Here is a 57,671-nt window from a genome sequence, read left to right as displayed (position 1 = left end):
TAATTCATCTTTATGCTATAGTGCTACTGCTGTTGTCCTGCAACCCGGAGAACTACGGGTCATCTCACGTACGTCTCTAGAAGAACTTCTCACTGCAAAAGGGGACTATTGCGTAGAATTTCTGCGCTGGATGAGTCTAGAGAACCGTCGCATGCAATCTAAGTTCCGTGATCTGTTGCTAAATGGAAAAACGGGCGCTCTCTATTCGACCTTAATCCGCATGTGTAACACATATGGTCGCCAACATCCTAATGGTATCCTAATTGACCTATCGCTAACCAATAAAGATTTGGCTCAATTTATTGGACTTACTCGCGAAAGTGTTAATCGTTTATTAGGTGAATTAAAAAAATTAGATGTGATTGAACCTCTGCCAAATGGCTACATTTTGGTCAAAGACATTCACTATTTACGTGAAAAAATATGTTGCGATGATTGTCCACCAGATATTTGTCGTTTGTAACATAGTAGCATTACTATCTATAGCGATTTTGAAAATCCTCTTTTGTCGAAAAAGGGGATTTTTTTCTTGTAAAAGTGTAACAGGATGATAATCTGCTAGATCTCACTTATCTCTAAATCATGATTACGTACTATACACGATCAATGAAGAAAAGCCTGTTGAATAATACTCAACAGGCTTCTTTCTATTCCACTATTTCTTATTCAGCAATGTAAGACCATTTGTAATCGACGAAGCCAAGTGCATCAAGAAATACGCCTTTTACTTTTTCGTTTTGAATCCAGTTTTGTGTACGGTAGTAGATTGGAATTACTGGCATTTCATCCATGATGATTTGCTCTGCTTCTGCAAACAATTGCGTACGTTTCGCTGGATCTGTTTCAGATGCGGACTTGATCAACAACTCTTTGTATTTTGCATTTTCCCAGTTTGTATCGTTATTACCGCCTTTTTTATCACGGTACTGTTCTAAGAAGTTGATTGGATCATTGAAGTCAGCAGACCAAGCCATACGACCGATTTGATAGCTACCTTGGTGCAACCTATCAATGTATACTTTCCACTCAGTGTTTTCTAATCTAACATCTACGTTCAGATTCTTTTTCCATTGATCCTGAATCGCTTCAGCAATTTTTTTGTTACCTTCCAATGTATTGAAGGACAGTGTAATTGGAGGTAGCTTGCTGATACCAAGCTCTTTCATACCCTCATCCAATAATTTTTTAGCTGTATCTGCATCGTTATCTTTAAAGTAGCCTTCTGGTTTAATTGCCATAGTTGGAGGCAAGATACCCATTGCTGGTCGCTCTCCAGCTTGTGTAATGTTGTCTACAATCGCTTTACGATCCATTGCATAGGCAAAAGCTTTACGGATTTTTGCGTTAGTAAACGGTGCTTTTTCTGTGTTGAACTTGTACCAATAGATAGAGGCAGTAGGCTTCACCTTAAGGCTACCATCTGCTTTCTTAATAGGCACAGCATCTGTTGGTAAATCTCCAACTGGTTTACCTGCCCAATCCAGATCACCATTATCAAACATGGAAAGCTCCGTGTTGCCATCATCGATCATAGAGAACTCGATTTTCTCCATTTTTACAGAATCTTTATCCCAGTAGTTTTCATTCTTGGTCAACACAATTTTACTCTTATGTTCCCAAGTATCTAGCTTGAACGGGCCATTACCTAAATGGGTTTTTGCATCTTTCGCCCAATCTGGATTTGCAGTATCTAATTTTTGATTAACAGGGTAGTATGTGTAGAAAGCTGTTAGCTCCAGGAAGAATGGAGTAGGATTTTCTAAAGTAACTTCTAATGTTTTATCATCAAGAGCTTTAACACCTACGTCTTCTAATTTCCCTTTATTCTTATGGTAGGCTTCAGCACCTTTAATATAATAAAGCTGATAAGCATAGCTAGCTGCTGTTTTTGGAGTTAGAACACGCTTCCAAGCATATTCATAGTCTTTGGCAGTAACAGGTTCACCATTTGACCATTTTGAATCACGCAATGTGAATGTATATGTTTTTAAATCATCAGAAATTTTAATGTCAGCAGCAACAGAATTATGGGGCTTGCCGTCTTCACCTACACGAGTTAAACCATCGAAAGTAGAACGAACAATTGCCCCAGAAGTAGCATCCTCTGTAAGACCCGGATCAAGCGTCGGAGGTTCAGATGCAAGGTTTAAATGAAGGGATTGGTTGCCACCAGCTTTTGAATCTTCAGACTTTTTAGATTCGTTATTAGCTGGAGCGGCTCCGTTACCGTTACTTGTACCACAGCCTGCAAGAGCAGTACCTAATACAAGTACGGAACTCATCAGCACAAATATATTTTTCTTCATAGTTGTAAATCCCCCTTTTATGTTTATAACGATAGACATGAATAAAGTTTATACTAATTTTATTTTTAGGTTTTATCAAATAAAACAAAATTAAACATTATGAACTGTATTAACGAAAATAAAAGAGCGTTCGCTACATACATGCGATTGCTCTTACTTTCATTTTATTTTTTTTCATACCCATTTATAACTACATCTAGTTTACCTGTACTTGGATCAATGATTAAACCATGAATCGGTATTCCAGGAGGCAGTATAGGATGATTACTAATCATATCTACACTCTCTTTCACTGCATCGGTCACATTATCAAAACCCCGCAACCATTTTTCTAATTTAATCCCTGCATTTTTTAGTAGATCTAAGGAATCTGGTGAAACGCCTCTCTCTCGAACCTTTTCCAAAAAGTGTGTAGGATTGATCGCACTCATTCCACAATCATAATGCCCTACCACCATGACCTCTTCTGCTTGTAATTCATAGATAGCCACTAAGATACTTCTCATAACCGCCCCAAATGGATGAGAGACGATAGCTCCTGCTGTCTTAATGATCTTAACATCCCCATTTTTGACGTTCATTGCGTGAGGAAGAAGTTCTACCAGTCTCGTGTCCATACATGAAATGACAACCAACCGCTTATCAGGAAACTTGGTTGTTGTGAACTCCGTATATTTCTGATTTTCTACGAACTTTTGATTGTAATCTAAAATCTCCTCAAGTTTTCCCACGCTTCTTCACCTCGACTTTTCTCATATTGGCTGGCCCACTAACTCACATACTATGCCTATTATATGTTCTCTTTTGTACCTTATTATTTTCGTGATTTACCTGTTCAATACCTTTTTGTGGGTGTAAAAACTACAACTGTGTAAATGTTTGATAGATCAAGAAAACATTTAGTGCAATAATGACACCACTCACCAGCCACGCAATGGCGGTAACCCACTTCTTATTGACGAACTCACCCATTTTGGTTTTGTTACTGGTAAACTGCACAAGAGGTATGATCGCAAAGGGTAGCTGAATAGATAGAATCACTTGGCTTAAAATGAGTAATTCTGTGGTTCCTTTTTCTCCGTATAACGCAGTAACAATCACCGTCGGCACTATAGCGATCAAGCGTGTGATCAAGCGGCGCAACCAAGGTGTAATGCGGAAATTGATAAAACCCTCCATAACAATCTGACCTGCTAATGTTCCAGTTAGAGTAGAATTTTGACCAGATGCTAGTAAAGCTACACCAAAAAAGATACTTGCTGCTGTCGTTCCAAGCACAGGGGTAAGTAAATGATACGCGTCTCCAATCTCCGCTACATCCTTCATGCCAGCCTGATGAAACGTAGAAGCTGACAAAATTAAGATAGATGCATTGATGAACAAGGCAAAGAATAGAGCAATCGTAGAGTCCAATCGAGCATATTTAATCGCTTCCCGTTTCCCACTCTGTGTCCGTTCGAAATCACGAGTCTGAACAATAGAGGAGTGCAGATAAAGATTATGTGGCATGACAGTAGCACCAATAATACCAATGGCGATATATAGCATCGCAGGGTTCGTCACCACTTCTGTACGTGGGATAAATCCTTGCATGACCTCACCTATTTGAGGCTGAGCCAATAGTATTTCAACTCCGAAACAAACTCCGATAGTACCTATTAAGGCAATAACAATAGCTTCTATATATCTGAATCCTTTATTTTGTAAAAACAACACCAGCAAAACATCTATTGCTGTAATCAGCACACCATAAATTAGCGGGATTCCAAACAACAAATTTAACGCAATAGCTGATCCAATCACCTCTGCTAAATCGCAAGCGGCAATGGCTATCTCACATAGGACCCATAAGCCCATGGATACTGGTTTGGAATAATGATCACGGCAAGCCTGAGCTAAATCACGACCCGTTACGATACCCAATTTACCTGCCAAGGCTTGTAAAAACATCGCCATCAAATTTGAAAGAAGAATCACTGATAAAAGTGTATAACCAAATTGAGAACCTCCTGCCAAGTCGGTCGCCCAATTTCCAGGGTCCATATATCCAACAGCGACCAGATATCCAGGCCCTGCAAAGGCTAAAAATTTACGAAATTTAGACGCATTTTTGGGTACACGCATCGAGCTGTGTACTTCTTGTAAGGAAGGCTGGGTAATTCCTCTTCTCCATCCCTTTTCCTGTTCCAATACTACTGATTCTTGTTGTTGATCAGCCATCTGAGATCACTCTTCCCACTTCTCTTCTTTTATTTTCACGTGCTTTCTTTCCTCACTATAATGAGTATCTTCGGTTACTCCTTTTCCTTGACGCCCATTTTTTGTAATAGGGAAACTTTATGATAATTATTATAAACACCTCAATTAAAATGTAAATAGCCTACTCCCTCATCCTATTCACATAAAGGTGTTTCTGTTTGTTGTTTACCTAACATAAATGGGCTATACTGGATGGGAAAGAAATCTTTTAACTACTTTTAAATAGAAAGAAGGGGAGTATCACAATGACTAGAAAGAAAATCGCCGGACTATTTCTACTATTGGCTCTCATCATAAATACGCTGGCTGTCCTTACAGTTGGCTTTGTAGCTTATTCCAGTGGGGTCACAACTTCCCAAGATATCATGAATATCTTCTTTGTCTATAACACATCTGGCGTTCCATTTTACTTCATCTTATTTATAATTTGGTTGAACAACAATGAACAGCATCATTACCAAGAATAGTCCATTTTTTTAGTAGTGAGGCCCCTACCCAAGCACTTTATTTATGAAAACATAGGATAAAGTACATCTTATTGGGAGGGATTAAGCCATGAGTGTTTTCGATGGATGCCGCAACAACTTTGAAATCGTCTTGGTTCTATTTATTCTATTGGTAATTGTTGTTTGCTGGTGTAATAACTAGGTAACGTAGAATCGCAATAAGTATAAGCTTTGCTGATGATAGGCACACGGCAAAGTTTTGTATGGTCTGTATCGAAGAAAATTTTCACGCATGTTTATGTATGTATAACAAAAAATCCAGGGTATAAACGCCCTGGATTTTTTCATTCTCTTCTATTTATGAACCTTGCAAGCGTGGAGCTGTGTCTATCTCCTCGTCTCCTAATCTCTTCGTAAAGCTTAGGCGCCAACTAGCAGATAATGCTTCTACCATTAATATTCTCTTTATCGCTTGCTTGTTCTTTTTATCGCGATGCATAATTTGATTGGCAAATGCAATCGTCACACCATGAGGATCTTTTTCAATCAATGTCATAGGGTCTTCCTGTGAAATTTCTCCTTCTTGTAAAACCCGTAGATAAAAACCCGTATAACCTGTATCCTGCACTTGTACTGCTAGGTCGTTCACATCGTAGCGTTTCGCCAATTTATGACAAGGCTGCCTTGGTTGGGTAACCTGCACCACAGCATCGCCGATCTGATAAATATCCCCGATACACACTTCATCTTCTAGCAATCCTTCTATGGTTAAATTTTCTCCAAATGCAGAAACGGGCATTGATCTACCAAGAGTCTTCTCCCAATAAGGATAATGCTCAGCTGCATAGACGCATACCGCTTTATCTACCCCACCGTGATACTTCAAATCTGCTTGAGCATCACCTTGCAACTGTGTTTTAGAAAGATAGAGGGGGCCTGTTACCGGTTGTTTACATATGCCTGTTACTACCTCTTGCTCTTTATAAGAAAGAACTTGAGGCTGTCCTACATTTACAGAAAGGATTCTAGCTTGTACCTGTGACATGGTTGTTTTTTCCTCCTTGGCTATCTATTACTAGCCATTATACAGGGTATGACTGCCTAGATCAGCTTGTTTTTACGTTACGAACAGCCATGACAATATACACAGCAGCTAGCCCCCACGTGATCGCACCAATAGGAATAGAAAGTGCCAATAACACCATAATTCCTTTGATAAGGAAAGGAACTGGTAGGCTAAAGACAGCCATTTTAAAGGTTTGACCAAATGATAGTTCCTTTTTAGTTATGTTGCTGACAATGTAGCCGAATATGCCAATGATAAACGCAGTAAACAAGGTGCTGAAGATCATGTAAATAAAGATACAAGCAAATATGATAGCCCAGATCATGTTTTCTTTACTCACTAACCAATCTACAAGTCCGACAAATTCTTGTTTAGTCATATTTCCCAAGCCAGAATCAATATAATTAACTTCTCTTACAAAAACTCCATGTTCTACAAAGGTCGCCTTTACTTTTCCAAAAATCACTACATATGGGCCTTTTGGATAACCCTCTGCTTTTACTTGATTGTTAGGGTCAAAGACCAGCATGTTGTTAGGCGAAAAAATTGGTTGATCAGTCTGCATGTTCAGAACATCATCTTTAAAAGTAAAATCAGGTGTGCTATTTAGTACTGCCTGTGCCTCTTTTAAGAACGTATTCGTTGTATTATAGAAACTGAAAAAACCAAACACGCTAATAAGTAACGCGAGAAATAAGATAAATCCGAATACGACCCCAGCTTTCTTGTGCACGAGCTGACCTAGGTCTTTCGGTTTCAACAAGCTCATTTTTAATGAATCAAACAAAATAATATCCTCCTTTTTAGCAGTTAGATTGTTATATAACATGTTCATCCATCTGCTTATCCCCTCGAAATCGAGATAATATTTACCTTCTTATATTATAGAGGAGAAACCTTCTGTTCACCTTATCACAATCTAAAAGTTATCTTAAAATTATCATTTCCCTCGTTGAACAAAGATAAGTAATCAACTTCCCACTACATGTAAATATTAGAATAAGAGAATACATTTGTTTTATTTTTTGTTTAAAATGTAACATCTATGTCTTTTGTACGTGTTACTCTAAAGATATCGTTTTGCTTAGAAAAGAACGGAGGAGAAAACGTGTCATATACCATACTAATCGCTGATGATGAGAGAGAGATCGTTGAACTTTTAACACTCTATCTGGAGAAGGAAGATTTTCATGTGATAGAAGTTCATAATGGCGATAGCGTTTTACCTATTTTGGCTCAAAAAAAAGTTGACTTGGCTATCCTTGATATTATGATGCCCGGTAAAGATGGGTTTCAGCTTATTAAGGAGATTAGGCAATTCTATAATATTCCCATCATGTTTTTGTCAGCTCGTACCCAAGATCATGATGTAATTTTAGGTCTTGGACTTGGAGCAGATGACTACATTACAAAACCGTTTAATCCTCTAGAAGTCATCGCACGTATTCAGGCTCTCCTTCGCCGTGTCCATGAATTTACTCCTACTTTTGAAGTAACCGTTAATCCTGAGGACCAACTCATTAAAATCGGGAAAATGACTCTAGATAAGACAAGCTGTCTCGTCTATCGTAAAGAGGAAACCATCTCTCTCACTTCTATTGAATACAAAATTCTAGAACTCTTAATGGTTAGTGCAGGACAAGTATTTACCAAAAAGAAGATATATGAAGCAGTATGGGGTGATTTTTATGCCAATGATGATAATACCATCATGGTGCATATAAGCAAATTGCGTGAAAAAATCGAGGATGATCCAAAACAACCAACTTATATTAAAACCATTCGAGGATTGGGGTATAAATTTGAAAAAATGGTTGGAGCGTAAAAAATCACGAAGCCTCTATACTTCCCTCATCCTTGATTACTTTATCTTTAATTTTTTACTCATGGTTGTTTTAATTGGACTTGCCATCTATATTCTCAACGTTGCTGCCAACCGTCTAGAAAATATGGATATTGTTGATGTAAAGATTGACGCTTCTAATTACAAACAGGAAGATCAACGTAAAGAGCTACTTCCTCAATTGGAAAGTATCGGAGGCTGGCTAGAACATCTTGATTCTAATAAACAACTCGTACAGGTTTATGGTAAAAAATCTGATGATATGAATCACTATTCAGAGAACCAATTATTCGATCTTTTACAAAATCATGATCAACAGCCCTATTACTACTCGATGTACCAGAATACTTTTGATCAAGGAAAGCAGTATTTATTACTAAAAATACCTAGAGATAATATACTCGTATCTAAGGATATTAAACAGGCATATATTTTTGATCCGTTTGCTAAAAGCTTTATGTCCTATTTAGGCATGTTCGCTATGATTATGCTTGTTTTCATTGTGTTATATATTTACTGGACCGCTCGCCGTATCAAAAATCCACTGATTATCATTTTAGATGCACTGACAAAGATGACGGATGGTGACTATAGTGCCCGCATTCACTTAAAGGCCGAGCATGAATTCGTGCAAATCCGTGATACTTTTAACTATATGGCGAATGTATTGGAAGAGACGCGCCGCGAAAATGAAGTGTTGGAAAAAGGCAAACAGCGTATGTTAATGGATATCTCCCATGATTTGAAAACACCGATCACCAGTATTCAAGGGTATGCCAAGGCCTTGAAAGAAGGCATGGCCACGGACGAAGAGCGAAAACAGCGATATTTAGAGTATATCTATCAAAAATCAATTCGGGTAAACCATCTCATTAACAACCTGTTTGAACTTCTTACATTAGATGCCCCGGAGTACAAATTACATTTACGTCTAGAAGAGATTACAGAGTTTGTCCGTGATATGGTTGTGTTGCATTATACAGAAATGCTGGATAAGCAATTTCATTTACAATTAGATATACCGGAACGAGAAATATATCTGTACTTTGACCGTATTCAAATAACTCGCGTATTAAGTAATTTATTGGTAAATGCGATTAAATATAACCCTGCTGGAACAACCATGCGCATATCGTTATCAGAAGAAAAATATCACGTAGTTATTATGATTGCTGATGATGGAATCGGTATTTCCGAAGATATTAAAGAAAATATTTTTGAACCATTTGTTCGAGCTGATTCTTCCCGAGCAAGTGAAGGTGGAACAGGTCTTGGCTTATCTATTGCTAAACGAATCGTGACCAAGCATGGGGGGACAATCAAACTCACCTCTAATGACACCGAAACTACCATTTTGGTTATTCGTTTACCCAAACCAATTATTTAATGCACCAAACTAAAAATCGGCAGAGCTACTATGCTCTGCCGATTTTTTTATACTTATAGCCTTTTAGCTTGCTATAGCTGACTATTTTTCTATGGAAATGATATTTTCTTCTCCACGTTTTACCAAGGAACCAGGTTTAAAAATAACCTTTTCCCCTTCTTGTAAATTGGTAAAGATAACTGGTGTAATCACTGACGGTACTTTTCCCTTTACATCCGCTAATTGAACACGTAGTAATGGTTGTCCTGCTGTGACCTTATCTCCTTCTTGAGCTAGAGCCTCAAAACCTTCTCCCTCTAGTTTCACCGTATCAAGTCCAAAGTGGATCAAAATTTCACGGCCATCATTTGCAGCGATACCAATCGCATGCTTGGTCGGGAAGAAGGTAACGATTGTCCCATCCACAGGAGATACAACCTCTCCATTGGTAGGTTCAATAGCAAAACCATCACCCATCATCTTTTGCGAGAAGACTTGGTCTGGCACCTCTGTTAACTCTAACATCTTGCCTTCCAATGGTGAAACAAAGATTGTAGATGCTTTCGTCTCCGCCGGTGCATGTTGTGGAGCTGGCTTACTAGCTGATTTCTCAACCGGCGTACGTCCTGCCATAACATCCTTAATCTGTTCCTTTAATTGATCTGATTTTGGTCCAAAGATCGCTTGAATATTGTTACCAACCTCTAGAACTCCCGCTGCTCCAAGCCTTTTCAATTGTTCCTTATTTACATTCTTACTATCTTTAACGGATACTCGTAAACGAGTAATACATGCATCTAGATTACTAATATTAGGACTACCACCCAATGCTTCCAATACATCTGCTGCTAGTCCCGAGGATTGGATATTACCACTTTGAACCTCTACCTCATCTTGTCGGCCCGGTGTTTTTAGATTCCACTTTTGAATAGCAAAACGGAATCCGAAATAATAGATAACAGCAAGTACTAAACCTACTGGAATTACTAACCACCACTGTGTTTTATTAGGCAACACACCGAACAATAAGTAGTCAATAATCCCCCCAGAGAAGGTCATACCAATCTTAACATTCAGGATTTGCATTACCATGAAAGAAAGCCCAGCAAAAACAGCATGAATAGCAAATAATACGGGGGCTACGAATAAGAATGAGAATTCGATCGGCTCTGTAATCCCGGTCAAGAAGGCGGTAAGGGCAGCCGATCCCATAATCCCAGCTACCATTTTCTTATTTTCAGGACGAGCTGTATGGTAAATAGCCAAAGCCGCTGCTGGCAAGCCGAACATCATAAACGGATACTTTCCTGTCATAAATGTTCCTGCTGTTAACTGTACATTATCCTTCACTTGGGCAAAAAAGATCGCTTGATCCCCGCGGACAACTTGTCCTGCTTTATTTACGTACTCCCCGAACTCAAACCAGAATGGTGAATAGAAGATATGATGTAAACCAAACGGAATAAGAGAACGTTCTATAAGACCAAACACAAATGCAGCCAAGGTTGGATTAGAATCCAGCATGACATGTGAAAACGCATTAAGACCTGCTTGAATAGGCGGCCAAATAAAGATAAGTATAAGACCTGTCACTAAAGCTGCAACCGCTGTAACAATCGGAACAAAGCGTTTTCCGGCAAAGAAGCCTAGGAATGGAGGTAATTCAATGTTATAAAATTTCCGGTAAAGATTGGCGGCAATGACACCCATAATAATCCCGCCGAATACGCCTGTTTGCAGGGTAGGAATTCCAAGCACCATCGCATAGGCTTTATCAGTCTGTGCCATTTCAGCAGTAACACCAAGGAAGACACCCATAACCTGATTCATAATTAAAAAACCAATGATTGCAGCTAATCCAGCTACACCTTCACCACCTGCTAATCCAATGGCTACACCAACCGCAAATAAGAGAGCTAGGTTTCCAAAAATGATGGAGCCCGCTTCTTCCATTACTTTTGCGACTAACTGGAGCGCTGGTCCTGATAAGAAAGGTAATTGCTCCAACAAAGCCGGATTTTGCAAAGCATTACCGAATGCTAGGAGAATCCCAGCTGCTGGCAGGATGGCAACTGGAAGCATAAGTGCTTTTCCTACTTGTTGCAACACCCCAAAGATCTTTTTGAACATGTACGAACCTCCTCTACTTCAAACGCCGTTTACATTAATCATGTGGTCATTTGAAGTATGCCTATTGGACAAACCTACTATGTAAGTAAACAAAAAATAATGATTGCATTCCTTTTTGAAGCTTACGTAATAGAAATTTTGTCAATTTAAACCATAAAAGAGATTTGGGCAAAAAACAAGATGTCAAAGTCACGAAATTAAGAACAATTATAAATTTTGTTCAAATAGGTAATATAAAGATGATATTAGTAAGCAAAATAAAAAGGATCACCCTACCAAAAGTAGAATCATCCCTTTGATCAATTATTCTGTTACCTATAACTAAAAAATTCTGTAGCCAATTAATACAACGATCACTAGCAAAACTAATGAACCAATAAAGAAAACAAAATTCGGCTTACGTTTATCTGCACGCACAAGTGCCATTTCCATCAAGCCGATAGTACAGACACCCAAGATACCTTTTATGATGAGTCGGAAGTCTCCCATGTAAAATTTGAACAAGAGCATGGCTCCGAATACTACGATTATGATATACATGAGTCGAAGTATCATATGTAGGATTTTAGCAATTTTGTTTTTATCTAATCTGTAAAGTACATAGGCAAGAATCAGTAATACAAGTGCAGCTTCCCAGCCACCTACATGCGATGCCAATATAGCTTCATACCTCATTTAGTAACCCCCTATGCTTTTTTCCATTTTTTCATTTCCAGCTAATCATATCATACGAGTCTTACCTTTCCAAACATTCGATATCCATATGTCTGTTTTTAAAATGATAACTTTTCACCAAAATACTCCATTACATATAAGTATATAATTACTCATTATGGTACTCAGTAATTTACCTGTCTTACATGCATGAAAACATAAAAAAAGACCATCTTATGTGAGGAGAAGGTCTTGGTCAAACTTCACATTCTTTTCACAAAAAAGACTGGACATTAGAGTTAATTAGTATTATTATTAATTTATAATTAATATAAAGTAATACAAATTATAAAAGGGAGCTGTTCTTCTATGGCACAACAAGTAATGGTAAGCAATCAGAAAGTAATCGACGTTCTTAATCGCCAAGTAGCAAACTGGAATGTTCTATTTGTTAAATTGCATAACTATCACTGGTATGTGAAAGGCCCTCACTTCTTCACTTTACATGAAAAATTTGAAGAATTGTTTAACGAAGCAACAACTAGAATTGATGATTTGGGTGAGCGCGTTCTAGCTATTGGTGGTAAGCCAGCAGCGACATTAACAGAATACGCAACACTTTCAACTATTCAAGAGTCTTCCTGTAAGGAATCCGCTGAAGAAATGGTACAAGCAATCATTGTTGACTTCCAAACTTTGAGCAATGAGTGCCAAAAAGGCATGGAAGTCGCTCAAGAAGCTGGTGATGAGAGCACTAGCGATATGTTGCTCGGTACTCTTACTGATCTGCAAAAACATATTTGGATGTTAAACTCCTATCTCGGTAAATAATAAGTAATCTGTAGCACCCTTAAATAGATACAAAAGCTCTCCACATAGCAATTACACTACGGGGAGAGCTTTTTTATATCGATAATCTGTTTTCTGGTAGGTTATTCTACAATCCGAATACCAAGCTAATAAATACAACGATAATAGCTACAGGGACTACATATTTTAAGAGAAAATACCAAGCTTTGAACCAGACGAAGCTACCTGTTGTACCTTGTTTTACTTCTGCTAGCAAGATATCTCGTTTCATTTTCCACGCCACAAAAATAGAGATAAGCAAAGCCCCAAGAGGCATTAAGATATTACTTACTAAAAAGTCGGCTGCATCAAAGAAGCTTTTTCCGAAAATCGTTACATCACTTAGTACTCCAAATGCTAATGCAGAAGGAATTCCTAACACAAAAATCAATAGGCCCACTTTCCAAGCAGCTGAAGCGCGTTTTGCCTGATTGCCCTTTGTAATCGCTGCTACACTAATTTCTAGCATGGAGAATGCTGAAGTTAAGGTAGCAAACAAGAACAATAACAAGAATATGGTCAAGAAAAATGCTCCGAACGGAATATGTTCAAACACTGCTGGCAAGACCACAAATAAAAGCCCAGGCCCCTCCGTTGGCTTCATTCCTAGTGAGAAAACTGCTGGGAAGATCGCCAATCCAGCTAGCAATGAGATAACAATGGTTAAACTTACAATAGAAACTGTGGACTTTGGCAAGCTCTCGTTCTTTGGCAGGTAGGAGCTGAATGTAACCATCACCGACACACCTATACTTAACGAGAAGAAAGCTTGGCCTAGCGCATACAAAATTGATTTAGAAGATAGTTCACTAAAATCTGGTTGTAGGAAGAATGTAATTCCTTCCCAAGCTCCTGGCAACGTAACTGAGCGAAAAATAAGAGCAATAAAAATCACAAATAGTGCAGGCATCATATATTTATTAGCTTTTTCGATCCCATTCGAAACTCCTCGGGACACAACCAAAATCGTAATCATCATAAATAAAAATTGAACAGATAACACTAACCATGAGTCCGAAATGGTTTGACCGAACAATTGATTATAATCTAGTCCTTGGCCAATCAATTGTCCCGTTATGCTTTTAATAAAATAAAGAAGAATCCAGCCACCTACAACACTGTAGAATGATAGCAAAATAAAACAAGTAGCGATGCCTAATCTACCGACCCAGTGCCATGGAGTATTAGGAGCGATGGCTTTGTAGGCGGAAACAGCATCTTTTCCTGTGCTGCGTCCAACAATTAGTTCTCCTAATAATAAAGGAGTACCTAGCAACAGCGTAAATAACAAAAACAGTAAGAAAAAGGCCCCTCCTCCACTCGTACCAGCGACATAAGGGAATTTCCAAATAGCCCCTAGTCCAATTGCTGATCCTGCGGCAGCCAAAATAAAACCTAACTTTGAAGTCCACTGTTCACTTTTTGACATTTTTTTCTCCTCATTGCATTTGATTTCCGTACATTATAACAAACTTCACATCAAATAGTATGTTTATTTGTAAAATAATATAGTTGCTACTTATTTGAAAAGAATGAACCGAGATGCTGCTTACGTCCATGTCCTTTTAGAAAAAATAAAATAACCCGGAGCTGCGTCCGGGTTGTGTACACAAAACAATAACCTATATGAAATCTATCTACTTTTAACCAGTATATCTACCGCTTGTTTAATGACCTGCTCAGGATCATTTCCCTTTTCTAACTCTTCCCGAATACAATGCTCCAGATTACTCGCTACGACTAATCCAATAACACGATCTACAGCAGTGCGGACGGCAGAGAGTTGCGTAACGACATCTCGACAATCCTTATCTTCTTCCATCATCTTCAGCACGCCGCGTACTTGACCTTCGACTCGTTTCAAGCGGTTTTTTACGGAATCATTATAGTCCATACCGTTTCACCTCGCTTATTCATTCTTTGTTTGTCTGTTCTCTTTAGATAAATAGATTAAGTCCAGAGTCCTGCGCATCGCTCAAGTACGAAGCAACGCCCGCTACATCTACTCCGTCAATTAATTCTTCTTGTTTAATCCCCATGATATCCATACTCATGGCGCAAGCTACCAATTTGACGCCTGCTGCTTGGGCATTCTTCATTAACGTCTCCAAGGAGTCTACATTTTTCTTTTCCATTACATGTTGCATCATTTTCGTACCCATTCCTGCCATGTTCATTTTCGACAAGGTTAGTTTATTTGCCCCTTTTGGCATCATCATTCCAAACATCTTTTCAAGCGTATCCTTCTCCACAACCGGAGCATGTTCGCGGCGCAAAATGTTTAGTCCCCAAAAAGTGAAGAACATTGTCACCTTTTTACCCATGGCAGCCGCTCCTGAGGCAATGATAAACGAAGCCATCGCTTTATCTAAGTCACCACTAAACACGACCATCGTCGCCCCATCTTTATCTATTTGCTTTTCATAGCTTGCCTTTTGTATAGCAGCTTCTGCGATAGATGAAGGCTTATTTGTACCTTTTTGAATAAAAACATGGGCTACTTTATTGCTATATTCGGAGGAAAGGAGGGTATTCCCTGTTTTGTCGCACCATGCTGCAATATCAGCCATGAATCCAGGATCAGTGGCTTTCACTTCAATTGTTTGCCCCTCCTGAGCGCGTGATACAGCTTGGAAGACTTGCATAATTGGTCCTGGGCATTGTAACCCACATGCGTCAATGGTAATTGTCGATTTGTCTATGTTGGATAGTGATAATTCGGGTTGCTTTGATTGGTCCTTTAATGAATGATTCACAGGTTGATTGCTTACCACTGGTGTTCCTTCTTCTTTATCAGGGGTAAACGTCTCTTCTATCGATTTTCCCATACGATATGTTTTAAAGCCACCATCTACATTTTTCACCTGATAGCCGTACTCGCTAAGCAGACGTGCGGCTAAGTATCCGCGCAATCCTACTTGGCAGGATACATAGATGGTTTGATCCTTTGGCAGTTCAGTTAGACGATTGCGTAGCTCTGGTAGTGGAATATTGATAGAGCCTTTAATAAAGCCTGTTTCTCTTTCAATTGGCTCACGTACATCAACCAGCAAACCACCATCTGCCACAATCTGATCAATCTCATGCCACTGGACAATATCTACTAAGCCATAAGCAATGTTGCTCGCTACGTACCCTACCATATTAACGGGATCTTTAGCAGAGGAATACGGAGGTGCATAAGCCAATTCCAGATCAGGTAGATCATGAATGGTTAAACCACCTTTAATCGCTGTTGCAAGCACGTCGATCCGTTTGTCGGCCCCATCCGCTGAAATTGCCTGCGCTCCGTAGATTTTACCTGTGGTTTTATCAAATAATAGTTTCATCCAGATAGGTGCTGCCCCGGGGTAATAACCAGCATGAGAACTTGGATGTACATGGATTGCTGTATATTCAAGTCCAGTGCGCAATAACGTTTTTTCGTTATTTCCTGTTGTAGCTACAGTGAGATCAAATACTTTGGCTATGGAAGTACCTAGCGTGCCGTTGTATTGAACATCAAGTCCATTAATATGATCCGCTACTAAGCGTCCTTGTCGATTGGCTGGCCAAGCTAACGGTATGTGCGTTGCTTGACCATTTATATAGTCTGTTACTTCTACTGCATCACCAATGGCGTAAATCGCTGGATCATCGGTTTGCATCTGTTTATTGACCCGAACAGCTCCGCGTACTCCCAAGGAAAGTCCTGCTTCCTTTGCTAGCTGAGACTCTGGTTGTACACCAATGGCTAAAATAATCATGTCTGTCACTAATTCACGACCACTGCTTAAACGAACAATCCTCCCTTGATCGGCAAATGCTTCTACACCATCCTGAAGCAGTAACGTAACGCCTTTAGCCCTCATATGCTCATGTACCACAGCAGCCATTTCAATATCGAGTGGTGCCATGACCTGCTTACCCATCTCGACAAGCGTAACATCAAGTCCACGCTCACGTAGATTTTCAGCCATTTCCACACCAATAAATCCACCTCCGATGACAACCGCGCGTGTAGGCTGTTGTTCATCTACATAGGTTTTAATCGCATCTGTATCTGGAACACTGCGTAGTGTAAATAGCTGTTTTGCCTCATCGATGCCCGGAATAGCTGGTCGAATCGGCTTCGCGCCAGGAGACAGAATAAGAATGTCATAGGTTTCTTCGTATCTCTCTCCCGATTGCAGATTGTGAATCGTAACCTTCTTTTGTTCTCGATTAATGTGAGTTACCTCGCTTCGAATTCGAATGTCCATGTGAAAACGTTGTGACATTCCCTCTACTGTTTGTAAAAAGAGCTTGCTTCGTTGCTCGATGACCTCGCCAATATAATAAGGGAGACCGCAATTGGCATAAGAAATATGTTCTCCACGTTCAACCATAATCAACTCATGTTTCTCACTTAACCGACGTAATCTTGCTGCCGCTGTTGCTCCACCTGCAACTCCACCTACTATAATGATTTTTTTCTTCATAAGTTGTTTGCCCCTTTTGTTTTTAGCTTTTGTTATGTTGCATGTAAATTTTTCTGTCATTGTATAACTTATACCCCAAGGGGTATTAAATAGATTAAAAAAAATATGACTTAGCTGATTTCCGCCTATACGTGAGTGTTTTTTATACCCCCATGGGTATATAATAAGCTCTAACCATCTCCCGAGTCAATAATTATCCAATAAAAAAGCTTTATCGCGCTCTTCTGCGTGATAAAGCTCTAGTAGCTACTTATTTAATGATAAAGACTGGGCATGGTGCTAATTGTGTAATACGGTGACTCACGCTACCTAGCATCAGTTCTTTAAAATCTCCCAATCCGCGACTGCCCATCATGATTAGATCCGCGTTCTTTTCTTTAACTAAAGCAAGCAATTCGCTGGACGGCTCCCCTTGAAGCAGAACAGCTTCACACTGAACTCCCTCTTTTTCTGCCGCCTCGCATGCCTGATCCAGCAATTCTTGACCATATTTTTTTGCTTCTTGTAAATAATCAGATTGAACATCATGGACCATAAACACTAGTTGACTGGCAACATAGGCAGGTAATTCTTTTACAACATGCACAAAAGTGAGGGATGCTTTATTTTCGCGGGCAAATAAAATCGCCGCTTCCTGTACTTTCGGGCTTAACTGTGAACCATCCAAAGCTGTCACCATTTTATCAAACATACGTATGGCCTCCTTGTAATATCGGTTCTTTATTATCATTGTAACATGCCAGATCGGCAAAGATTTTGCACATTTATGAAGAATCTGGAAACATTTTCACATAAAAAAACGTACTATATAAGTTAAAAGAACTTCCTTGCAAAGGATAGCAGCATGATCACAGCTACCACCATACAAAGAATAAATAAACCTTTTTCTTGTTTTTTAAATGGATCCATATCTTCGCCCCATTTCCTTACACCATTCCTTTTAGGTTACCCCTATTATAGAAGGAGAAAACATCCGTACATGTTCATATGGATGTCCGTTCTGTGAAGAATTGCACAAGCGTTAAGAAAATATCACAGGGCTATGATCAATATCCCATTTTTCGATCGTATAAAATAAAAAAGATCCACAATATCAGTGGATCAATTCATAAAAATAGTACGACCTTCCTTACTGCTTTTGAAAGCCGCTTCAATTAGCAAAATATTCATGCGCGCCTGCTCTGCACGAACGGGCACATTTTTACCTAGGCGAATTGCCTCGTACAACTTGTCGTAATAACGCTGATAGGAACCCTTTTCCGACACAATTTTTTCTGTTACAGGCTGACCTTCTACCATCGTGGTTAATTCCCCATACCAATCTTTCTGTTCCTGACCCCAATTGGGAGCGGTTAGCGGTTGATTGTCACGGATTGCACCTTCCTGCACGTCAAATCCATATTTAATATAACTACCTTTATCACCATGCACCTGAAAACGTGGACCCGGTTGAACCGTCAACATGCCAGCGTGTAAAATCACTCGCAAACGCTCATACTGCAAAATGACGTGGAAATAATCGTCTGTTTTAGCCCCTGGACGTTGTGCCTGCACATCGGCAGTAACTGCTTTAGGCATACCAAACATCATAATCGCTTGATCCAGCAAGTGAGAACCTAGATCATACAAAATTCCAGAGCCTGGTCCTGCATTTTCTCTCCAACGATCACGAACCTCTGGACGATATCGATCATAATGGGATTCAAAATGATAGACTTCACCCAATCGTCCTTCCTGTTGCAGACGTTGAATGGTCAAAAAGTAATTATCCCATCGTCTGTTTTGATAGACGCTTAACACCTTGCCTGTTGGTTTGTTCAGCTCAATTAATTCATCTGCTTCTTTGGTTGTCACGACAAACGGTTTTTCAACAACAATATGAACACCCGCAAGTATTGCTTCTTTTACCATTTCATAATGAAGCGATGTAGGAGCGGTAATGACGACCAGTTCTAGTTTGGGATGCTGTAGTAACTCTTGTAGCTGAGACACCACCTGTACATCTCCCAAATCTCCTTTTACCTTTTCAGGTTTGGAAGAGAGGACAGCTACAATCTCATAATGCTCTGACACTTGTAAAAAAGGAACATGAAAGGTGGTAGCTGACGGACCATATCCGACAATACCAACTCCAATTTTCTGCATTTTCATTCCTCCTGCTGATGTAATCCTATTCCTATGTTATATCTGCTCATCTTGCTTCTTTATCATAAATGAAAAAAATAGAGTTTCCAAGATTGGACACCTACTGAATCGTCTTGTTTATAATAGTCCAACTTATGCACAAAAGATTGTTAGTTTTTGGTCTTCTCTAATCATGGCATCCTGCTTTATAATAAGCCTAACAGAACGTATTCGAATCGATCGTCTTTTTCTTCTATCCAATCTTTGCAATTTACTTAGCAACAGATCAATTGGCAAAGGAGGTTATACCCATGTCGCTCGATAAGCGAAGCGCTGCAATTTTGCATAAAATCATGCAAGCAGACTCATATGTAACGGTACAGGAGCTCTTAGAATCTCAAGGAATTTCTAAACGTACGCTTTATTATGATATGAACAAAATTAACGATTGGCTGGAAGAAAATCAACTCCCTGCTGTTCAATATGTCCGAACCACCGGCTACTATATAGACGAACTGACCAAACAAAAAATTCCTGACAAAATTCAAGGTATGAAGAAATGGCAATATGAGTATTCCGTCAAGGAACGTAAGGCTTGGCTAACCATCTATCTATTAACACGAGAAGGGCGCATCTTGCTAGAGGATTTGATGAATCGGCTAGGTGTTAGTCGCAATACCACTTTAGACGATCTGAAGAAACTAAAGGTGGAGCTACACTCCTTTCATGTATCGCTCAATTTTGACCGCAAGCAAGGCTACTTCATTCAGGGTGAAGAACAGGATAAACGAAAAGCTCTCATCTTCTATCTCTCTCAAGCAGTAACAACCCAAAGCTGGAATCAACTAATCTCCCACATTCAGACCATGGCGCACTCTACTTCACTGGTAGCAGAGGAACAGCAAGAAGATTTTTTGAAAACAAAGGAAATTCAGGTGATCCGCGAAGCCCTATCTGTTTGTGAACGCCTATTAGGTATTCAATATACCGATGAAGTCCTAGAGAGTTTGAGTATTCACATCCATTTGTTCCGCAAGCGATTTAGTCGTGGTCAGCACGTCACAATTGATATGGAAGAAAAAGAGGTCTTGAAAAAAACGAAGCATTTTGAAGCAGCGACCTACATTAGCAATGAGCTGTCTAAAACCCTGCAAATCGATATACCTGAAGACGAAACCTATTACATTGCCACGCATCTCTTAGGTGCTCGTGTGATGAACCAATATCATCCGGATCATGAAAATACCCATACTCAAATGCTATTAGAAACAGTCCGGCGCATGGTTACTGATTTTCAAAAGTTCGCCTGCATTATGTTTGAAGATCAGGAAGGTCTAAAACGTGATTTAATGCTACATCTCAAGCCCGCCTTCTACCGAATTAAGTATGGTATTAACATGGACAATCCGCTGATTGATTCAATTAAAACGCACTATCATGAAATCTTCTTGCTGACCCAGAAAGTTATTTTTCATTTTGAACAGTTGGTGGGGCAACAGGTATGTGAAGATGAGATCGCTTATATAGCAATGCACTTTGGCGCATGGTTGCGAAAACAAGGAGCGAATCCTGCACCGCGTAAAAAAGCACTGATCGTATGTCCAAACGGCATTGGTACCTCACTCATTCTGCAAAATCAGTTGGAAAACCTATTCTCGTCCATTGATATTTGTAAAACGGTTTCTCTACGGGAGTATGAATCCCAATCCTATGAGGTTGACCTAATTTTTTCTACCACCACTTTGACAAAAAGCGATGCGCCCGTGTATGTAGTAAATCCAATTCTTAACGATGCTGAAAAAGCGCGCTTATTAAAACGAGTAGGTGCTTATATCGGTGATAAAGAAAAACAGCCAACAGAGTCGTTGGAAGGCATGATGTCTATTATCCGTCGACACGCGGTGATAGAAAATGAGGAAGCCCTACAACAAGAGTTAAAAGAATATCTGTTGGAACCTGCTTCTTTAAGTAAAGAGCTTACTTACAAGCCGACCGTCTCAGATTTACTGACAAAAGACCAGATTCAGGTAGCCCAAACCGTCGCTAATTGGGAAGAAGCGATCCGACTCGCTTCAGCACCTTTAGTACGCAATGGAAGTATTCTACCTTCTTATGTGGACGCCATGATTCGCTCTGTGTATGAACATGGCCCGTACATCGTCATTGCTCCCAAAATTGCTATTCCGCATTCTCGGCCACAAGATGGTGTCCAACGACTAAGCATGAGTTTCCTACAATTGAAGCATCCCGTGTCCTTCTCAGAAAGACCAGAGCATTCTGCACAGTTGTTTATTGTACTGGCAGCTGTAGATAATGAGACGCATCTGCGTGCGCTGGCTCAGCTAACAGCAGTGCTATCTTCTCCAGAAACGCTGCAAACCTTGTTGCAGACGGATCATATTGATGATGTCCTTCGATTATTGGAGATTTACTCACAACATCAATTGCCTGCTGGATTGTAAATAGCCAAAACCAACCAAAGCATTAGCGATGGTTGGTTTTTTTGATCCTCCTTACACCTTCACTTCTGACATGGTAATCGAAAGAGACTGTGCGTTCATCCTTTTGATTGGTTGCTGATAGAACTGCTGAGCTGGGAACAATCGAATTGAGCTGAGATTTACATACAGATGCTCAGGAGAATCTCCCCAAAGCTCCCGATATTGCTCACCACTTAGCTCTAACTCAAACAAAGTACCATCTGTCTTCAACTGACAATCGAGACGTAGAAGTGGCCCCAATTCAGAGACATGCAACAAAGTAGCTTCAGCCCAGCTATCCCCTTTTGAAATGTGTGAAATCTCCATTTGATGAGGGCGTATGTAGCCAGTCGCTTCTGTATGGTTCCAGTCCAGAACCTCTTCCGACTTCCATGCTAGTTGCCCAATTTGAACAGTTCCTCCATGAACACGAACATGAAATTTGTTCACTCTACCTAAAAAATTATAGACAAAGGGATTACTAGGATTCTGATAGACTTCCATTGGCGATCCGACTTGTTCAATTCTACCCTTGTTTACAATTACCACCTGATCCGCCATCTCCAAGGCTTCCTCTTGATCATGTGTCACAAACACGGTGGTAATTTTAAGTGTATGATGCAATTGTTTGAGCCACCGCCGTAGCTCCTGGCGCACCTGCGCATCCAGTGCTCCAAAGGGTTCATCCAATAATAATACATTTGGTTCAATGGCCAATGCACGAGCCAGTGCAACCCGCTGTCGTTGCCCACCAGACAATTGACCAGGAAAACGCGATTCTAGCCCATCTAATTGAACTAAACGCAACAACTCCATTACTTTTGCTCGAATTCTGGCTTTAGAAGGACGCTCTCCACGCGGACGCACCTGTAAGCCAAAAGCGATATTATCAAAAACGCTCATATGCCGAAATAAAGCATAATGTTGGAAAACAAAACCAACCTTTCTCTCCTGAACACTTTTCCGAGTAGCATCTACTCCATCAAACCGTATGATCCCTTGTTCCATCTGTTCAAGACCTGCAATCAGTCGAAGCAAGGTAGTTTTTCCCGATCCTGAGGGACCCAGTAAAGCAACTAACTCTCCACTTGGAATTTGTAAATTAATATAATCAAGGGCAGAAAACGTCCCAAAGCTTTTGGATACCTGTTTAATTTCAATGCCCATGTAAACTCTCCCCCTTTTCATAACCCCAGACAGCTACATCTGATTTCTTCTGTTTGTATTGCCGCTCCGCTTTCCATTCCAGTAAGCTCTTGATGATCAGTGTCACGATAGCTAAACCTGCTAATAAGGTAGCTACAGCAAAGGCTGCTACAAAATTATATTCGTTATACAAAATCTCTACTTGCAGTGGCACCGTGTTGGTCATACCACGGATATGCCCCGACACGACAGAGACAGCACCAAATTCGCCCATGGCACGCGCATTACATAATATAATCCCATACAACAGTCCCCATTTGAGATTAGGTAATGTAACGCGCCAGAAGGTTTGCCACCCCGTTGCTCCAAGGGACAACGCTGCTTCTTCTTCATCATTACCCAACGATTGCATGGCTGGGATCAGTTCACGTGCCACATAGGGAAAGGTAACGAAAATGGTAGCTAAAATAATGCCGGGCACCGCAAATATAATTTTAATATCGTAGGTTTCTAACCAAGGTCCCAGCAATCCTTGCGTACCAAACAACAGTACAAACAAGAATCCAGAGATAACTGGCGAGACAGCTACAGGCAAATCAATTAGGGTCAGTAGAATGTTTTTCCCCCGGAACTGATATTTGGCAATCGCCCAAGCAGCAGCAATCCCAAACACCGCATTCAGTGGAACAGCAATCACAGCAACCAACAGGGTAAGCCGTATAGCTGCTAACGCATCTGGTTCGACGATCGCATCCCAAAACGGTTGTAATCCATGTTTTATTGCCTCCGTAAACACCGATAACAGCGGCACAATTAAAAACAGCCCCAAAAACAGTAAGGAGAGAACAATCATGATCCAAGCTCCTGGATGTTTAGCGGTATCAGATTGAGTAGATAACGACATATGCTTCCTCTCCTTTTCTATTAGTCCATCCGATACATTTTCCGACTCCACCACTGTAGAACATTGGTCGATAGCAAGATAAGAAACGATAACAGTAGCATTACCGAGGCGATTGCTGTTGCCCCTGCATAGTCAAATTGCTCCAGCTTTGTCATGATTAAAAGTGGGGTTATTTCCGTTTTCATCGGCATATTGCCTGAAATAAATACGACAGAGCCATATTCCCCTACTGCTCTAGCTAAGGCCAGCGTGAAGCCAGTCAGCAAGGCAGGTAAGAGCTGGGGAAAAATAATCCGCCAAAAAGTAATCCAACGTGAAGCACCGAGACTAGCGGCGGCTTCTTCCATTTGCCGATCCACATCCTGCAATACGGGTTGGACGGTGCGGATCACGAACGGAATTCCAATGAAAATGAAGGCAACTGTTACTCCAAGTGGAGTAAACGCAACCTTAATGCCTAGCGGCTCTATATATTGACCAATCCACCCATTAGGAGCGTAGACCGCCGTGAGTGAAATACCTGCTACCGCAGTGGGCAAGGCAAAGGGAAGATCAACTAGTCCATCAAGGATTTTTTTACCCGGGAAGCGGTAGCGCACCAGCACCCAGGCTATCATTAGCCCAAACACCGTATTCACTAGGGCGGCGACCAAAGAAGCTAAAAAACTAAGTTTATAGGATTCAATCACTCGATCGGCAAGTACAATGGATAGGAATTGATCCCAACTAAGGGAGCTGGTCGACAGTAAGAGCACAGTCAAGGGAAATAGAACAAGGAGACTCACATAGACAACCGTATACCCCAGCGAAAGGCCAAATCCTGGTATGATACTCGACTGTTTCCAGCTGTTTTTCATGATTTACACTCCCCTGTGTGTCAGTTCGTTATATTCTCATTTATGGTTGGTATATTTGATCAAAAATCCCCCCATCAGCAAAATGGGTTTTATGAGCTTCCTGCCAATTTCCAGCTGTCTCTTCAATTGTGAATAGCTTGATCGTAGGAAATTGACTTTCATATGCTTTGGCCACTGACTCTAGTCGTGGTCGGTAAAAATTCTTTGCCGCAATCTTCTGTCCTTCCTCCGAATACAAGTATTTCAGATAAGCCTCTGCTACTTCCTTTGTGCCTTTTTTATCAACGACTTTATCAACGACTGTCACCGGCGGTTCCGCTAAAATACTGACGGATGGTACAACGATTTCCACTTTGTCTTTCCCGATTTCATTAACGGCCAAAAATGCTTCATTTTCCCAAGCAAGAAGTACATCTCCAATACCCCGCTCTACAAAAGTTGTTGTGGAGCCGCGCGCTCCAGAATCGAGAACAGGCACATGCTTATATAGCTGTTGCACAAATTCCTTTGCCTTCTCATCGCTGTTCTGGTTGAGTTGTTTGGCATAGCCCCAAGCAGCTAAATAGTTCCATCTAGCCCCTCCTGAAGTCTTCGGATTAGGTGTAATCACTTGAACGTCTTGTTTTATTAAATCGTTCCAATCCTTGATCTGCTTTGGATTACCTTTACGAACGAGAAACACAATGGTTGAGGTGTAAGGGGCGCTTTTTTGTTCCAAGCGCGATTGCCAATCCTGTTGGATAAGTCCTTTACTCGCGATAGCATCAATGTCATATGCAAGAGCCAGCGTGACGATGTCCGCTTCCAATCCATCAATAACCGAGCGTGACTGTTTGCCGGAGCCACCATGAGATTGCTTAATTGTGACTGTTTGACCTGTCTTGTTTTGCCAGTAATCAGTAAAGCTTTTGTTATACGCCTGATATAACTCTCGTGTCGGATCGTAGGAGACATTTAAAAGCTCAATTGGTTTTGATACGGATTTGTCATTGCTAGAAACAGTTGTGGTTGTACCTGATTCATTGGTCACTTTACCTGTTTCTGAACCAGCGGAAGATGCCCCTCCTCCGCAACCTGCCAACGCAAATGCTAAGCTACCGGTAAGTAGACAGGTCAGCCATGTTAGTCGCTTTTTATTGTTGAGAAAGTTCGTTTTGGTTACGATGTTAGGTTTTTCTTTCATTGATTTACTCCTCCTAATCTTCTCTGTTCTATCAAATGAGCCATTTTGTACATGTATACAAAAAAGGCTCCTATCGCTCGCCCTTCCATAGCAAACGTAAGGAGCCTTCGGATGTCCGATCGGCACTTTATTCTTTTTGTTTTTTCGAAAATTCCCTCTTTTCTAACGAATAACGATGACGCTCCACGCGTTCAATTTGCGTAATGTTTGAATCATGAATTGTAATATGCACAGAGCCATACTCAATGCCTTTCATGGCGTCTAAAATCTTCTGCATCAATAGGTCTTGTCGACTTGCCTGTTGCTCAGACATACCGTTTGCCTCCTTCATGCCTGTTCCGCTTTTTTGATAGGCACCAAAAATTAGGAAACTTTGTATTTGAGTTTAATCACATAATTCCTATCTGTCAAGTTGGAATTGAACAAAATAAGCATATTTCGTGCGATAGGCACGAGAATATGCTTAGCTGTGACAAAAAGGATTTCTACTATGCGGATTGCCCCTAAGAGTACCGCTTCATTTGCAAATGAATTCCTTGTTGTAGTTCATGTAAAAATTGATCTCGCTCTATGAGCAGCTTTTCAGATTCATCCCTTGCTATCTCTGTAAACTTGATCTCTTCCCCCGGCCTCATCTGTGCCAGAATTGGTAGATCTACTGTAGCAACTTGACCAATCCGTGGATAACCTCCTGTCGTCTGCCGATCAGCAAGTAAAATTATAGGGTATCCCTCTGCCGGTACTTGAATCGTACCAAAGGCTACAGCCTCCGATAATAGTTCAATCGGTTCTACCATGCTAAGCGTAGCTCCTTGTAGGCGATAGCCCATCCGATCTGATTGGGATGTGATTTTGTAGGAGGAGTGAAATAATTGCTGTTGGCTCTTTTGTGTAAACAAGGAGAAATGTGTTCCTCGACTAATACGCACATGCGGATATCTTCGGTACGTTGCTAAGCAATCGGAGCTAACACTCCAATCTACGCTTGTCCAATTTCTCAATGCCGTCTGCCTTTCCAGCTTCCAGCACCATTTCTCCTGAAAAGAGAGCGTCACATCTGATGGAACACCGGCCGATATGTAGTCATCTGCCTGTAAGCTTCTGCCTTGGTAGCCTCCCATTCCTGCACGAGCATACGTACTGCGACTCCCTAGCACCTGCTCGACTTCAATACCTCCTGCAATAGCGAGATAGGCACGACAGCCCGTCCGACAACCTCCACCTTTCATAACCGTACCAGCTCTAATAAAAACGGGACGCCACATGGGCAAACGCTCACCATTGATGGTAAAAGATAAATCCCCGCCGGTAATCGCTATAAGACTATCGGTCTCAAAAGATAACTCTGCACCCGTAAGCGTCATCTCTAGAGTAGCGAGATGCTCTGCATTGCCCACCAGCATATTGGCAATACGCAAGGCCATGGGGTCCATCGCTTCGCTGGTGACAACCCCATACTTCCGAAAACCAAACCGCCCCTGATCTTGAATCAAAGTAAGCAAGCCAGGCTTTATAACACGTATACTCATGACTCCTCCCCTTCCCACTCCAGATATTCCTGTTGGGTAATCGGACGAAAGTGGACAGTATCACCTGCCTGTAAGTAGCTGGGTGGATTCTGCTTGGGACGAAATAGCGCAAGCGGTGTCCGACCAATCAACTGCCAGCCACCTGGGGTCACTATAGGATAGACGCCCGTTTGCTCACCACCTATGCCGACTGAGCCCATGGGAATCTGTAACCGTGGAGAAGCCCTCCTTGGAGTCGCAAGCTCAGCAGACATTCCTCCTAGATACGGAAAGCCGGGTGCAAAACCAATCATAAATACCTTGTACATAGCGGATGTATGAATACGAATGACTTCTTCAGGAGTGATCTGATGATACTTGGCTACCTCCTCCAAATCAGGTCCATACTCTCCCCCATAGCAGACCGGAATTTCAATCAATCGTGTGTGAACCTCTAGTTGACTAGTTTGCCCTGCTAACAACCTACGTACATTATTCAGTACGATCTCATACGCAGTGCTTTCTGGCTTTTGATTCGATACCTGTTTAACGGTAACAGGATCGTAATAGATCGCCACACTTGTAAAAGCTGGTACAAATTCAATCATGCCTGGAAACGGATGCTGTTCGATATGACTCGCAAAAGCCTGCACAAATTGGTAAATCTCCGCGCTCTCATTACCTACAGATTTAAATTGCACCAACACAGCCGCATCTCCAAGCGGTAGAATTTGAACAGGCCACTTTTGCTCGATTGCTTGTGCTTCTCTCTGTTTTTCTGGCTGATTTTTCACCTGATCACCTCTACCATCTCTAACTGATTTGCCCTTCTACAGCCTTAATATCTTGCTCCACTTGCAAACTGGTACGTATAGCTACCGCCAAGGCCTTTTTCACGCACGTTACACTCATACTAGGCTGACCAGGAAAACGTACAGCCTGTTCAGGTAAATAGGGAATATGAATAAACCCGCCTTTTGTCCCTGTATAACGCGTGGAGATCAGATGAGCCAATCCATAAAAGAGATGATTACAAACGAACGTGCCTGCTGTCTGGGAAACTGACGCCGGTATCCCTGCCAGACGGACTTCTTTGACAATAGCCTTGATCGGTAACGTAGACCAGTAAGCTACCGGTCCCTCTTCAACAATAGGCTGATCGATTGGTTGATTCCCCTCATTATCCGGGATGCGTGCATCATCTGTATTAAGGGCTACCCGTTCCACAGTGATATCTGCACGCCCTCCTGCCTGTCCGACGCAGATAACTACGTCAGGCTGTACCTCTTCCATGATGGCTGCCAAGACTTCCAGAGAGCGATGAAACACGGTTGGAATTTGTTTGATGATTACTTGGACATCGGGAAGTTCTAGCTGTTGACATTGCTTTACTGCCTTCCATGCAGGATTAATTGGTTCCCCACCAAAGGGATCAAAACCAGTTAACAGAACTTTTTTCACAATGATCCCCCCTAGAACAACAAGTAGTACATCAAAAAGATATTAATACCCAACAGTAGCAAAGCAGTTGGAGCCTGCGCTTTTATGACTGCATTTTTATCAGGTAAATCTAGTAGGGCTGCTGGCACGATATTAAAATTAGCTGCCATCGGGGTAAGCAATGTGCCACAATAACCAGAAAACATACCAATTGCCCCTAACACAGCTGGATTTCCACCATGCATTTGCACTAACAAAGGTAGACCAATACCAGCAGTCATGACCGGAAAGGCTGCAAAAGCATTACCCATAACCATCGTGAACAAGGCCATTCCCAGTACGTAAGCGACGACTACAAGAAAACGATTATCTACCGGGATCGCAGAGCTTACTAAGTCAGCAATCACTTTACCCACTCCCGCTGCTCCAAATAACGCTCCTAGTGTGGCTAGCATTTGAGGTAAAACAGCTGCCCAACCAATCGCATCCAGCAAGCGACGCGACTCTTTTACTGGCTGAATGCCTTTCGTTTTCGTAATCCCCATCGCTACCACCAACGATACTAAGCAGGCTACTCCCAAGCTCACCAGTGTAACATTCTGTTGATCGAGTAAAAAGATTTCACCTATTTTTACATTTTTCAACAACACGCTACCAATCACTGTAACAATTGGTATCAATAAAGCAGGGATAAACAATCGATTCCCAAAACGTTTAGCGCTCGTCTCTCTTTGTTCATCCGTTGTTTGTTGATACGATCCCAGTCGAACCCCGCCCAAACCAGCAATAAGCGCCATCAGCAACACGACAATCCCCATCACTAGTGAGGAAACCAGCTTACCTCCTAGAAAGGAAAAGGCAAATAACGCCCAGAAAAGGGACGTGGTGAAACGGCGAGAATTGCTTTTATCTCTCCACGCTAGAACAGCAATAATGACAAGAAAAGCGCCTGCAAGATAATAGATAAAATCCAATTTGATTAACATAGCGGTCACCTTCCCTTCTACGTATTTCTACGCGCTTTTGCGCAGTTATTTGCTTTCTTCCATATATCTTTTGATTTTTCCATCAAATAAATATAATCTTGTTCCATGAATCAGGAAGGCCGCAATTGCCGTAGGAATTCCCCATACTGCGATCTGAAGCGGTTCGAGCGAGATACCATTCTGTTGGAAAAATCCATGCATTAACAGAACGGCTCCAAAAGCAATAAAAATGTCTTCTCCAAAAAATAAACCTACATTATCCGTAGCTGCCGATTGTGCTTTAATTTTGTCGCTTAGTTCCTTGGGCAGTTGGCCGTGCTTATTTTCGGCTGCTCCTTCTGCCATCGGTGCCACCAATGGGCGTACCATCTGAGCATGTCCACCCAAGCTAGTTAGTCCCATCATGGCAGTCACTTCCCGCACAAACAGATACAAAATCAACAGTCGACCTGTAGTCGCTGCTTTTACTTTACGAATCAATCGTTGCGACTGCTCCTTTAAACCGTACCGCTCCAATAACCCAATAATTGGTAAAGTTAGAATGAACAACGATAAATAGCGATTTTTTTCAAAAGCTTCTCCGAACGTAATAACTATTTGTTCAAACGATAAATTTCCTGCTAGCCCCGTAGCAATTCCCGCCACTGTAACAACAAGTAACGGATTAAAGCGCAAAGCGAAACCGACAATAACGATTAGAATCCCGATCAGTGATAACATGTAAAACCTCCCTTTGTCTGTTGGAATCTACGTGTTCATCTATATCTGGTATAAAACTCTGTTTAGTCGTTACACGTCACTATGTTTGATGTGACACCGTTTCAATCGTGATCTGTTCATTTTCTAACTGTGAACGGATTTGTTTGGCAAAAGATAGGGCGTGAACACCATCGCCGTGAATGCATACTGTATCAGCTTTAATCATGACATCTGTTCCTTGTTGGGAGGTGACTTTGCCCTCTTTAACCATTCGAATGACTTGGCTAACTGCCTCATCCGTGTCAGTTAGAACGGCATTAGGCTGTCGGCGTGAGGTAAGTGATCCATCATTTTGATAGGTACGATCGGCAAAAACCTCATGTGCACTGCGTAAACCAATCTTCTCAGCCGCCTTCACCAATCGACTTCCTGACAAACCGTACAAGATTAGCTCTGTATCTAAGCTATATACAGCTTCTGCTATTGCTTCCGCCAAGCTGTCATTTTGTGCCGCCATATTGTACAAGGCTCCATGTGGCTTTACATGGTGCATAATCCCCCCTTGCGCTTTAACAAAGGCATGTAGGGCTCCCATCTGATATAGCACTATATCATGTGCCTCACGTTGTGAAATGTCCATCGTACGGCGTCCAAAACCGATTAAATCAGGTAAACCTGGGTGTGCTCCAATAGCTACCCCTTTTTCCAGCGCCATTTGAACCGTATGACGCATGGTAGATGGATCTCCTGCATGATAGCCACAGGCGATATTTGCTGAGCTGATGAAAGCCAGAATTTCCTCATCGTTCCCCATCCGATAAGCACCAAAGCTCTCTCCCAAATCACAATTCAAATCTACGCGATACATACTTCCCCTCCTTTTTGTCTTGTGTTCTTTGTGATACGTGTAAATGTCGCGCGATTTGTTCCGCAATTCGGAATAGTGGTTCCATTTTTATATTTTTAATCATTATAGATTTAGTTCAATAGATTGACAAGAAGCAATTTACAGAAAAAACTACCCAGCGTATCGCTAGGTAGTTTTGTTATTCCTTACTATTAGTAAGAGACAAGGCTACACCAACTGTGTCCATTGATGTCGTGGATACTCCTTCTGCCCACCAAGTGAGCGCGAGATTCGTTCAGCCGTTTCCATTGTCTCTTTAATAAGCAAAGGTAATTTATTAGCTTGAAAGCGCACCTCTGGACCTGCAACACTAAGACCAGCCAATAGTTTTCCCCGATGATCAAAAATAGGAGCTGCTACAGAAACAGTCTCATTCTCCAATTCCGAGTAACTAATCGTGTAGTAATTCCTACGGGACTCTTCCAGCTTCTCAACTAACTCTTTACAAGTAGTAATCGTACCTTTTGCGATACGCTCAAATTGAACATTTTCCAAATATTCCTCAATCTCTGCATCTGGTAAAAAAGCTAAAACAATGCGTGAACAAGCCCCTGCATACAGAGGAGAACGTCTCCCCACCTTGGTATATAACCGCACCGGATGCTTGGTATCTAGCTTTTCTATGTAAATGGCATCCACACCATCCTTCATAATGAGATGAACGGCTTCTCCCATCTCATCCCGTAACTGATTCATCCATGGAAGGGCCGTTTGGCGAATATCTAACCGATCCGACACCAGTTGACCGTATTGCAGAAAAGTTAAACCAAGCGCAAAGCGACCGTCCTCATCCTTTCGTAGGAATCCCATCTCCTCCAGTGACCCGACCATACGATGCACAGAGGTCTTAGGTTTCTCGGATAACTCTACTAATTGGGCTAACGTTAAATATGGATGAGTAAGAAATAGAGAAAGTAAATCTAATGCTTTCACCACTGTCTTATTTTTTTGTTGCACCTTCTCCTCATCCTTTCTATATTTATAAGCTACTCATGAAATTTTATATTATTATGACATATCTTATTACAGAGGGAAGTGGTGTGCCAAGCTATTTCGCTATGATAAAACAAAACAAAGTACCCAGAACGGATACTTTATTTTGTCATTTTCTTTATTTGTCTTCATCAGGAATCCATGATAGAACCTAGTAGCTACTCTCCCCTAAGACCCACATACTTATCATATGCTTGAAAAACAGCTCGACTGATGTTCGACGCAGAACGCCCTCCATAACCACCTTCTGGTACAACAACAGCTACTGCCAGCTTAGGTTTATCAGCAGGCGCATAGGCGATAATGACTCCATTGTTGACTCTGGCATGTTTTTGCCATTTGGTAATGGATTCTCCTTTCGTATTCGTAGAAGTCACTGGAACATAAATATCTTGTTCGGACGTACCCGTCTTTGCTGCCACTTGATAGGGAAGACCACGAAATGCATTGACAGAGGTTCCACCTGGTTGTGTTACCTGCACCATTCCGTTACGCAAAATGTTCCAATACGTTTGGGGTTGATCTATTTTATTTAAAATCTTAGGTTTGGGCTGAACAACAATCCTCCCTGCTTCATCTACAATTTTATCTACAAGTTGAGGTTGTAAACGAATACCATTGTTAGCCAAGGTAGCTGCGTATTGAGCCAATTGAACAGTTGTAGCTCGAATCTGTTGCCCAAAAGAAGCCTGCACCATCGCAGCGAGTGGTCCATAGTTCTCATTCATGACCAGATAATCTTCTTTTCCTTTATTCTCACTAGGTAGATCTATTTCGGTTAACACTCCTAATCCGAATTGATGGTAGTATTCCTGCAACAGAGAAACGGCTTTGTTACCCTCCTTTTTGGCAACACCTTCTCCAATCCGTGCCATATATGTATTCGAGGATTTGGCAATTGCCTTAACTGGGTTGAGCACCCCATAATTATGACCGCTATCGTTCTTGACTCGATCGTTTCCACGACCATAATAGTATGTGACCGGATCTGTCCATTGATCGTTTGGTGTAATGATTCCCCCATGTAGGCCAAGCAAAACTGTAACCGGTTTCATGACAGAGCCTGAGGGCACGATTGATTTGGGGTGTTTATTATTTTCCTGTTCCGCCAAAAGGCCTGTTAATGGACGAACATCATACGGGGCTTCACGAATGGTTCCATTGGTAACAGAGTATTTCATCTGCTCATAAGTAGCTTGATCGGGTCCATGCACCCAAACATTAGAATCATATTCAGGATAGCTAACCATCGTAACTACCTTACCTGTGTCCACTTCCATCGCCACGACATAGGCTGTTTTAGCTCCAGCAGCCAATGAAACACTACCTCGTAATTTCGGTAGGAACCCTTTAATGAAATCTCTAGTTTCTGTCTGTACACGCTCATCAATCGTTAAATAGAGACTTTGCCCACGTACGGGAGACTCTTTCTTTACCTCACGTTGCACGGATTGATTGGCTGCCACCTCATACAGACGATAGCCATTTTTCCCACGTAGTTCTTTTTCATAACTACGTTCAATACCGTCTAATCCAACAAGCTGATCAGGAAGATAATTCGTTTGCTCCGTTTTATAAAACGTACTGTTCAGATTTTGGGCCACATGATAGGGACGAACATAGCCAATCGTTTGTACAGCTACCTGCTTAGTGTCGTACTCCCTTATGGATTTTGTTACGACGTCTATCCCTGGCAAATCTTCTCGGTGCTCTTCTAGATAAGCAATCTCTTCGGGTGTAAGGTCATACTTAATTTCTTTTTCCATATACTTAGGGGCATTTCGAGCGATGTCTTTCCGCCGTCCATTCTCCCAAGTAAAGCCTACATCTAGCTTTTTCACAATCGTGCTTTGTGTCATGCCATGTAAGACTTTTTCTAGTTTCCCAGCTAGTTCAACAAGCTCCTGTTGCTTGATACCCTCTGGTTCATGAAAGACTGCTGTAAATGAAGCTCTACTATGTACCAATAGCTTGGCATTGCGATCATAAATATTTCCACGGACTGCGGGGATTGGGTCTTTTTTGAGGGAGCGAGAGCTGAGAACCTTCTCAAACTCGCTTCCCTCCACAATCTGTATTTGGGCCAATCGAAGAATAATCGCCGAAAACAAAAAGAAAGTAACGAGAAAAATCAATTGCATACGTTTTAACCGCTGTTTCTGTTGCAGTTCTTGTTCTGCTTTATCCACAAAAGGCTCACCTTATCTTTCTGCTGTCTATTCACTGGAGTCTCCTCTTACCGCTTGCGAAAAAATTCGTTTTACCTTTGGATCAAGATAATGACTTCCGCCCCGACCTTTTACATTTTCCACCATCATAGTAAGCAATAGCTTGGGTTTATCTACATTAAAAACCGCCATCCAACCATATTCCATTCCGTCCTCACCCTTTTTAGCCTTTAATTCGGCTGTACCTGTTTTACCCGCCACGCGAATACCTGCTGGTTTAGCAAACCGTCCTGTTCCTTGAGGGTTTTCCATTACTTGAATCAAGTCATCTCTAATCAATGCTGCCGTTTCTTTGGACATCACACCTTCTTTCCAATAAGCTTGTGGCTTAGCTTCTTGCTGGATCAAAGTGGGGTAGATCATATTGCCCTCATTTAAAAACGTGCTATACGTCAACGCGAGATGAAGTGGTGTCATCGTAACCTCCCCTTGTCCGTACCCAGAATCAGCTAGCTGAATCTCATTTCTAATCTCTTTGTTAGCTATTTTTGATCTTTTTAATGGATATGTGAGCGGTAAACTTTCACCTATACCAAACTTTTCTGTCCCTTCTAAAAAAACTTGCTGTCCCATCTGTAAAGCGGCTTGCGCGAAATAAATATTATCTGAATACATAAGTGCTTTTTCTAAAGTAACGGGACTGTATGGATCCTTTACTCGCGTTACCTCGTACTTGCCCCATGACGTATCTTTTTGCCAGTGTAATCCCTTGACCAGCATGCCTTGCTCAGGCTGAATACTTCCTTGTTCAAGTCCTATCGCTGCCGTAATAGGCTTAAAGGTAGAGCCCGGTGCGAATCCAATGGCAAAACGATTTAGCAAAGGTTTAGCCGGATTGTTATTTAATTCCGTCCACTGCTTGTTGGATAATCCACGGATAAAAGCATTGGGGTCATACGCTGGTGTACTTAACATAGCTAGTACTTCCCCAGTGAGTGGATGAATAGCCGCTGCTGTTCCTGCATCACCCTTCATTTCCTCGTAAATAGAAAACTGTAGGTCACCATCAATTGTTAGAGAGAGCTTCTGTCCGTCTTGTGCCAGCTTTTTTGCTAACACTTCCTTTTCTTGTCCCTCTTCATCGGCTATAATAATGCGCGCACCTGGAGTACCGTGTAATTGTTCCTCATAGACCTGCTCCACGCCCGCCTTCCCCACCAGATCAGTGGAGCGATAACCTTTTGGTTGATACAGCTTCCATTGTTCTTCACCCATACTGCCGATGTAACCGATCAAATGAGCGGTAGCTTGGCGATAAGGATAGTAACGCACCTCTTTCTTGCGTATCATCAATCCATTAATCTTTTCCAATTGATCCAATCGCTCATCTTCCTTTGCTTGAGTAGCTAATGGAACAAATAACTCCGGCTTTACCCATTTCGCCTTACGTTTTGCGTCAATCTGTTCCATGGTCATATCTAGTAGAGCGGCCGCCTTTTGTTTTTTATCATCTGAGTTATTGTCCCATTTTGCAGGTAATAACCCGATTTCATAAGCAATCCCTGTTGTAGCTAATAGCTTGCCTTGTCGATCTACAATTTCTCCCCGCTGTGGCAGGATTGTTTGGACCCTCACCTTATCTTTCTCCTTCATGCTAGGAAAAATGAGGGATTCGTTCCATTTGATGTACCAATCTTTTTTTCCACTCTGGTTTTCACGCACCATGGTTAGTTGATGTGTAAAGGTGAGTGAACCAGCTACCGTATCCATACTAACTTGATAGGGCAGGTGAATCTCCTCTTTTTCGGTGATGGATTCACGTCCCTTTGATGTATCTTTCATTTGCAAGTGATTTGCTTCCATCCCGTTATAAATGGTCTCATAGCGACCTATGAAATCAGCCTTTGTCATATTCTTTTTTGTATCCATCGATAGTTGCTCGTACATTTGGGCAAAATCCTGTTTACTCCAGCTATCAAGATAATCCCCAAACCGTTTTTCTGCCCGATCCTTTACAACACGTGGGTCATTTTCCATCAAATGGGCATAAATGAAAATGCCTCCTGCCGCAAGAAGGACTCCTATTATTGAAAAAAAGAGTATTCTTTTCATGATAAATCCACTCCCTTCTCTTTAAGATAGGTCATAAGCCTCCCAATAAACATATTGCTTAACCATCAAATCGCTGATAAATCGCTCATATATACATGAGATAACATCCATACATATCAAAATAAGTACACAACAAAAAAACCAGAAGGAAAACGCCGGACTCCTTTCTTTTATAAGAAAGGAAATCGATTGTTTTGCCCTCTGGCTCTTTTGTCTTTTTATAAGTCCAACATATATCCGTACCGCGGTATGGTAATAATTTTATCACCGTACTCGCCCAACCTTTTACGCAAACGGTAAACTAATGCATTAATTTCAGCTCGGCCTACATCTGGCAACCCATCTACTTCGGTAGATGTTCGTTCTGGCCAAACATGTACTTTCATCTCATCATAGCTAACAGCTTGATTTACACGTTCGTACATGAGCATCAACAAATCAATATCTTTTCCCGATAAATAAAGGCGAACTCCATCCAGTAAGATTTCTCTTCTCTCCACATTGATGGTCAAACCTTTCACAACCGTATTCACCGGTGTCATCTCAATCTGTTCAGCCACCTGATCCTTAGTAGCCACCAATGGTCTTATAAACTCCCGCGTTACATCCAATTCATTTTCCAATGTAAAGAAAATAAATTCTGCCTCCCCTTTTGCTAAAGTAATACGATCTCCGTATTGCAAAAGATGCGGGGTATTCTGGAGCGGCTGTCCATTTACCTCAGTGCCATGTTTGCTGTTCAGGTCATAAAGAACGTACTGATCCCTCTCTTGGCGGATGACAGCATGCTGTCTGGATATAAATAAACTGGTAAAAGATAAATCTGGTTGATACGTCGCCCCACGTCTACCAATTGTGCATTCAGTCTCTGTAATGAATTTCTTTACCGTTGTCTGGTTGGAATCTCCCTTTTTAATGAAGAGATATGCTTCTACTCCCAACATGATATCACTCCATATAACAGTTAATCCTTCTCTCTATTATAAACGATTCTGATACGTCAACAAGAGCTGCTTAGTTTGCAGCCCTTGTTCTTTTCATTATCATCCTATTTGTTTTGGGATGGCATTGGTAACATGTTATATTTTTTAAGGATTTGTAATGTAACGTTTTTAGCTTTTACCCCCGAAGAATCTCCTTCTCCATTCACAGTGGTAACAAAGACATAAGGATGTCCCTCTACTTTAACAAAACCTACAAACCAACCAGCTGGCGGTGTGGCACGTGTACCTGTTTTACCATAAAGCGTATATAGATCTTCATCTTGCTGGATAATCATACGTTTAACTGTCTTCATCACTTGTTTGTCAAAAGGTAATTGTTCTTTATATAGCTTCTCTAGAAAATCAGCTTGTTCAAGCGGAGTAATCTTTAATGAACTGTTTAGCCAAAACTTATCAATACCACCACTGATATCCTGATTTCCATATGAAGCTTTATGCAACCATTCTTTCATCTGTTCTGCACCGATATCACGGGCCAACTGCTGATAATACCAGACTGCTGAATGGCGCATCGCCGAACCAAGCGTATGATCCTTGTTCCAGGCATCAAGATCACGCTTCACGCCATCCCAGCGCTTCACAGTATATTCATCGTCCACCGCTTTTACTTGAAGACCAATCAAAGCATTCATGATTTTAAAAGTAGACTGTGGTGCTTGCGATTGTTTCGCTCTTTCTTCATTGAAGATAAATGTCGTATTTTTCTCCAGATCACGTAGGATAAACGCCCCTTCATCGTTCGGGAAAAATTCTTTCACTTCCATTTTGGTCAAATCAACGATCTGTTTTTGCTCTGGTATACTTGCCGGTTTTTGTAGCTCAGACTCCTTTGCCATTACCGAACATCCAGCCATTGCCACACTTAGTAGTAAGACCGCACCATATTTAAATAGGTTCATCATCGACACTCCACTCTATTTTTTATATCACTTTCTATTTGTATATATTTAGAATTGTTCACCATCGCTTCCTGTCTATACCAATATATGCTAATAAGAACGTTGAAAACATGCTTAACTCGTTACAAATCGATGAGAACCTGATGATAAATCCATGATAGGACGCTCAACTTGACTGGCACCTAACGGGATGATACTCTAAACGCGTCTCTTGACCGGAATAAATGAAATAAGTGGAGGTGTATGTGTGGCATGGGACTGCTTCAGGTGACAAACCTTAGCAAAATATATGGAGGAAGAATTCCATATCGGGCTTTAACCGACGTGAATTTTCACATAGAAGAGGGAGAGTTTATTGCCATAATGGGTCCATCTGGTAGTGGCAAAACGACCTTGTTGAATCTTATCGCTACGATTGATATCCCTACCACTGGACATATTTTATTAGATGGTGAAAATCCACATAAAATAAAAAAATCAAAACTAGCACTATTTCGAAGACGCAATCTAGGCTTTGTTTTTCAGGATTATAATCTATTAGATACATTGACGCTGGGCGAAAATATCTTGTTGCCGCTCGCTCTTGATTACTACAAGATTCCTGATATGAAACAAAAATTGGACGAGATATCTACTCAGCTAGAGATTAGTCATATATTACAAAAACGTCCCTACGAGGTGTCAGGTGGTCAGAATCAGCGTGCTGCCATTGCCAGAGCTATCATTCATTCTCCCTCGCTTTTGCTAGCAGACGAGCCTACAGGCAACCTGGACTCCAAATCAGCTCGTATCGTCATGGAAACCTTGCAAAACATTAACATCACAAAGAAAACAACCATGATGATGGTGACACATGATCCTGTAGCAGCTAGTTACTGTGATCGCGTCTTATTTATCAAGGATGGCAAGCTATATAATGAGATTCAGCGTGGAGAAAGCCGTCAGGTGTTCTTCCAACAAATTTTAGATGTTCTTGCGCTTTTAGGGGGAAGTACCTATGACTTTTCTACAGTTCATCGCAACTAATGTGCGGCGTAAATTCAGGTTTTATCTAGCTTACTTTTTAAGTATTACTTTTGTCATTATGATTTATTTTACCTATGGCATGTTTATTTATCATCCAGGAACAGCCACACAAGGTCTACATTACCTGGTGGTTAATGGGATGACTGCAGCCGAAGTAATCATTTTTTGTTTTTCCTTTGCTTTCATTTGGTACTCTACGAATATCTTTCTTAAGATGCGTAAAAAAGAGTTTGCCGTTTTAGCTATACTTGGTATTTCGCGTTGGCAAATTAATTTTATGATATTTATGGAAAACCTGTTGTTAGTCACTTTATCCATGGTGGTTGGTATTGGATTTGGACTGTTATTCTCCAAATCCTTCTTCATATTCGCTGCGGCCATTCTTGATATCGAAGAAATTCCATTTTATATACCTACCGAGGCACTTGTGCTTACGATTGTTTCATTTTATACTGCATTTTTGCTTATCTCTTTGTTTACTTTGTTTACAACGAAGCACCGGAGTATCAAGGTTTTACTTGATGAGTCACGCAAACCTAAAAAGGAGCCTAAAGGTTCCGTTATTTTATCCCTTTTCTCTATCCTTTGCATTGGATCAGCCTACTATATCACGTTTACACTCAAAAACGATATCATTGAAGTGATAAAGTGGATGTTTATTGTCATCCTATTAACCTGTGTTGGTACTTACTTCTTCTACTCACAGTTTGGGGGATTCCTGATTAATTGGGTTAAGAAAACACCAATTCTCTACTGGCGTGGAACCCGAATCATCTGGCTATCTGATCTAGCTTATCGCATTAAGGATAATGCACAAATGTTTTTTATGGTAACGATTGTTTCCACCGTCGCCTTTACTTCGGCAGGAACCCTGATCAGTGTCCTAGGTGTACTTGGTATGGTCAAAGAGACTCTTCCATTAACAGTCGAATATACGTATAACAACCAAAACCAACAAGAGGGTAAAAAGACGAAACAAATAATTGAAAACCATCTAGCTAATTACCATGTAAACTATCAACGCGTAGATGTAGAAGATTTATATTTTACCAAACCCTCACGTGTAGATGTGATAAAAATATCAGCTTATAATCAATTAGCAACGCTTCTAGATCGAGAGACTTATCAAGTCAAGAAGGGAGAGGCTCTTTGGATACGAGCGAACTATTTACCACATGAAGGAACCCCTTTACTTCCTGATCAAAGCGGTAGACCCTTTCGCATTGTAAACAAGGTGGACAAACCCATTCTTTCTTTTCAATGGAATACGTTAGCTGTGTCCGATGAAGACTTTACCAATTTGAAAGAAAAAGCATCCACTAGCTATATGGTTGTAGGTTATGTTGTTCCTGCTTGGAAAAATGATGAACCTATCAATAAAGAGGCGGTAGCCTTTTCCAAAGAAATTAATGAAAAGGTACCCAATCAACATCCCTTAGTGCGTGACGCCTACTATGCTGAAGCTAAGCAGGCCGTTGGTAGTATGTTATTCATAGGCTTATTTGTAGCCGTGATATTCTATGTTTGTGCAGGGAGCTTTTTATACTTCCGACTCTATATGGATCTTGATCGGGATAAACAATACTATCAAACGATCTCTAAGATTGGCTTGTCAGTAGAAGAATGGCAAAAAAGCATGACTGTCCAGATTGCTCTGCTGTTCTTTGTCCCGTTCACATTGGCTATCGTCCACACGTCAGTGGCATTAGTTGGTCTTCAAAAGGTATATGCTAGTAGTACCTTCGTTTTTTCCATCTTTAAAACGTCGATTCTAAGCATTCTGATCTTCTTTGTGCTTCAGCTCGTCTATTTCCTAATTGTTCGCTCTCACTTTTTACAAAAACTAAAAAGACACCTTGTTTAGAGGAATGAAAAAAAACAGCCGATTGCTTTGCTCTTACTGCTACGCAATCGGCTGTTTTTGATTCTCAATTAAAATGAGGCTGTCGCTTTTTCCTTACGTTTAAAACCGTACGTCATTTTTCTCCAAATAAACTCCAAAGGACCTTGTTTGAACTTCAAGAAATACAGGTTACTTAAAATCAACTGAACGATAAGAATGATCATCGCCATGTAGAAGGATTGGACTAACGTATATCCGTTTGACCAACCAAACAGGGAAATCAGAATAGATCCGAATATATTTTGTGTAAAATATGCGGTTAGACCCAGTCGACCGTAATTGGCAAATGGTTTCAAAGCATTAGCCAATCTCTCATTGCGTAGCCCAAGGAATAAACTACTCATGTATAGCAACGCCATTGGATAGGTATCCATACGGGAGAAAAATGGTTGGAGTATTTCTTTTATAGGGTTATCTGTAAAATGGCACCACAGAATACCTACAAAAGGAATGATACTCAGGATGAATGTAATAATCTGTGTACGTCTCAACAGATGTACGTGTTTATCCACTTCCGCTATAATATTTTGTTTACCCACATAGAGTCCCAGTAAAAACATTCCCAAAATGGCAAAAGTATCACTCTTTAAAGAACCGATAAACTCTGGCACTGGAGTACCAAGATATGTTTGTAGGGCAGCAATCCCACTAGCTAATACTGTTGTAGCAAAAAGCCCCATTGACCAACTCAGGATGGTTCGTGCAGACCTACGATAGAAAGGCATCAACACAAATCCCAAAATAGCATAATAGGCTAGAATATCTCCAAACCAGGTAAGCATGTGCAAAATACCAAACAAAAAGAGTGCCGCCAGACGACGGACAAAAAGAATAAACGGTTTATCTCCACGCGCTTCTGCACGACTCATGAATATATAGAAACCAAGTCCAAACAGGAACGAAAAAATACTGAAAAATTTCGTTGTAATGAATAAATTATATAGAAGGCGTAAGGTAGGATCAAAAGCCTGCTGACTTATGCTTTGTCCTTCAATATAAACCATGTAGGCCGGTGCATTCACCAGCAAAATGCCCATTAGAGCAATTCCACGCAAGATATCCATGGAAACGATACGCTCTTTTTTCGTGACCGAAAGTGCGGTCATAAGATATCAATCCTTTCTAAACTCATAGTAGTTGTGTTCTCTAGTAACCTTTGTGTTTATTCTAGTTGTTACTAGATTTTTTACCTATGCAAAAAGATTACATGCCCCTTACATAATTGTAAGGTTTGATTTTTAGACCAGACCCTCAACAAATAAACGAAAAAAGCTCTCTTTCTTACCGATTTGGTAAAGAGAAGAGAACCTTTTCTAGAATTTATATGATTACTAGCTTTTTAAAAAAAGCTGCCCAGGATTTCGCTGGACAGCTTTTCTCTCAAGAAGCTTGATTCTTAAATTGTGTATGATACAGATTATAGTAAAAGCCTTTCTGTTTCAATAATTCTTCATGACTGCCACGCTCGATAATCTCCCCTTGGTTAATTACCAGGATTTGATCCGCTTCCCGAATAGTACTTAAACGGTGGGCAATCACAAAGCTAGTACGACCTTGCATTAATACTTTCAATGCTTTCTGTATTTGCATCTCAGTTCTGGTATCAATACTACTGGTCGCTTCGTCCAGAATCAAAATGGATGGGTCTGCTAGAATTGCCCGTGCAATGGTCAGCAATTGGCGCTGTCCTTGACTGATATTGCTAGCGTCCTCCGTAAGCTTCGTATCGTAGCCTTCTGGCAAGCGTTCAATAAAAGAATGGGCATTCGCCATATGGGCTGCATGCATGACTTGCTCGTCTGTAGCATCAAGTCTACCGTAGCGAATGTTTTCTTTTACAGTACCTGCAAATAGATAGGTATCTTGCAACACCATTCCAATAGATGAACGCAGATTCTCTTTTTCAATCTGACGTACATCCTGCCCATCCACAGTGACACTCCCCTTCTGAACATCGTAGAATCTCATCAATAGATTTACAATTGTTGTTTTTCCTGAACCTGTAGGCCCAACCAACGCGATCATCTGCCCAGGTTCCGCTGTCAGATGAATCCCCTTCAAGACAGGTTCATCCGATTTATAGCCAAAGGTAACATCCTTAAACTCTACTTTGCCTGCCACTTGTTCAAGGGGATGTGCCACCGTTTGATCAGCGAATTCTGGTTCTTCATCCAATACCTCAAATACACGTTCTGCACCAGCAAAAGCTGATTGTAGCATGTTAAATTGATTGGCCATCTCATTTAACGGACGAGCAAACTGCTTAGAGTAATTTAAAAAGGCAGTTATGATCCCGATCGTGATAGCCCCTTGCACAGCCATGTATCCACCAACACATGCAACCAGTGCAAAGCTTAGATTATTAATAGCATTCATCAGTGGGGGAATGATCCCTGAGAACACCTGAGCTTGAGCACCCACTTTTTTCAAACGTTGATTTTTTTCTGCGAATTGCTCGATGGTTTCTTGTTCACGATTAAAAGCTTTAACCACCCGTTGTCCCGAAATCATTTCTTCTATATACCCATTTAATTGACCTAGCTCTGTCTGTTGTTCCAAAAAGAGCTTACGGGTGCGTTCTGCAATTTTTTTGGTAATAAATAAACCAAGTGGAACCACGATGAGACTAACTAACGTTAAAGAAGGGCTTAGCATCAGCATCATTCCAATGGCCCCTATAACGGTAATGAGGCTGGAGAAAATTTGTGTTGTTGCTTGCGAGAGTGTGTTGTTAATATTCTCAACGTCATTGGTTAGACGGCTCATCAAATCACCACGAGGCTTTTCATCAAAAAAGCGCAGAGGCAACGTTTGTACTTTATCAAAAATATCTTTTCGCATATTCTTGACTGTTTTTTGAGACACGCTTGCCATTAAATAGGTTTGTAACCAAGAAGCAAGTGCACCTAAAATATATACGGCAATTAAACCAACAACAATTTTAGCTAATAAAGGAAACTGAACCTGCCCAGTGGTTATTCCCATGCTATCAATGGCCTTTCCAATCAGTAAGGGACCCATCAAAGCAAAGCCAGAACTAGCCAACACTAGAAAAAACACAAAGAATAACGACCATCGCTGCTCCTGTAAATACCTCCATAGCCGCTTAAGGGCCTCCATGGAATTTTTCGGTTTAACAATCGGCATCCCTGTCATTTCTTTTGAACGACCTGGTCTCGATACCCCTCTATTCATCTAGATCGCCTCCTCTCTTACTTGGGAACGATAGATATCCTGATAAACGTCCGAACGTTCTAGCAGCTCTTGGTGAGTTCCGATATCTGTAATCTGTCCGTTGTCTAACACAATGATTTTATCTGCCTCCAGCACGGAGCTAATGCGTTGCGCAACGATAAAACAAGTCGCATGCCCTAATTGTTCTTTTAACGCACTTTGAATACGGGCTTCCGTCGTCAAATCAACCGCACTAGTGCTATCGTCCAAAATAAGAATGTCTGGCTTTGTTAGTAGGGCACGAGCAATAGACAAACGCTGTTTTTGCCCACCCGAAAGATTGACCCCGCGTTGACCGACCACTGTATCATAGCCAGCAGGCAATTTATCAATAAATTCATCAGCTTGAGCTGCCTTTGCTGCGGCTATCACCTGAGCTTCCGAAGCCTCGGGATCACCCCAGCGGATATTGTCGCGAATGGTACCTGAGAACAGTACAGCCTCCTGTAGAACCATTCCGATGTTTTTGCGAAGTTCCTGGAGCTTCAGCTCACGAATATCCGTTCCATCCAATAAAATGCGACCTTCCGTCACATCATAAAAACGCGGAAGTAGATTGACCAACGTAGATTTACCTGAACCTGTAGCACCCAAGATAGCAATTCTTTCTCCTGGAGTAGCCGTAAACGATAAGTCTTTCAGTACTGGCTCACCACTAGCTCCCGTATATTGAAAGGATACATTGTCGAATTCAACTTTTCCTGTATGCGCTTGAACGTTTTTTTGCCCAACATCTTTAATGGTGGTTTTGGTATCCATTACCTCCACGATCCGATCGGCAGATACTTTCGCCCGTGACACCATCATCAACATCATTCCAGCCATCATTAACGCGAACAAAATTTGCGTCATGTAGTTTGTAAAAGCAATTACTTCTCCAAGCTGCATGTTACCTACATTCACTTGAAAACCACCAAACCAGATAATCGCGACAATACTTATATTCATTAACAACATCATAATCGGCATCATCAAGGCCATTGTCCGTGCAGCCTTTACAGATACATCAGCTAACTGCTCATTCTCTGTTTGAAAACGTTCCTTTTCATAATCAGAACGAACAAAAGCTTTTACTACCCTTACTCCCGCCAAATTTTCTCGTGTAACTCCGTTTACTTTATCCAAACTAGCCTGCACTTTTTTAAACAAAGGAAAGCCCTTTTTGATGATTAAAGCAAGCGCTATTATTAGAAGAGGTACCGTCACAAGCAACACAAGGGCCATTTTGGCATTCAGTGAAAAAGCCATGATTATCCCACCTATAAACAGAAGCGGAAATCGTGTTAACATGCGTAACATCATCAATACCACGGTTTGTACCTGCGTTACATCATTAGTAAGTCGGGTAATTAAAGAGGAGGTTTTGAACTGATCCAGTTTGTCAAAAGAAAAGCTCTGTATATGGCTAAACAGATCTTGTCTTACATCTGCACCAAAATTTTGGGAAGCGATACTGGCAAAGTAAATACAGCCTACTCCGCCAACAATCCCCAAAAGGGCAACCCCCACCATAATCATCCCTGTTTGGATGATGTAATTTACGTCTCCATTCGCGATACCTCGGTCTATAATATGAGCCATCAGCGTCGGCTGGAGTAAATCCATAACAACCTCAAGAAACATTAGCACAATAGCTGCTGCCGCATATTTCTTGTAAGGTAGAATATACGTAAAAAGTTTACCCATACGCTTAGCATCCCCTCTGGCAATTTATTTTGTTAGCTACATAAAAATCTATTTCTGAGCTCATTCCGTTAAATTACGATGCATATGTGTTAAAAATCGTCGAAGCAAGACTTTCTCCTCATCCCGAAAACCCTCAAAACATTTTTTCTCAATCTCTTTAATAACTTCTTCTATCCGTTCTAATTTCTCTCTTCCCAGTTCAGTCAAATAAACCCGAGAAGCTCTTAAATCATCTGGGTCAGGTTGACGTTCAATCAAGCCAGATTTCTCCATGCGATTAAGCATGACCGTTATCGTTGCTGCCTTTACCTTCATCTTATGGACCAGTTCTTTTTGTACCCTTCCATTTTTCTTTTTCAGCAGAAATAAAACCGGCAATTGTCCCGGATAGATTCCCACTTCATGAGACATTTGCCACATTTGATAATTATACGTTCGCACCACGCGCGATAATAACAGTTCTAGAGAATCTAGATAAGGGGTCTCTTCCACACTTCTCACCTCATTTAGTTAGCCAGCTATATATTATGATAAACAGGATTATACTCCCTCATTAGTTAAGGTGCAAGTTCTGGCTTGCCAAGAAGCAATTGGTATATATAACCTTTCAACCAAAAAAGGACTCGACATACCTATATCTAGGCAGAATCGATTCCTCTATATTCTGGTTATTCTTTAGTCTTCATAGCTAACGTTATCTCTTTTGTTACTCTCTATCCTTTTGCCGCATTTATCTTATTTCTCCTCCTCTTGCTCATCAAAAAAAAGACAACTACCGCTATTACAGGAAGAAAAATCAGGAGATATTTACTATATTCAGCAATCAGGTACCCTACTGAAGCAGCGTTGCTCCCTAAAAAGTGTCCGAGGATAAAAAATAATAATGTCCAAAGAAATCCAGTCGTAAAGGAGAATAAAGCATACCGACGAAAAGACATTTTGCTAATCCCGACTAAATACGGTACTACATGGCGTACAACCGGTAGAAAATAACTAATCACCAACGCCTGACTCCCATACTTTTGCAAGAGATGTTCCGCTCGTACAATATAAATATCCATGTGCTTTTTACGCCGAATGCGATCTATCACCGGAACGCCAACCTTATATCCTAAGACATATCCAAGAGACAGCCCGGAAATAACCCCTAAATAGGTGACCAAAAACGCCGGAACTGTATGTAGAATACCAAACGATCCAACCATACCGCCCGTCATGACAATTACTTCATCTGGAATCGGCATACCAACAATGCCTAACCATAGGGCAAAAAACAAAGCAAAATAGCCATATTGATTAATTAACTCAAGTATCGTGTCCAACTGCACGTAATAACCTCCTGAATTCATGAGAGCAAAGAAGGGAACAAATCTGGATGTAACTCTGTCATTTTTGCTTATAGCTATATGATATCCAACAATTCTTATCTTTTTTATCACAGAGTTCTAAAGAATTTCTTACATATTCTCTGAAGGATCATCCTGAATCATACTCCCATGCTCCTTGTAACAGGTAAACGCACACAACATGTAGTACCCTTATGCACATCGCTCTCGACCTGCACCTCTCCATCATGTGCTTCTACGATGGCTTTTACGATAGCCAGTCCAATTCCTGCCCCACCTGATTTACGACTACGTGACTTTTCACCACGATAAAATCGTTCAAAGATATAGGGTAGCTCTTCTTTCTTGATTCCAACTCCTGTATCTATTACTTGGATAACAATATCTGACTGTTGTTCCTTGATTGTAACGTGAACTTCTCCATATTCGGGGGTATATTTATATGCATTGCTTAGTAGATTCGTAAAAACCTGCAACAGTCTACGATAGTCAGCATTCAAAATGACCTCTTTCTGTGAAGGTGGAACGTAGCTAATCCTTTTATTGTCCCATAACTCTGCAATACTTTTTTGTGCTTCCGATATGATCTCGGATAAGTTAACCTGATCCTTTTGCAACCGAAGCATGGGGTTCTCAGCTTCCGTCAATTTCTCCAAATCCCGAATCAGCAGAACAAGCTGCAGGGTCTGTTCCTGACAAATTCGTAATTTGTCTGTGGTCGGTTCCCATACACCATCTTCAAAAGCTTCCATATAGCTTTGAATCGTAGCAAGAGGCGTCCGCAGCTCATGGGCAATATCTGCTGTTAAATTTTTGCGTAATCTCTCTTGTTTTTGCAAGCTTTCTGCCAAATGATTCAGTGCCTGACCAAGTTCCTGTATTTCTCCATGTAACGTGCCTGTTTCAACTCGTGCTGTGAGATCTCCTGTCCGCATTCGATTGGCTTTTTCCTTAATATGAAGTAGTGGATGGCTAATACCGCGAGAGATACGAACACTGTAATAATAAACGCCAACAATGACAAAGAGGAGCGCTACTCCGACCATCCCATTGAATCTGGTAATGAATTCTCGCTCCTGTAGTTGAAATTGTCCATCGGAAAGCGAAACATGTAACGTACCTACCTGCCGGTCCGCAATGATGATAGGAGTAGAGTAGGTTGACTGAGGAAGCGCATCTTCTACGGCACAGGAATGACCTGAATGCGAGCTACTCATATGCATGCCCATCGTGGTAGAGTCCCAGATAAGTCTACCTTCTGCATCAAGTAAAATGACAGTCATCTCCCGTTGCATGGCCCGATGTGCTGTCCCCATAAGCATATGTTTATTCCATCCATTCATTTCTACATAAGATTCAGTCAGGTCTTTTAGGATCGCATCCGCCTCTCCTTTAAGCTGATTCTCTACGTATTTTCCAAACGTAAAAGAAACAGAGATATTAACAATAATGATGATGACTAACAGTGAAATGAGTGCAACACCAAGATGGGAGAAGAATAGCTTTCGTTTCATTCCTCTATGCTTCATCGCGGTTCACCATAAATTTATAGCCGACACCAAACACTGTTGAAATAAAGGAGGGGTGTTTGGGATCATCATGTAATTTTTGCCTTACGTTTTTGATGTGTACATCAATGGTTCGTTCGTACCCATCAAATCCATACCCCTGTATCTGGTTAACCAATTCCAGACGACTAAACACTCTTTTGGGTTGACTAGCTAATGTATACAGCAGTTTGAATTCAATTGGAGTTAGTGTGATGATAGCCTGATCTAGCGTGACCTGATGTAATTCTGGTTCCACACAAAGGCGTTTTTTCAGAAAGGTAAGGACGTGCTCTTGTTTCTTTGTAGTGTTTGTCCGTCTCAGTAAAGTAATAACCCGGGCTACTAACTCCCGTGGGCTAAACGGTTTAATGACATAATCGTCGGCTCCCATTAATAGTCCATTAATTTTGTCATCCTCACTACTTTTTGCTGTCAGCATGATAATAGGAGTATCCGATATTTTCCGTAACTGGCGGCATATGTCCTCACCCGACATATCAGGTAACATCAAATCTAAAATCAGGAGATCCGGCTGTAAAAGTTGATGGAGCTGGAGGGCTATCTCACCCGTCTCTGCTACGTATACGATGTAACCGCTCCTCTCAAGATAGGCACGAATCACTTGCAAAATATTTTCTTCATCATCAACAACCAATATCTTTTGTTGATTCATTATTCCTTCACCCGCCTTGCTTACTATGTGCAAAAATGCACAAGTAGGCAGCCCCTCCTTTACGGAAAGTCTGCCTTATCCTGTTTTCTTCTTTTATTATAAGCGATTATTTACGATTTGAGTTCTGATCTTCATCATTCTTCATCATTCTATTATGCATGCCATTTGGTCCGTGACACGTTTCGTACATAGAAGAGATTTGTGCATCTGTCATTTGTGGATGCATTTGTTGCATGAAGGGACGCATCTGCTCAAATTCTTTTTGATCTGGTGTTACCTGTGACGTACTTGCGTATACCCCTGTACCTATCCCCAAGACTAGTGCAAGTGATGTTAGAGTGAAGATCATTTTTTTCATATTTGTTCCTCCCCTTTTTTTTCTAGCATACGAAAAAGAAGTGTGGAACTTATGTAGTAAATATAAAGAAGTTATGAAGAGCATTTTATGTGCATATAGATAGGACCTGACAGGAAAAAATCAACATTATAGTTAGACCCTTGACAAAAATAAACAATAACATTATTATACTTGTAATTAGTAAGTAACTAAATATTATCCGAAAGGGGATAAACAAAAGTGGTAAACAAACAACAGCTTGGCGCACTCATTCTTCGTGTTGTACTAGGTTTAACCTTCTTGCTACACGGTCTTGATAAATTCCAGGGGGGCATTGAAAACATTGTAGGATTTTTCGAAAGTATCGGCCTACCAGGCTTCCTAGCTTATGTAGTCGGAACCATCGAATTAGTAGGAGGTATTCTATTAATTCTAGGACTAGGAACTCGTGTCATTTCATTTTTACTCATGGTCATTATGGTAGGAGCTACCTTAAAAGTAAAATTGGCAGCTGGTTTCATAGGTGGCTATGAATTTGATCTAGCACTCTTCACAATGGGGCTATATCTTACATTGAATGGCAGTAGTATGGCAGCCGTAGACAGCTTACTTCCTTATGGGAAAAAAGAGAGCGCGTAAATTGCTGTACTAACGCTTTTCCTAACATAAGAGAACATTTCTTTTTGTATGCAAAAGCCTGGAGTTATATGCTCCAGGCTTTTATTAATGAAATATTGAATCGATAACCCTCTACGCCCTTGCTTTGTACAACAAATAAAGGAAGTATGGTCCCCCTATAATAGCAACCACTATACCTACAGGAAGTTCCGCAGGTGAGAATACGGTCTTGGCAATAAAATCAGACACTAGAACCAACAGCATTCCCATCAAAGCAGACATGGGCAATATACGTGCATGATGATTTCCTACTAGAGCTTTGGCAATATGCGGAGCCATTAATCCAATGAAACCAATGCTACCTGACACAGATACACATGCACTAATGATCCCGACACTAGCAAGTAAGAGCACCATTTTTTCTTTTTCTGTAGACACACCTAGTCCTCTAACGCTACCTTCATCTAGCTGCAATAAATTTAAGATGTTGGCTTTACGGAAAAGGATCGGGATAAACAGGATAAACCAAGGTAGCATAGCCAGAATATAGATCCAGTTTGCACTCCAAATACTACCTGTCATCCAAACCGTTGCCATCTCAAAATCCTTTGCGTCCATGCGTAGAGACAGATAGAGAGTAAACGCCCCTAACCCCGTCCCAACGGCGATCCCAACTAAGATAAGACGTTGTGGGTCTAATTTTCCCTTTTGCCAAGCAAATAGATAGATTAGCAAGGCAGAGAGTAAGCCCCCCACCAAACCAAACAAAGGCATGGCTAATGTTGTCAACAAGCCGTTGCCACCCATTTTCCCTTCAAACAGATAGATAAATAATACAATAGTGGCCCCTGCACCAGCATTAATGCCTAGTATTCCGGGATCAGCAAGTCCATTTCGCGTAATTGCCTGAACAACGGTACCCGCCAAACCTAGTCCCATACCAACAAGCGCCGCAATCACAATACGAGGTAAACGAAATTCAAAAATCACCAGATCAAATTCAGGTTTAGGATCATTACGCAGTAGTGTGTTTATTACGTCTTTGATCGTCATATCAAATTCGCCATTTGTAACACTGACATAAATCGCTACCAATCCAAGAAAAATGCTTGTTACAACAACCATCCAGAAACGAGCCGTTGACTTCTTGGCAAAAGCATGCGATTTTTTTTTGCTAGGAACCATGTTTTTCTCCCCCTTTTTTAACAATCAAATAGAGGAAGAATGGGATACCAAACAACGAGGTAACCACCCCGATTGGTGTTTCAAAGGGGTAATTAATAAAGCGGCTAATGATATCGCAAAATGCTAAGGATATACCACCAATCACTGCTGAACAGGGTAGGACCCAACGATAATCTATTCCTACCAAAAAACGAGCAATATGTGGAACGATTAGTCCAACAAACCCAATCTTACCTACTAAGGCAACAGAAATACCGGTCAAAATCACAACAGTCAGCATAGTCAGCCCTTTAATCAAAGCTGTACGCTGTCCTAAATTAACCGCTAACTCTTCTCCTAATGACAGGATCGTAATGGATTTAGACAAAAATAACGCAAGCAAAATACCAACTAGAGCAAACGGAATTGCTAATGTAATCAATCCTGGATCAATCTGATGTAATCTCGCGTTATACCAAAAACTAACGTTCTGCGATATTTGATAATAAGTGGATAAGGCTTGCGATATGCTACTTAGGACTGTTCCAATAACTGTTCCAATAATAGCCAATCTGACTGGGGTCATTCCATTGGGTAGTAGGGAAGCAAAACCAAAAACAATTCCTACCCCTATCGCTGAACCAACCAGGGAATACAAAATCATGTGCAGGGAAGATGTGTTTGGCATAAAGATCATACACACCGTAATAACAAATGCTGAGCCATCTGATACCCCCATAATAGAGGGAGATGCCAGAAAGTTTCTGGTCATCCCCTGCATCAGGGCTCCCGATATCGCTAAAAATGCACCAATCAGTAGTGAACCTATTGCTCTTGGCAATCTGGAATGCATAATAATCTGATGATCAACATTACCGGAATCGAACTGAAAAATGGCATCCTGTATTGTGCTTATCTCTATGTTCTTAGCGCCATAGAAGATGGATAGTGCCATCAAGAGCACAATAAAAACCGGTGACGTCAACAAAATGATAACTGGTATTGATTTTTTTACTCTCATAGCACTCTTCTCGCCTTTTTATCTACTTGGACAGCTTTTCCACCGCAGCTTTCAAGAAGTTGATTTTGCTCCATGCTGTACCACCTTGTGCAAGTGGATCTACTACATTCACGTAGACATGACCATTTTTCACGGCACTCATGCTTTGCCAGATCGGATTTTTCTCCATATCTTCTAAATATTTAGGTTGATCTTTGTTTTCATCCGGTGAAAATTGCACGAAGATATAATCTGGATTTATTTCACTAAATTTTTCTAAAGACACAATCTCTTGTGCTTTTGCTGCTTTAACTTCTGCCGGTGCAGTAAAACCTAATTCTGCATACAAGGATGGGTTAAAGAACACCTTCTCTGGGTAAATATTGATATTGCCTTGACGAAGACGTATCGCTACCACTTTTTTATCCTTTAGCTTATCGCCCAAAGACGCTTTTGCCGCTACTACGCTTTCTTTGTATTTCTTAAGCTCATTTTCTGCCTCTGCTTGCTTACCTGTTAATTCAGCCAACAGGTGCAAGTTGGCTTCCCAATTGCTTGAGATATGAGAAACTGGGAACGTTGGCGCAATTTTACCAAATTTCTCATATACTTCCGGCTTAAATTTTGACGATCCCAGGATCACATCTGGTTTTAATTTCAGGATGGTTTCCATATTTGGTTGCATTTTTTCACCAATGGATTCTGCTGAACCAGTAATACTAGCAAAAATATCTGGGAACTTTCCACCTACAGATATCGCACCTACTGGTTGTACACCTAGAACCACAGCATCCTCCATAGATTCCATACTACCTGTAATGACAATGCGTTCTGTCTTAGCTGGAATTTTATATTCCTGATCAAGATACTTGACCGTTCTTGTTTCGCCTGTTGCTGATTCTGATGCTTTTTGACTGTCGCCACTAGTAGCTGCCGTACTTTGTGCATTGGTAGGTGCTGTTGTCTCTGTTTTCGCACCGCAAGCTGTTACCATGAGAGCCAAAAAGGCTACTAGCCCTACTCCAAGATATTTACGTTTATTCATGTTTATAATGTCCCCTCTCGATAAGACCAGCTGAAATATTTGATAATAATTCTCATTTACGATTATAGAGGAGTAGAGTCTGCCCGACCATGAACGATTTCCGGAATCAATATGGACGATTTCCAGAAAAGAGACGATGGACATCCTCGATCAAGCGCTCATGAGCTAGCGGAGAGTAATCAAGCCATGGGTTTGATAAGATTTCATAGACTTGGCCCAAGCGAACTGCTCTAATTTCCTGCCATTCTGCCGTCAGCTGTAGGTGTTTCCAGTAATCTAGCGTCTCCGTCTCAGGGCATGCAAGTACTAATATGCGATCTGGATCATACTGAGCTAACTTTTGTAAGGTTATTTCTTCATCGACCCCTTCTTCAAGCAATGGGTGCGCAGGAACCATCTGTAAATCACCATAAAATACCTGAGTCATGCTTGAATTGCTGTATACATATATGGTTTGTTTCAAAATACGGATAATGAGAAAAGTATCGTTGTTTATTGTTCCTCTTATTTTCTCTCTGATCCTTTTTAGTTTGCGGTCATATGCCTTGAGCCACATGTCTGCATCCTGAGGTACTTGTAATAGCTCTGCTGTGTGTCGGAATCGTACTCTCCAATCAGTATCAGTCCATGAGACATAGCTCACTGATCCCACTTGTTCCAGCTTTGCTTTCTCTTTTGTTTCTAGCTGATCTATGCTGATAATAAAGTCCGGTTTGATTTGTTCCAATACCTCAATATTACTTTCCCAATTTTGATCCACTCGGTACGCACTTAAATGAATAGGTATTTCATTACGATACTTCTGATAGTACGTGGACGACCATTTTGGATGAAGTGGGGCCGCATAAGGAATCACGTGTAACGCCAGCACATAGCCAAGTAGCCTATGACTGTATACCGCTACTTTTTTCTGACATCGCTTCATGTATGCAGTGGGTGAGACACCTACTTCCTGTTTAAATTTGCGACTGAAGTAAAATTCATCATTATAACCAACCTGATGAGCAACATCCTTTAAGCGAATTTGCGAACGACTCATAAATTGCTTTGCCTGATTCATTCGTACCTGTGTCAAATAATCAATAGCACTTATCCCATACGTCTTTTTAAACAACTCACCAAAATATTTGGGACTTATCTCCGCAATTTTAGCCATATCCTCTAGACTAAGACTCTTGTTGTAATGCGTCTCCATATAAGTTTTAGCTTTGGCAACAGCAGTTTTAGAATCCTCGCAACGAACATATTTATTATTCATAAGCGTATGGATAAGCTGTAAAAAGGAGATTTGGCCCAAAAAGGGCTCCGTTGATTTCAGGCTATGCCATTGCTTATCGATCGTTTGGCACATCATAGTAAGATGGGAAGTGCTATGTAGGATTTCCCCGCCTACCCCAAAAGGACCCTTATCACGCACAGATTTCAAACGTAACATCTGTTTTCCTGATTCTTGGTACACGTGAAAATAAATGACGTAAAAATGGGCTTCTTCCTCTGAAGTCAATTCCATTCCAAGTGTTTGGAATGGTGTACATACATAAACCCCATCCTTTTTTAGTAGATGAATTTGCTCGCCAATGAGGACATGGCCTTGACCTTTGATGGCCACAATCAAGACATAAGAGGTAGTCAGCTGATGGATCAGTGGTACTGGCTTATAATAACTTCCCTTTAGCAGCTCAATATCTCGTAATTTAAATTGGTATTGATCTAATCTTGTATCCAACTCGTCAGGATACTGATATTGTTGCTGTCGTTGATCTGACATATATGTCGCCACTTTCTATGTTCCGTCATAATCAGCTTATTGATAAGCATTATCAATATCTTAGCACTATTTGCAGTATAGCAAAGCAAGCTGTATATTTGAAACCAATTGACCTACGTAATCGTCTGATAACATAGATAGAAAATTTTACAATTTTTTCAAAAAATAAAATAGACGGAGTGGTTACCATCAAACGTTCAGGATACCTTGTGCTTAACTCGGTGTTAGCCGTTGGATTATTGACTGGCTGTGGAAATACTGGTTCTACAAGCACACAGCCCCCTCAAGGAGAGGCCTCCTCTCAGACTACAGCTCCACAGAAGGATCAACAAAATGCTGATCAAGATGCAATTAAAAAAATGCAGGAAGTCACCTTGCAAGCAAAGGAACCCGTTGAATTAATCACCTACTTGGATAAGACCATCAAAAATGTAAAAAGTGAAACAGCCGATCAACTACTCGTCATTCTGGATGAGTATTATGCCACTCACCTGATCGAACTTAATGAAAGCTTTAGCAAGTTATTAGCAGAGAATAGTAATGCTCAAAAGCTGTATGAGATTGGCTTCCCTATGGATGTTACGAAAATAAAAGATGAGCCTCTAAAGAAATACATGCAGGATAAATTTGCTGGTAAGTTAGCCTTGTCAGATCATCAAGGAGATTTGTATTGGAAAGTAGATTATGAAGCCTTACGTGGTGAATACTCCAGCTACCTTACCGATGATATGAAGGCTTACATGGAGCTACAGAGGGATGAATCTAATAAACCAATTTCTAGTGATGGTAGTCTAATGATTACGCGTCAAGAGCTGGGGGAACGTATCGTAAAAGTGGAGAAATACCTAACCACATATGATAAAGGAATAAAGAAAACGGATGTTAGGAATTTATACCAAACCTATCTACAAGAATATCTCAGCAACTATCGCTACGAAGCTATTGATGAAAAAACAATGAAACTATTGCCAGAGGTAAAAAAAGCTTACGAACAATTTACCAAGGATCATAGCGGCACTAAGACTGCGGGCATCGTAACTGAATATCTACAAACTGTAAACAAAAACAAAGATGTGATTTACGAGCATGGGAAAGCAGGAGAGAGCATCATCGGTGATGCCAAACCAGACATTTCTATGTTCTGGGGAGAATTGCAACATAAGGTTGAGCAATTGTTCGGGAAATAACTAACAGGCTGAAGGACTCTTACAGTAATTGCCGACTGAAAGCCCACGGTTTTAATCGTGGGATGAAAGACGGCTTTGCCAGAACATCCCTTCATGGGATGGGCGGGGCAAACACCTAGCACATGTGCGTGTACTTTTCTTTTCGTTTAATTGTTGTAGTTGTACAATTAAACTGATACAACTACAACAGTATCTCTCATTAACTATCATTTTGTTTTCTGCCCTCGTTATCGAAGAAAAGTGTTAGTAAAACAAGTGGAAATTCGATTCAAGGAGCTATTGGCTGAAATATGCCATCAGAATAACTGGCTTATTGTGGAAATGGAAGTTATGCCCGATCATGTC

General features: G+C 41.0%; 52 protein-coding genes (2 of these 52 cut by a window edge). 12 read left to right on the top strand and 40 right to left on the bottom strand.

The genetic code is table 11. The annotated features are described in order from the left end of the window. On the top strand, positions 1-463 hold the 3' portion of the coding sequence (locus EEL30_08015) for a Crp/Fnr family transcriptional regulator (GenBank protein QDX92306.1). The gene continues 245 nt to the left of window position 1, outside the view; the window shows 463 of its 708 coding nt (coding positions 246-708); its start codon lies beyond the left edge, outside the window; the stop codon is at positions 461-463. Positions 464-662: 199 nt separating this feature from the next. On the opposite strand, the gene EEL30_08010 is transcribed toward EEL30_08015, so the two are convergent. The 3 genes from EEL30_08010 to EEL30_08000 all read right to left on the bottom strand — a co-directional run bounded on the left by EEL30_08010 (position 663) and on the right by EEL30_08000 (position 4,526). Then, a complete protein-coding gene (locus EEL30_08010; protein QDX92305.1) occupies positions 663-2,306 on the bottom strand; it encodes a peptide ABC transporter substrate-binding protein in 1,644 nt (547 codons plus the stop codon). Positions 2,307-2,470: 164 nt separating this feature from the next. After that, positions 2,471-3,037 (bottom strand): carbonic anhydrase, encoded by a 567-nt coding sequence (locus EEL30_08005; protein ID QDX92304.1) that lies wholly within the window; start codon positions 3,035-3,037, stop codon positions 2,471-2,473. A gap of 130 nt (positions 3,038-3,167) precedes the next feature. Continuing rightward, positions 3,168-4,526 (bottom strand): divalent metal cation transporter, encoded by a 1,359-nt coding sequence (locus tag EEL30_08000; GenBank protein ID QDX92303.1) that lies wholly within the window; start codon positions 4,524-4,526, stop codon positions 3,168-3,170. A gap of 284 nt (positions 4,527-4,810) precedes the next feature. Here EEL30_08000 and EEL30_07995 point away from each other — a divergent pair, with 284 nt between their 5' ends. Both EEL30_07995 and EEL30_07990 read left to right on the top strand, forming a co-directional pair. Further along, positions 4,811-5,032, top strand: a complete 222-nt coding sequence (locus EEL30_07995; protein ID QDX92302.1) for a hypothetical protein — start codon at positions 4,811-4,813, stop codon at positions 5,030-5,032. An 88-nt stretch (positions 5,033-5,120) separates the two neighbouring features. Then, positions 5,121-5,213 carry a sporulation protein YjcZ gene (locus EEL30_07990; protein QDX92301.1) on the top strand — a complete coding sequence of 31 codons (93 nt, stop codon included), beginning with the start codon at positions 5,121-5,123 and terminating at the stop codon, positions 5,211-5,213. Positions 5,214-5,369: 156 nt separating this feature from the next. Here EEL30_07990 and EEL30_07985 read toward each other — a convergent pair whose 3' ends face one another. Both EEL30_07985 and EEL30_07980 read right to left on the bottom strand, forming a co-directional pair. After that, positions 5,370-6,056, bottom strand: a complete 687-nt coding sequence (locus EEL30_07985; GenBank protein QDX92300.1) for an MOSC domain-containing protein — start codon at positions 6,054-6,056, stop codon at positions 5,370-5,372. A gap of 61 nt (positions 6,057-6,117) precedes the next feature. Beyond that, positions 6,118-6,864, bottom strand: a complete 747-nt coding sequence (locus EEL30_07980; GenBank protein QDX95704.1) for a DUF1189 domain-containing protein — start codon at positions 6,862-6,864, stop codon at positions 6,118-6,120. A 321-nt stretch (positions 6,865-7,185) separates the two neighbouring features. Between EEL30_07980 and EEL30_07975 the strand changes: the two genes are divergently transcribed. Beyond that, on the top strand, positions 7,186-7,902 hold the full coding sequence (locus EEL30_07975; protein QDX92299.1) for a DNA-binding response regulator: 717 nt from the start codon (positions 7,186-7,188) through the stop codon (positions 7,900-7,902). Next, the gene (locus EEL30_07970; GenBank protein ID QDX92298.1) at positions 7,880-9,307 is read left to right on the top strand and encodes a sensor histidine kinase; all 1,428 of its coding nucleotides are present in this window, start codon (positions 7,880-7,882) and stop codon (positions 9,305-9,307) included. The genes EEL30_07975 and EEL30_07970 overlap by 23 nt, the downstream gene beginning before the upstream one ends. A gap of 81 nt (positions 9,308-9,388) precedes the next feature. Here EEL30_07970 and EEL30_07965 read toward each other — a convergent pair whose 3' ends face one another. Next, positions 9,389-11,416, bottom strand: coding sequence for a PTS glucose transporter subunit IICBA (locus tag EEL30_07965; protein ID QDX92297.1), 2,028 nt, complete (start codon positions 11,414-11,416; stop codon positions 9,389-9,391). 321 nt (positions 11,417-11,737) lie between these two features. Beyond that, a complete protein-coding gene (locus EEL30_07960) occupies positions 11,738-12,091 on the bottom strand; it encodes a DUF1516 family protein (protein QDX92296.1) in 354 nt (117 codons plus the stop codon). 348 nt (positions 12,092-12,439) lie between these two features. Here EEL30_07960 and EEL30_07955 point away from each other — a divergent pair, with 348 nt between their 5' ends. After that, complete coding sequence (locus EEL30_07955) at positions 12,440-12,901, top strand: DNA starvation/stationary phase protection protein (protein ID QDX92295.1); 462 nt, start codon at positions 12,440-12,442, stop codon at positions 12,899-12,901. 106 nt (positions 12,902-13,007) lie between these two features. On the opposite strand, the gene EEL30_07950 is transcribed toward EEL30_07955, so the two are convergent. From EEL30_07950 to EEL30_07930, 5 genes are all read right to left on the bottom strand, one after another. After that, positions 13,008-14,348, bottom strand: coding sequence for a sodium-dependent transporter (locus EEL30_07950; protein QDX92294.1), 1,341 nt, complete (start codon positions 14,346-14,348; stop codon positions 13,008-13,010). A 204-nt stretch (positions 14,349-14,552) separates the two neighbouring features. Then, a complete protein-coding gene (locus tag EEL30_07945; GenBank protein QDX92293.1) occupies positions 14,553-14,813 on the bottom strand; it encodes a metal-sensitive transcriptional regulator in 261 nt (86 codons plus the stop codon). A gap of 43 nt (positions 14,814-14,856) precedes the next feature. Continuing rightward, complete coding sequence (locus EEL30_07940) at positions 14,857-17,379, bottom strand: CoA-disulfide reductase (protein ID QDX95703.1); 2,523 nt, start codon at positions 17,377-17,379, stop codon at positions 14,857-14,859. Positions 17,380-17,629: 250 nt separating this feature from the next. Continuing rightward, complete coding sequence (locus EEL30_07935) at positions 17,630-18,070, bottom strand: universal stress protein (protein QDX92292.1); 441 nt, start codon at positions 18,068-18,070, stop codon at positions 17,630-17,632. A gap of 410 nt (positions 18,071-18,480) precedes the next feature. Further along, positions 18,481-19,524, bottom strand: a complete 1,044-nt coding sequence (locus EEL30_07930; GenBank protein QDX92291.1) for an oxidoreductase — start codon at positions 19,522-19,524, stop codon at positions 18,481-18,483. Positions 19,525-19,814: 290 nt separating this feature from the next. Between EEL30_07930 and EEL30_07925 the strand changes: the two genes are divergently transcribed. After that, entirely contained in the window at positions 19,815-21,965 is a 2,151-nt protein-coding gene (locus tag EEL30_07925; GenBank protein ID QDX92290.1) for a PRD domain-containing protein, read from the top strand. A gap of 51 nt (positions 21,966-22,016) precedes the next feature. On the opposite strand, the gene EEL30_07920 is transcribed toward EEL30_07925, so the two are convergent. The 16 genes from EEL30_07920 to blaOXA all read right to left on the bottom strand — a co-directional run bounded on the left by EEL30_07920 (position 22,017) and on the right by blaOXA (position 38,789). Then, positions 22,017-23,150, bottom strand: a complete 1,134-nt coding sequence (locus EEL30_07920) for a sulfate ABC transporter ATP-binding protein (GenBank protein QDX92289.1) — start codon at positions 23,148-23,150, stop codon at positions 22,017-22,019. After that, positions 23,140-24,033: a sulfate ABC transporter permease subunit CysW gene (cysW, locus tag EEL30_07915; protein ID QDX92288.1), complete on the bottom strand. Its 894-nt coding sequence runs from the start codon at positions 24,031-24,033 to the stop codon at positions 23,140-23,142. Before cysW ends, EEL30_07920 begins: the two co-directional genes overlap by 11 nt. A gap of 20 nt (positions 24,034-24,053) precedes the next feature. Further along, on the bottom strand, positions 24,054-24,890 hold the full coding sequence (gene cysT / locus EEL30_07910; protein ID QDX92287.1) for a sulfate ABC transporter permease subunit CysT: 837 nt from the start codon (positions 24,888-24,890) through the stop codon (positions 24,054-24,056). Between the two features lie 40 nt (positions 24,891-24,930). Continuing rightward, a complete protein-coding gene (locus EEL30_07905; protein QDX92286.1) occupies positions 24,931-26,073 on the bottom strand; it encodes a sulfate ABC transporter substrate-binding protein in 1,143 nt (380 codons plus the stop codon). A gap of 127 nt (positions 26,074-26,200) precedes the next feature. Continuing rightward, positions 26,201-26,386 carry a DUF2292 domain-containing protein gene (locus EEL30_07900; protein QDX92285.1) on the bottom strand — a complete coding sequence of 62 codons (186 nt, stop codon included), beginning with the start codon at positions 26,384-26,386 and terminating at the stop codon, positions 26,201-26,203. Positions 26,387-26,576: 190 nt separating this feature from the next. Beyond that, entirely contained in the window at positions 26,577-27,602 is a 1,026-nt protein-coding gene (locus EEL30_07895; protein ID QDX92284.1) for a biotin-dependent carboxyltransferase family protein, read from the bottom strand. After that, entirely contained in the window at positions 27,599-28,375 is a 777-nt protein-coding gene (gene pxpB / locus EEL30_07890; GenBank protein ID QDX92283.1) for a 5-oxoprolinase subunit PxpB, read from the bottom strand. The genes EEL30_07895 and pxpB overlap by 4 nt, the downstream gene beginning before the upstream one ends. 19 nt (positions 28,376-28,394) lie before the next feature. Next, positions 28,395-29,042 (bottom strand): pyroglutamyl-peptidase I, encoded by a 648-nt coding sequence (gene pcp, locus EEL30_07885; protein QDX92282.1) that lies wholly within the window; start codon positions 29,040-29,042, stop codon positions 28,395-28,397. 11 nt (positions 29,043-29,053) lie between these two features. After that, positions 29,054-30,007: a DUF979 domain-containing protein gene (locus EEL30_07880; GenBank protein ID QDX92281.1), complete on the bottom strand. Its 954-nt coding sequence runs from the start codon at positions 30,005-30,007 to the stop codon at positions 29,054-29,056. A gap of 45 nt (positions 30,008-30,052) precedes the next feature. Then, positions 30,053-30,727, bottom strand: a complete 675-nt coding sequence (locus EEL30_07875) for a DUF969 domain-containing protein (protein QDX92280.1) — start codon at positions 30,725-30,727, stop codon at positions 30,053-30,055. A gap of 79 nt (positions 30,728-30,806) precedes the next feature. Beyond that, positions 30,807-31,574: a 5-oxoprolinase subunit PxpA gene (pxpA, locus tag EEL30_07870; GenBank protein ID QDX92279.1), complete on the bottom strand. Its 768-nt coding sequence runs from the start codon at positions 31,572-31,574 to the stop codon at positions 30,807-30,809. Positions 31,575-31,781: 207 nt separating this feature from the next. After that, a complete protein-coding gene (locus EEL30_07865) occupies positions 31,782-32,570 on the bottom strand; it encodes an IclR family transcriptional regulator (GenBank protein QDX92278.1) in 789 nt (262 codons plus the stop codon). Between the two features lie 194 nt (positions 32,571-32,764). Further along, complete coding sequence (locus EEL30_07860; protein ID QDX92277.1) at positions 32,765-34,795, bottom strand: penicillin-binding protein; 2,031 nt, start codon at positions 34,793-34,795, stop codon at positions 32,765-32,767. A 27-nt stretch (positions 34,796-34,822) separates the two neighbouring features. Beyond that, positions 34,823-36,886 (bottom strand): penicillin-binding transpeptidase domain-containing protein, encoded by a 2,064-nt coding sequence (locus tag EEL30_07855; GenBank protein ID QDX92276.1) that lies wholly within the window; start codon positions 36,884-36,886, stop codon positions 34,823-34,825. A 218-nt stretch (positions 36,887-37,104) separates the two neighbouring features. Next, positions 37,105-37,830 (bottom strand): FHA domain-containing protein, encoded by a 726-nt coding sequence (locus EEL30_07850; protein QDX92275.1) that lies wholly within the window; start codon positions 37,828-37,830, stop codon positions 37,105-37,107. 104 nt (positions 37,831-37,934) lie between these two features. Beyond that, a complete protein-coding gene (blaOXA, locus tag EEL30_07845; protein ID QDX92274.1) occupies positions 37,935-38,789 on the bottom strand; it encodes a class D beta-lactamase in 855 nt (284 codons plus the stop codon). Between the two features lie 252 nt (positions 38,790-39,041). Between blaOXA and EEL30_07840 the strand changes: the two genes are divergently transcribed. Together EEL30_07840 and EEL30_07835 are read left to right on the top strand one after the other, a co-directional pair. Next, on the top strand, positions 39,042-39,815 hold the full coding sequence (locus tag EEL30_07840; GenBank protein ID QDX92273.1) for an ABC transporter ATP-binding protein: 774 nt from the start codon (positions 39,042-39,044) through the stop codon (positions 39,813-39,815). Then, the gene (locus EEL30_07835) at positions 39,787-41,679 is read left to right on the top strand and encodes an ABC transporter permease (protein ID QDX92272.1); all 1,893 of its coding nucleotides are present in this window, start codon (positions 39,787-39,789) and stop codon (positions 41,677-41,679) included. Before EEL30_07840 ends, EEL30_07835 begins: the two co-directional genes overlap by 29 nt. A 68-nt stretch (positions 41,680-41,747) precedes the next feature. On the opposite strand, the gene EEL30_07830 is transcribed toward EEL30_07835, so the two are convergent. From EEL30_07830 to EEL30_07795, 8 genes are all read right to left on the bottom strand, one after another. Continuing rightward, the gene (locus EEL30_07830; protein QDX92271.1) at positions 41,748-42,824 is read right to left on the bottom strand and encodes a DUF418 domain-containing protein; all 1,077 of its coding nucleotides are present in this window, start codon (positions 42,822-42,824) and stop codon (positions 41,748-41,750) included. A gap of 274 nt (positions 42,825-43,098) precedes the next feature. After that, positions 43,099-44,913, bottom strand: coding sequence for an ABC transporter ATP-binding protein (locus tag EEL30_07825; GenBank protein ID QDX92270.1), 1,815 nt, complete (start codon positions 44,911-44,913; stop codon positions 43,099-43,101). Beyond that, complete coding sequence (locus tag EEL30_07820) at positions 44,914-46,638, bottom strand: ABC transporter ATP-binding protein (GenBank protein QDX92269.1); 1,725 nt, start codon at positions 46,636-46,638, stop codon at positions 44,914-44,916. A 60-nt stretch (positions 46,639-46,698) separates the two neighbouring features. Continuing rightward, positions 46,699-47,130, bottom strand: a complete 432-nt coding sequence (locus EEL30_07815) for a MarR family transcriptional regulator (GenBank protein ID QDX92268.1) — start codon at positions 47,128-47,130, stop codon at positions 46,699-46,701. Between the two features lie 221 nt (positions 47,131-47,351). Further along, positions 47,352-47,966 carry a DedA family protein gene (locus tag EEL30_07810; GenBank protein QDX92267.1) on the bottom strand — a complete coding sequence of 205 codons (615 nt, stop codon included), beginning with the start codon at positions 47,964-47,966 and terminating at the stop codon, positions 47,352-47,354. Between the two features lie 158 nt (positions 47,967-48,124). Further along, positions 48,125-49,513 carry a HAMP domain-containing protein gene (locus EEL30_07805; GenBank protein QDX92266.1) on the bottom strand — a complete coding sequence of 463 codons (1,389 nt, stop codon included), beginning with the start codon at positions 49,511-49,513 and terminating at the stop codon, positions 48,125-48,127. Beyond that, positions 49,503-50,207 (bottom strand): DNA-binding response regulator, encoded by a 705-nt coding sequence (locus tag EEL30_07800; GenBank protein ID QDX95702.1) that lies wholly within the window; start codon positions 50,205-50,207, stop codon positions 49,503-49,505. The genes EEL30_07805 and EEL30_07800 overlap by 11 nt, the downstream gene beginning before the upstream one ends. 106 nt (positions 50,208-50,313) lie before the next feature. Further along, the gene (locus tag EEL30_07795) at positions 50,314-50,565 is read right to left on the bottom strand and encodes a hypothetical protein (GenBank protein QDX92265.1); all 252 of its coding nucleotides are present in this window, start codon (positions 50,563-50,565) and stop codon (positions 50,314-50,316) included. A gap of 219 nt (positions 50,566-50,784) precedes the next feature. On the opposite strand from EEL30_07795, the gene EEL30_07790 reads away from it, so the two are divergent. Continuing rightward, positions 50,785-51,183 carry a DoxX family protein gene (locus EEL30_07790; GenBank protein ID QDX92264.1) on the top strand — a complete coding sequence of 133 codons (399 nt, stop codon included), beginning with the start codon at positions 50,785-50,787 and terminating at the stop codon, positions 51,181-51,183. A gap of 111 nt (positions 51,184-51,294) precedes the next feature. On the opposite strand, the gene EEL30_07785 is transcribed toward EEL30_07790, so the two are convergent. From EEL30_07785 to EEL30_07770, 4 genes are all read right to left on the bottom strand, one after another. Next, positions 51,295-52,347 (bottom strand): iron ABC transporter permease, encoded by a 1,053-nt coding sequence (locus EEL30_07785; protein QDX92263.1) that lies wholly within the window; start codon positions 52,345-52,347, stop codon positions 51,295-51,297. After that, positions 52,337-53,347, bottom strand: coding sequence for an iron ABC transporter permease (locus EEL30_07780; GenBank protein ID QDX92262.1), 1,011 nt, complete (start codon positions 53,345-53,347; stop codon positions 52,337-52,339). Before EEL30_07780 ends, EEL30_07785 begins: the two co-directional genes overlap by 11 nt. Positions 53,348-53,369: 22 nt before the next feature. After that, positions 53,370-54,371 (bottom strand): iron-uptake system-binding protein, encoded by a 1,002-nt coding sequence (locus EEL30_07775; protein ID QDX92261.1) that lies wholly within the window; start codon positions 54,369-54,371, stop codon positions 53,370-53,372. Positions 54,372-54,477: 106 nt separating this feature from the next. Further along, entirely contained in the window at positions 54,478-56,139 is a 1,662-nt protein-coding gene (locus tag EEL30_07770; GenBank protein QDX92260.1) for an AraC family transcriptional regulator, read from the bottom strand. 188 nt (positions 56,140-56,327) lie between these two features. Here EEL30_07770 and EEL30_07765 point away from each other — a divergent pair, with 188 nt between their 5' ends. Then, a complete protein-coding gene (locus tag EEL30_07765; GenBank protein QDX95701.1) occupies positions 56,328-57,326 on the top strand; it encodes a hypothetical protein in 999 nt (332 codons plus the stop codon). Between the two features lie 198 nt (positions 57,327-57,524). After that, positions 57,525-57,671 carry the 5' end (the start) of an IS200/IS605 family transposase gene (gene tnpA / locus EEL30_07760; GenBank protein QDX92259.1) on the top strand. 210 nt of this gene lie beyond the right edge of the window, so the window shows 147 of its 357 coding nt (coding positions 1-147); the start codon lies at positions 57,525-57,527; the stop codon falls past the right edge of the window.

It is taken from the genome of Brevibacillus laterosporus (assembly GCA_007833815.1).
Lineage (GTDB): Bacteria > Bacillota > Bacilli > Brevibacillales > Brevibacillaceae > Brevibacillus_B > Brevibacillus_B laterosporus_D.
This window is presented reverse-complemented; position numbering and strand designations above follow the sequence as displayed.

Excerpts from the sequence above, each read along its gene's own strand:
- EEL30_08010 (QDX92305.1), bottom strand. The coding sequence starts at position 2,306 with ATGAAGAAAAATATATTTGTGCTGATGAGTTCCGTACTTGTATTAGGT.
- EEL30_08000 (QDX92303.1), bottom strand. The coding sequence starts at position 4,526 with ATGGCTGATCAACAACAAGAATCAGTAGTATTGGAACAGGAAAAGGGA.
- EEL30_07995 (QDX92302.1), top strand. The coding sequence starts at position 4,811 with ATGACTAGAAAGAAAATCGCCGGACTATTTCTACTATTGGCTCTCATC.
- EEL30_07990 (QDX92301.1), top strand. The coding sequence starts at position 5,121 with ATGAGTGTTTTCGATGGATGCCGCAACAACTTTGAAATCGTCTTGGTT.
- EEL30_07985 (QDX92300.1), bottom strand. The coding sequence starts at position 6,056 with ATGTCACAGGTACAAGCTAGAATCCTTTCTGTAAATGTAGGACAGCCT.
- EEL30_07965 (QDX92297.1), bottom strand. The coding sequence starts at position 11,416 with ATGTTCAAAAAGATCTTTGGGGTGTTGCAACAAGTAGGAAAAGCACTT.
- EEL30_07960 (QDX92296.1), bottom strand. The coding sequence starts at position 12,091 with ATGAGGTATGAAGCTATATTGGCATCGCATGTAGGTGGCTGGGAAGCT.
- EEL30_07955 (QDX92295.1), top strand. The coding sequence starts at position 12,440 with ATGGCACAACAAGTAATGGTAAGCAATCAGAAAGTAATCGACGTTCTT.
- EEL30_07950 (QDX92294.1), bottom strand. The coding sequence starts at position 14,348 with ATGTCAAAAAGTGAACAGTGGACTTCAAAGTTAGGTTTTATTTTGGCT.
- EEL30_07945 (QDX92293.1), bottom strand. The coding sequence starts at position 14,813 with ATGGACTATAATGATTCCGTAAAAAACCGCTTGAAACGAGTCGAAGGT.
- EEL30_07940 (QDX95703.1), bottom strand. The coding sequence starts at position 17,379 with ATGAAGAAAAAAATCATTATAGTAGGTGGAGTTGCAGGTGGAGCAACA.
- EEL30_07935 (QDX92292.1), bottom strand. The coding sequence starts at position 18,070 with ATGTTTGATAAAATGGTGACAGCTTTGGATGGTTCACAGTTAAGCCCG.
- EEL30_07930 (QDX92291.1), bottom strand. The coding sequence starts at position 19,524 with ATGCAGAAAATTGGAGTTGGTATTGTCGGATATGGTCCGTCAGCTACC.
- EEL30_07925 (QDX92290.1), top strand. The coding sequence starts at position 19,815 with ATGTCGCTCGATAAGCGAAGCGCTGCAATTTTGCATAAAATCATGCAA.
- EEL30_07920 (QDX92289.1), bottom strand. The coding sequence starts at position 23,150 with ATGGGCATTGAAATTAAACAGGTATCCAAAAGCTTTGGGACGTTTTCT.
- cysW (QDX92288.1), bottom strand. The coding sequence starts at position 24,033 with ATGTCGTTATCTACTCAATCTGATACCGCTAAACATCCAGGAGCTTGG.
- cysT (QDX92287.1), bottom strand. The coding sequence starts at position 24,890 with ATGAAAAACAGCTGGAAACAGTCGAGTATCATACCAGGATTTGGCCTT.
- EEL30_07905 (QDX92286.1), bottom strand. The coding sequence starts at position 26,073 with ATGAAAGAAAAACCTAACATCGTAACCAAAACGAACTTTCTCAACAAT.
- EEL30_07900 (QDX92285.1), bottom strand. The coding sequence starts at position 26,386 with ATGTCTGAGCAACAGGCAAGTCGACAAGACCTATTGATGCAGAAGATT.
- EEL30_07895 (QDX92284.1), bottom strand. The coding sequence starts at position 27,602 with ATGAGTATACGTGTTATAAAGCCTGGCTTGCTTACTTTGATTCAAGAT.
- EEL30_07880 (QDX92281.1), bottom strand. The coding sequence starts at position 30,007 with ATGTTAATCAAATTGGATTTTATCTATTATCTTGCAGGCGCTTTTCTT.
- EEL30_07875 (QDX92280.1), bottom strand. The coding sequence starts at position 30,727 with ATGTTATCACTGATCGGGATTCTAATCGTTATTGTCGGTTTCGCTTTG.
- pxpA (QDX92279.1), bottom strand. The coding sequence starts at position 31,574 with ATGTATCGCGTAGATTTGAATTGTGATTTGGGAGAGAGCTTTGGTGCT.
- EEL30_07855 (QDX92276.1), bottom strand. The coding sequence starts at position 36,886 with ATGAAAAGAATACTCTTTTTTTCAATAATAGGAGTCCTTCTTGCGGCA.
- EEL30_07850 (QDX92275.1), bottom strand. The coding sequence starts at position 37,830 with ATGTTGGGAGTAGAAGCATATCTCTTCATTAAAAAGGGAGATTCCAAC.
- blaOXA (QDX92274.1), bottom strand. The coding sequence starts at position 38,789 with ATGAACCTATTTAAATATGGTGCGGTCTTACTACTAAGTGTGGCAATG.
- EEL30_07840 (QDX92273.1), top strand. The coding sequence starts at position 39,042 with ATGGGACTGCTTCAGGTGACAAACCTTAGCAAAATATATGGAGGAAGA.
- EEL30_07835 (QDX92272.1), top strand. The coding sequence starts at position 39,787 with ATGACTTTTCTACAGTTCATCGCAACTAATGTGCGGCGTAAATTCAGG.
- EEL30_07830 (QDX92271.1), bottom strand. The coding sequence starts at position 42,824 with ATGACCGCACTTTCGGTCACGAAAAAAGAGCGTATCGTTTCCATGGAT.
- EEL30_07825 (QDX92270.1), bottom strand. The coding sequence starts at position 44,913 with ATGAATAGAGGGGTATCGAGACCAGGTCGTTCAAAAGAAATGACAGGG.
- EEL30_07820 (QDX92269.1), bottom strand. The coding sequence starts at position 46,638 with ATGGGTAAACTTTTTACGTATATTCTACCTTACAAGAAATATGCGGCA.
- EEL30_07805 (QDX92266.1), bottom strand. The coding sequence starts at position 49,513 with ATGAAGCATAGAGGAATGAAACGAAAGCTATTCTTCTCCCATCTTGGT.
- EEL30_07800 (QDX95702.1), bottom strand. The coding sequence starts at position 50,207 with ATGAATCAACAAAAGATATTGGTTGTTGATGATGAAGAAAATATTTTG.
- EEL30_07795 (QDX92265.1), bottom strand. The coding sequence starts at position 50,565 with ATGAAAAAAATGATCTTCACTCTAACATCACTTGCACTAGTCTTGGGG.
- EEL30_07785 (QDX92263.1), bottom strand. The coding sequence starts at position 52,347 with ATGGTTCCTAGCAAAAAAAAATCGCATGCTTTTGCCAAGAAGTCAACG.
- EEL30_07780 (QDX92262.1), bottom strand. The coding sequence starts at position 53,347 with ATGAGAGTAAAAAAATCAATACCAGTTATCATTTTGTTGACGTCACCG.
- EEL30_07775 (QDX92261.1), bottom strand. The coding sequence starts at position 54,371 with ATGAATAAACGTAAATATCTTGGAGTAGGGCTAGTAGCCTTTTTGGCT.
- EEL30_07770 (QDX92260.1), bottom strand. The coding sequence starts at position 56,139 with ATGTCAGATCAACGACAGCAACAATATCAGTATCCTGACGAGTTGGAT.